Origin of the sequence: Micromonospora sp. NPDC006766 (assembly GCF_040636055.1) — a bacterium.
In the GTDB taxonomy this organism is placed as follows: domain Bacteria; phylum Actinomycetota; class Actinomycetes; order Mycobacteriales; family Micromonosporaceae; genus Micromonospora.
The window spans coordinates 1-56,457 of record NZ_JBEYIX010000037.1; the positions used below are offsets into that span (position 1 = coordinate 1).

55 protein-coding genes (1 of these 55 only partly in view) are annotated in these 56,457 nt (G+C 72.0%); 11 read left to right on the plus strand and 44 right to left on the minus strand.

The genetic code is table 11. From position 1 onward, the window contains the following. Positions 1–119: 119 nt before the first annotated feature. Positions 120–1,355 (minus strand): ATP-binding protein, encoded by a 1,236-nt coding sequence (locus ABZ671_RS23920; RefSeq protein ID WP_357861961.1) that lies wholly within the window; start codon positions 1,353–1,355, stop codon positions 120–122. A gap of 135 nt (positions 1,356–1,490) precedes the next feature. Next, on the minus strand, positions 1,491–2,105 hold the full coding sequence (locus tag ABZ671_RS23925) for a hypothetical protein (protein ID WP_357861963.1): 615 nt from the start codon (positions 2,103–2,105) through the stop codon (positions 1,491–1,493). Positions 2,106–2,191: 86 nt separating this feature from the next. On the opposite strand from ABZ671_RS23925, the gene ABZ671_RS23930 reads away from it, so the two are divergent. Both ABZ671_RS23930 and ABZ671_RS23935 read left to right on the plus strand, forming a co-directional pair. Continuing rightward, positions 2,192–3,250 (plus strand): EamA family transporter, encoded by a 1,059-nt coding sequence (locus ABZ671_RS23930; RefSeq protein WP_357861965.1) that lies wholly within the window; start codon positions 2,192–2,194, stop codon positions 3,248–3,250. Positions 3,251–3,261: 11 nt separating this feature from the next. Next, entirely contained in the window at positions 3,262–3,918 is a 657-nt protein-coding gene (locus ABZ671_RS23935) for an A24 family peptidase (RefSeq protein WP_357861967.1), read from the plus strand. 130 nt (positions 3,919–4,048) lie between these two features. Here the strand turns inward: ABZ671_RS23935 and ABZ671_RS23940 are convergent, their stop codons facing one another. The 5 genes from ABZ671_RS23940 to ABZ671_RS23960 form a co-directional block, all read right to left on the minus strand. Next, positions 4,049–7,237 (minus strand): UvrD-helicase domain-containing protein, encoded by a 3,189-nt coding sequence (locus tag ABZ671_RS23940; protein ID WP_357861969.1) that lies wholly within the window; start codon positions 7,235–7,237, stop codon positions 4,049–4,051. A 94-nt stretch (positions 7,238–7,331) separates the two neighbouring features. Continuing rightward, entirely contained in the window at positions 7,332–8,609 is a 1,278-nt protein-coding gene (locus ABZ671_RS23945) for a metallophosphoesterase (RefSeq protein WP_357861971.1), read from the minus strand. A gap of 12 nt (positions 8,610–8,621) precedes the next feature. Continuing rightward, positions 8,622–8,867 (minus strand): MoaD/ThiS family protein, encoded by a 246-nt coding sequence (locus ABZ671_RS23950; RefSeq protein WP_357861973.1) that lies wholly within the window; start codon positions 8,865–8,867, stop codon positions 8,622–8,624. A gap of 3 nt (positions 8,868–8,870) precedes the next feature. After that, entirely contained in the window at positions 8,871–9,887 is a 1,017-nt protein-coding gene (moaA, locus tag ABZ671_RS23955; protein ID WP_357861975.1) for a GTP 3',8-cyclase MoaA, read from the minus strand. Next, positions 9,884–10,798 (minus strand): fructosamine kinase family protein, encoded by a 915-nt coding sequence (locus ABZ671_RS23960; RefSeq protein ID WP_357861977.1) that lies wholly within the window; start codon positions 10,796–10,798, stop codon positions 9,884–9,886. The genes moaA and ABZ671_RS23960 overlap by 4 nt, the downstream gene beginning before the upstream one ends. 162 nt (positions 10,799–10,960) lie before the next feature. On the opposite strand from ABZ671_RS23960, the gene ABZ671_RS23965 reads away from it, so the two are divergent. Next, a complete protein-coding gene (locus ABZ671_RS23965; RefSeq protein WP_357861979.1) occupies positions 10,961–12,028 on the plus strand; it encodes a DUF4192 domain-containing protein in 1,068 nt (355 codons plus the stop codon). Here ABZ671_RS23965 and fdhD read toward each other — a convergent pair. After that, complete coding sequence (gene fdhD / locus ABZ671_RS23970; RefSeq protein ID WP_357861981.1) at positions 12,018–12,872, minus strand: formate dehydrogenase accessory sulfurtransferase FdhD; 855 nt, start codon at positions 12,870–12,872, stop codon at positions 12,018–12,020. The two genes, ABZ671_RS23965 and fdhD, sit on opposite strands and share 11 nt — an antisense overlap. 136 nt (positions 12,873–13,008) lie before the next feature. Between fdhD and ABZ671_RS23975 the strand changes: the two genes are divergently transcribed. The 3 genes from ABZ671_RS23975 (at position 13,009) to ABZ671_RS23985 (ending at position 15,100) form a co-directional block, all read left to right on the plus strand. After that, complete coding sequence (locus tag ABZ671_RS23975) at positions 13,009–13,659, plus strand: molybdenum cofactor guanylyltransferase (RefSeq protein WP_357861983.1); 651 nt, start codon at positions 13,009–13,011, stop codon at positions 13,657–13,659. Further along, positions 13,656–13,913 (plus strand): DUF6457 domain-containing protein, encoded by a 258-nt coding sequence (locus tag ABZ671_RS23980; protein WP_357861985.1) that lies wholly within the window; start codon positions 13,656–13,658, stop codon positions 13,911–13,913. The genes ABZ671_RS23975 and ABZ671_RS23980 overlap by 4 nt, the downstream gene beginning before the upstream one ends. Positions 13,914–14,002: 89 nt before the next feature. Next, the gene (locus ABZ671_RS23985) at positions 14,003–15,100 is read left to right on the plus strand and encodes a hypothetical protein (RefSeq protein ID WP_357861987.1); all 1,098 of its coding nucleotides are present in this window, start codon (positions 14,003–14,005) and stop codon (positions 15,098–15,100) included. 36 nt (positions 15,101–15,136) lie between these two features. Here ABZ671_RS23985 and ABZ671_RS23990 read toward each other — a convergent pair whose 3' ends face one another. From ABZ671_RS23990 to ABZ671_RS24000, 3 genes are all read right to left on the minus strand, one after another. After that, positions 15,137–16,054, minus strand: a complete 918-nt coding sequence (locus ABZ671_RS23990; RefSeq protein ID WP_357861990.1) for a zinc-binding dehydrogenase — start codon at positions 16,052–16,054, stop codon at positions 15,137–15,139. Positions 16,055–16,147: 93 nt separating this feature from the next. Continuing rightward, a complete protein-coding gene (locus tag ABZ671_RS23995; protein WP_357861992.1) occupies positions 16,148–18,022 on the minus strand; it encodes a beta-propeller domain-containing protein in 1,875 nt (624 codons plus the stop codon). A 74-nt stretch (positions 18,023–18,096) separates the two neighbouring features. After that, the gene (locus ABZ671_RS24000) at positions 18,097–18,555 is read right to left on the minus strand and encodes an Lrp/AsnC family transcriptional regulator (RefSeq protein WP_357861995.1); all 459 of its coding nucleotides are present in this window, start codon (positions 18,553–18,555) and stop codon (positions 18,097–18,099) included. Between the two features lie 59 nt (positions 18,556–18,614). On the opposite strand from ABZ671_RS24000, the gene ddaH reads away from it, so the two are divergent. Next, positions 18,615–19,448, plus strand: a complete 834-nt coding sequence (gene ddaH, locus ABZ671_RS24005; protein WP_357861997.1) for a dimethylargininase — start codon at positions 18,615–18,617, stop codon at positions 19,446–19,448. A gap of 69 nt (positions 19,449–19,517) precedes the next feature. On the opposite strand, the gene ABZ671_RS24010 is transcribed toward ddaH, so the two are convergent. Further along, positions 19,518–20,729: an ABC transporter substrate-binding protein gene (locus ABZ671_RS24010; protein ID WP_357861999.1), complete on the minus strand. Its 1,212-nt coding sequence runs from the start codon at positions 20,727–20,729 to the stop codon at positions 19,518–19,520. A gap of 49 nt (positions 20,730–20,778) precedes the next feature. Then, positions 20,779–21,606, minus strand: coding sequence for an alpha/beta hydrolase (locus tag ABZ671_RS24015; RefSeq protein ID WP_357862001.1), 828 nt, complete (start codon positions 21,604–21,606; stop codon positions 20,779–20,781). Between the two features lie 87 nt (positions 21,607–21,693). On the opposite strand from ABZ671_RS24015, the gene ABZ671_RS24020 reads away from it, so the two are divergent. After that, positions 21,694–22,284, plus strand: coding sequence for a bacterial proteasome activator family protein (locus ABZ671_RS24020; protein WP_357862003.1), 591 nt, complete (start codon positions 21,694–21,696; stop codon positions 22,282–22,284). Between the two features lie 42 nt (positions 22,285–22,326). On the opposite strand, the gene ABZ671_RS24025 is transcribed toward ABZ671_RS24020, so the two are convergent. The 3 genes from ABZ671_RS24025 to ABZ671_RS24035 form a co-directional block, all read right to left on the minus strand. Next, on the minus strand, positions 22,327–23,139 hold the full coding sequence (locus ABZ671_RS24025; protein ID WP_357862005.1) for an HAD family hydrolase: 813 nt from the start codon (positions 23,137–23,139) through the stop codon (positions 22,327–22,329). After that, complete coding sequence (locus ABZ671_RS24030) at positions 23,139–23,960, minus strand: HAD family hydrolase (protein ID WP_357862007.1); 822 nt, start codon at positions 23,958–23,960, stop codon at positions 23,139–23,141. The genes ABZ671_RS24025 and ABZ671_RS24030 overlap by 1 nt, the downstream gene beginning before the upstream one ends. 167 nt (positions 23,961–24,127) lie before the next feature. After that, positions 24,128–24,862 (minus strand): hypothetical protein, encoded by a 735-nt coding sequence (locus ABZ671_RS24035; RefSeq protein WP_357862009.1) that lies wholly within the window; start codon positions 24,860–24,862, stop codon positions 24,128–24,130. Positions 24,863–24,998: 136 nt separating this feature from the next. On the opposite strand from ABZ671_RS24035, the gene ABZ671_RS24040 reads away from it, so the two are divergent. Beyond that, positions 24,999–25,427 (plus strand): OsmC family protein, encoded by a 429-nt coding sequence (locus ABZ671_RS24040; RefSeq protein WP_357862011.1) that lies wholly within the window; start codon positions 24,999–25,001, stop codon positions 25,425–25,427. A gap of 127 nt (positions 25,428–25,554) precedes the next feature. Then, a complete protein-coding gene (locus ABZ671_RS24045; protein ID WP_357862069.1) occupies positions 25,555–25,899 on the plus strand; it encodes a metallopeptidase family protein in 345 nt (114 codons plus the stop codon). Positions 25,900–25,939: 40 nt separating this feature from the next. Here ABZ671_RS24045 and pheA read toward each other — a convergent pair whose 3' ends face one another. From pheA to ABZ671_RS24065, 4 genes are all read right to left on the minus strand, one after another. Next, positions 25,940–26,896: a prephenate dehydratase gene (gene pheA / locus ABZ671_RS24050; RefSeq protein ID WP_357862013.1), complete on the minus strand. Its 957-nt coding sequence runs from the start codon at positions 26,894–26,896 to the stop codon at positions 25,940–25,942. A 10-nt stretch (positions 26,897–26,906) separates the two neighbouring features. Further along, a complete protein-coding gene (locus ABZ671_RS24055; protein ID WP_357862015.1) occupies positions 26,907–27,476 on the minus strand; it encodes a hypothetical protein in 570 nt (189 codons plus the stop codon). Between the two features lie 3 nt (positions 27,477–27,479). Beyond that, entirely contained in the window at positions 27,480–27,935 is a 456-nt protein-coding gene (locus ABZ671_RS24060; protein ID WP_357862017.1) for a hypothetical protein, read from the minus strand. Positions 27,936–28,158: 223 nt separating this feature from the next. After that, positions 28,159–28,896 (minus strand): hypothetical protein, encoded by a 738-nt coding sequence (locus tag ABZ671_RS24065; RefSeq protein ID WP_357862019.1) that lies wholly within the window; start codon positions 28,894–28,896, stop codon positions 28,159–28,161. A gap of 163 nt (positions 28,897–29,059) precedes the next feature. Here ABZ671_RS24065 and ABZ671_RS24070 point away from each other — a divergent pair, with 163 nt between their 5' ends. Further along, positions 29,060–30,271 carry an arginine deiminase gene (locus tag ABZ671_RS24070; RefSeq protein ID WP_357862021.1) on the plus strand — a complete coding sequence of 404 codons (1,212 nt, stop codon included), beginning with the start codon at positions 29,060–29,062 and terminating at the stop codon, positions 30,269–30,271. Between the two features lie 53 nt (positions 30,272–30,324). Here the strand turns inward: ABZ671_RS24070 and ABZ671_RS24075 are convergent, their stop codons facing one another. From ABZ671_RS24075 to ABZ671_RS24190, 24 genes are all read right to left on the minus strand, one after another. Continuing rightward, positions 30,325–31,212, minus strand: coding sequence for a DUF5926 family protein (locus ABZ671_RS24075; RefSeq protein WP_357862023.1), 888 nt, complete (start codon positions 31,210–31,212; stop codon positions 30,325–30,327). Positions 31,213–31,273: 61 nt separating this feature from the next. Beyond that, complete coding sequence (locus ABZ671_RS24080) at positions 31,274–31,690, minus strand: ATP-binding protein (protein WP_357862071.1); 417 nt, start codon at positions 31,688–31,690, stop codon at positions 31,274–31,276. 60 nt (positions 31,691–31,750) lie between these two features. Further along, entirely contained in the window at positions 31,751–33,202 is a 1,452-nt protein-coding gene (locus tag ABZ671_RS24085; RefSeq protein ID WP_357862025.1) for a PAS domain-containing sensor histidine kinase, read from the minus strand. Positions 33,203–33,281: 79 nt separating this feature from the next. After that, the gene (locus ABZ671_RS24090; protein WP_357862027.1) at positions 33,282–34,073 is read right to left on the minus strand and encodes a glycerophosphodiester phosphodiesterase family protein; all 792 of its coding nucleotides are present in this window, start codon (positions 34,071–34,073) and stop codon (positions 33,282–33,284) included. 15 nt (positions 34,074–34,088) lie between these two features. Further along, positions 34,089–34,424: a rhodanese-like domain-containing protein gene (locus tag ABZ671_RS24095; protein WP_357862029.1), complete on the minus strand. Its 336-nt coding sequence runs from the start codon at positions 34,422–34,424 to the stop codon at positions 34,089–34,091. 28 nt (positions 34,425–34,452) lie between these two features. Next, positions 34,453–35,391, minus strand: a complete 939-nt coding sequence (locus ABZ671_RS24100; protein WP_357862073.1) for an LCP family protein — start codon at positions 35,389–35,391, stop codon at positions 34,453–34,455. Between the two features lie 185 nt (positions 35,392–35,576). Further along, complete coding sequence (locus ABZ671_RS24105) at positions 35,577–36,791, minus strand: LCP family protein (protein WP_357862031.1); 1,215 nt, start codon at positions 36,789–36,791, stop codon at positions 35,577–35,579. 199 nt (positions 36,792–36,990) lie between these two features. Further along, positions 36,991–38,217: an LCP family protein gene (locus tag ABZ671_RS24110; protein WP_357862033.1), complete on the minus strand. Its 1,227-nt coding sequence runs from the start codon at positions 38,215–38,217 to the stop codon at positions 36,991–36,993. Between the two features lie 73 nt (positions 38,218–38,290). Next, positions 38,291–39,271: an NAD-dependent epimerase/dehydratase family protein gene (locus ABZ671_RS24115; RefSeq protein WP_357862035.1), complete on the minus strand. Its 981-nt coding sequence runs from the start codon at positions 39,269–39,271 to the stop codon at positions 38,291–38,293. 65 nt (positions 39,272–39,336) lie between these two features. Then, positions 39,337–41,010 carry a cation acetate symporter gene (locus ABZ671_RS24120; RefSeq protein ID WP_357862037.1) on the minus strand — a complete coding sequence of 558 codons (1,674 nt, stop codon included), beginning with the start codon at positions 41,008–41,010 and terminating at the stop codon, positions 39,337–39,339. Then, positions 40,988–41,356: a DUF485 domain-containing protein gene (locus ABZ671_RS24125; protein ID WP_357862039.1), complete on the minus strand. Its 369-nt coding sequence runs from the start codon at positions 41,354–41,356 to the stop codon at positions 40,988–40,990. Before ABZ671_RS24125 ends, ABZ671_RS24120 begins: the two co-directional genes overlap by 23 nt. Before the next feature lie 178 nt (positions 41,357–41,534). Continuing rightward, positions 41,535–42,149, minus strand: coding sequence for a flavin reductase family protein (locus ABZ671_RS24130; protein WP_357862075.1), 615 nt, complete (start codon positions 42,147–42,149; stop codon positions 41,535–41,537). A gap of 374 nt (positions 42,150–42,523) precedes the next feature. After that, a complete protein-coding gene (locus ABZ671_RS24135; RefSeq protein ID WP_357862041.1) occupies positions 42,524–43,177 on the minus strand; it encodes a hypothetical protein in 654 nt (217 codons plus the stop codon). 12 nt (positions 43,178–43,189) lie between these two features. Continuing rightward, positions 43,190–43,714 carry a TetR-like C-terminal domain-containing protein gene (locus ABZ671_RS24140; RefSeq protein ID WP_357862044.1) on the minus strand — a complete coding sequence of 175 codons (525 nt, stop codon included), beginning with the start codon at positions 43,712–43,714 and terminating at the stop codon, positions 43,190–43,192. 217 nt (positions 43,715–43,931) lie between these two features. Further along, a complete protein-coding gene (locus ABZ671_RS24145) occupies positions 43,932–46,838 on the minus strand; it encodes a hypothetical protein (protein WP_357862046.1) in 2,907 nt (968 codons plus the stop codon). A gap of 119 nt (positions 46,839–46,957) precedes the next feature. After that, complete coding sequence (locus ABZ671_RS24150) at positions 46,958–48,649, minus strand: ABC transporter permease (RefSeq protein ID WP_357862048.1); 1,692 nt, start codon at positions 48,647–48,649, stop codon at positions 46,958–46,960. Further along, on the minus strand, positions 48,634–49,398 hold the full coding sequence (locus tag ABZ671_RS24155; RefSeq protein ID WP_357862050.1) for an ABC transporter ATP-binding protein: 765 nt from the start codon (positions 49,396–49,398) through the stop codon (positions 48,634–48,636). The genes ABZ671_RS24150 and ABZ671_RS24155 overlap by 16 nt, the downstream gene beginning before the upstream one ends. A 31-nt stretch (positions 49,399–49,429) precedes the next feature. Then, positions 49,430–51,070: a cation acetate symporter gene (locus ABZ671_RS24160; RefSeq protein WP_357862052.1), complete on the minus strand. Its 1,641-nt coding sequence runs from the start codon at positions 51,068–51,070 to the stop codon at positions 49,430–49,432. Between the two features lies 1 nt (position 51,071). After that, entirely contained in the window at positions 51,072–51,536 is a 465-nt protein-coding gene (locus tag ABZ671_RS24165; RefSeq protein WP_357862054.1) for a hypothetical protein, read from the minus strand. A 135-nt stretch (positions 51,537–51,671) separates the two neighbouring features. Continuing rightward, positions 51,672–52,463 carry a LytTR family DNA-binding domain-containing protein gene (locus tag ABZ671_RS24170; RefSeq protein ID WP_357862056.1) on the minus strand — a complete coding sequence of 264 codons (792 nt, stop codon included), beginning with the start codon at positions 52,461–52,463 and terminating at the stop codon, positions 51,672–51,674. A 31-nt stretch (positions 52,464–52,494) separates the two neighbouring features. Next, a complete protein-coding gene (locus ABZ671_RS24175; protein WP_357862058.1) occupies positions 52,495–53,712 on the minus strand; it encodes a histidine kinase in 1,218 nt (405 codons plus the stop codon). 18 nt (positions 53,713–53,730) lie between these two features. Continuing rightward, a complete protein-coding gene (locus ABZ671_RS24180; protein ID WP_357862060.1) occupies positions 53,731–54,132 on the minus strand; it encodes a hypothetical protein in 402 nt (133 codons plus the stop codon). A 31-nt stretch (positions 54,133–54,163) separates the two neighbouring features. Next, positions 54,164–55,663: a sugar transferase gene (locus tag ABZ671_RS24185; protein ID WP_357862063.1), complete on the minus strand. Its 1,500-nt coding sequence runs from the start codon at positions 55,661–55,663 to the stop codon at positions 54,164–54,166. Between the two features lie 324 nt (positions 55,664–55,987). After that, positions 55,988–56,457: the 3' portion of a DNA-formamidopyrimidine glycosylase family protein gene (locus ABZ671_RS24190; protein WP_357862065.1), read on the minus strand. Its footprint extends 391 nt past the window's final position; 470 of the gene's 861 nt are visible here — the last part of the coding sequence; its start codon lies off the right edge, out of view; its stop codon occupies positions 55,988–55,990.

Below are 56,457 nucleotides of genomic sequence, written 5' to 3' on the forward strand. Positions count from 1 at the left end.
AAGATCCAGGAGGGACGAGTGCTCACCCACCGGCGGCTACCACCGGACGAGTCTGCCTGAGGCCGACCCGCAACACTCATTAGGAGGGGCCCCTTATTAACCGCTGGAGCCGGCGGCTATCAGGTCGGCTGGGTGCGCAGGTACCGGCCGAAGTGCGGGACGGTGAAGGCGACCGTGCCCCGCTCGCCTGAGTAGATCAGCCCCTTCTTGATCAGCGCGTCTCGAGCCGGCGAGAGGCTGGCCGGCTTCCGGCCCAGCGCGCGGGCGATCTCCGCGGTGGGCACCGCCGCGTCCATGTCGTCCCGACCGTTCTCCTCCCCCTCGACCAGGGAGAGGGACGCCATGGCCCGCATGTACTCGCGCTCGGCCGGGGTAGCCCGTTCGAACCGGGAGCCGAAGAATCCGACGGCCAGTTCGGCCTCCGCCTCGGGCGCGGCAACCCGGACGTCGGCGGCAGTGATCGGCGAGCGCGGCGCGTGGTCCCAGGTGGCCTTGCCGTACGCCTGGACGAAGTAGGGGTAGCCGCCGGACTTCTCGTAGAGCAGGTCGAGGGCCTTCTGCTCGTACTCGACATCCTCCCGCTCGGCCGGCGCGCAGAGCGCCTGGTCGGCGGCGATCCGGTCCAGCCGGTCGATGCGCTGGTAGCGGAAGAGCCGCTCGGAGTACGACTTGGCGGCGCTGAGCACGGCCGGCAGGTGCGGCAGCCCGGCGCCGACGACGATCAGCGGCGCGCCGAGCTGGGACAATTCATGGCAGGCGGCGCAGAGCGCGGAGACGTCCTCCGGCCCGAGGTCCTGCATCTCGTCGATGAAGACGGCGATGCCGGTGCCCACGTCGGTGGCGACCGCCGCGGCATCGGTGAGCAGCTCGACCAGATCGATCTCGATGTCTCCGGAATCGGCGCGGCCGCTGACGGCCGGCACGTCGATGCCGGGCTGCCAGCGGTCGCGCAGCTTCGGCGCCGCCCCGCCGCGGCCGCTCGGCGTGGTGCGCTGGGCGAACGCTTTGAGTACGCCCAGGAAGCCGTCGATGCGGTCCGGGGCGCGGTGCCGGGGCGCCAACTCGCGTACCGCCATGTGTAGCGCGGCGGCGATCGGCCGGCGCAGCGACTGGTCGGGCCGGGCCTCGATCTTGCCGGTGCCCCAGAGGTGGTTGATCGCCTGCGAGCGGAGGGTGTTGAGCAGGACGGTCTTGCCGACCCCGCGCAGCCCGGTGAGCATCAGGCTGCGTTCGGGGCGGCCCCGGGCGATCCGCTCCAGCACCACGTCGAACACGTCCAACTCGCGCCCGCGCCCGGCGAGCTCGGGGGGACGCTGGCCGGCGCCGGGGGCGTAAGGGTTGCGGACCGGATCCACGAATCGCACAATATCGGGCCGTCTAGCGGGGAGGCTAGACATCCGTAGATGCGGCTACTGGCGTGTCGGGGCCGTCGAGGCAAAACTAGGGCTGTCTAGCCTGGACGCTAGACAGCCCTAGTTTCGGTTATCGGGTCAGCGCTTCTTGAGGCAGAGCACGAAGTCGAGCGAGTCCAACTCGCTGTCGAAGAAGTACCAGTCGGTGTAGCCGTCGACCTTGGCACACTTTGCCTCGGCATCCTTCCGGCCGCTGGTCGCACCGTCGATCCGGCGCAGCACCTGGTACGTCTTGGCGCCACACTCGCTGATCACCAGCTTCGGCTGGTCGGCCGCCCCCTCGTCGCGTAGGCACTGCCCCGCCTTTACGAAACGGGAATCAGTCGAAGGCGTCGAGGCCGGCTCCGTGGCAGCCGCGTCGGCCGGCTCGCTCGCCGGCGGGCTCGCATCGGTGTTCGACGAGGCCGGCGTACCGGTCCCGCCCGGTGCGGCCGGCTCGTCCCGACCGAAGAACCAGAACGCCCCGGCGCCGCCGAGCCCGAGCAGCATCAGCACCACCAGCACCGCGACCAGTGGACCCTTGCCGCGCTTCGGCGGGTTCGTTTCGGTGTACGGCCGGGTCGGTTCGGCGTAGCGCGGATTCGGTTCGGCGTACCCGGGGCTATGGCGTGGGTCGGGGGCGTAAGGGTCTGCCGGTCGTCGCCCGCCCCAGGGCTCCGGAGCGCCGCCGCCCGGTGGTCCGAAGTTCGCCATGAACATCCTCCTGGATACGCCGTTGCTGAGAGGCCGGCCACCAACGGGGGACGCCGACGCCCTGGTCACCGTAACGTGGTCGACCGATGCGTTCACGCCCCCCGAGTGCGATGCCAGCCGTCGCCCACGCCCCCACCGACGACTCCAGCTCGGCGCGTCTGACGCCGCGCAGCGACCTGGCGCCGTCGACCGCCCGTCCCGCGCTGGTCTGGACCGCGCTGCTCCTCGTCTACGTGCTTTGGGGCTCGACCTACCTGGGCATCCGGGTCGCGGTCGAGTCGCTGCCGCCGCTCACCTCCGCGGCGTTGCGGTTCGCCGCCGCCGCCGGAGTCCTCGCCCTGGTGCTGCGGTTCCGCAGGGGGCCGGGCGCGCTCCGCGTCGACCGGCGGCAACTCGGGTCCGCCGCCCTGGTCGGCTTGCTGCTGCTCGCCGGCGGCAACGGTCTCGTGGTGCTCGCCGAGTCCGGCCCGGCCGGCGTGGCACTGCCCTCCGGCATCGCCGCGCTGCTGGTGGCCACCGTCCCGCTGCTGGTCGTGCTGCTGCGTACGCTCGGCGGCGACCGGCCGCGGCCGTGGACCTTCGCCGGGGTGACCCTCGGCTTCGTCGGCCTCGTGCTGCTCGTACTCCCCGCCGACGGGCCGGGAAGCGTGCCGGTGGCCGGTGCGCTCACCGTGGTCGCCGGGGCCACCGCCTGGTCGGTCGGCTCGTTCCTCTCCGGGCGCATCCGGATGCCCGCCGACCCGTTCGTGGCCACCGTCTACGAGATGGCCGCCGGCGCGCTGGCGCTCACCGTGGTCGGCGCCGCGCGGGGCGAACTGGCCGACTTCTCCCCCGCCGAGGTGACCGGCCGTTCGTGGGCAGCGCTGGCCTATCTGATGGTGGCCGGCTCACTGGTCGCCTTCACCGCGTACGTCTGGCTGCTGCACCACGCCCCGATCTCCCTGGTCGCCACCTACGCGTACGTGAATCCGGTGGTTGCGGTGGCGCTCGGCGCGCTGGTCGCCGCGGAGCCGATCACCCATCAGGTGCTGCTCGGCGGCGCGGTGATCGTCGCCGGGGTGGCGGTGGTGGTGAGCACCGAGCGGCCCGGCAGATCGGCACCCGGCCGGGTCGACGGGGCGGCCCGGGAGGCGGCCCGTCGGTAACATCCGGGCTCGTGTCCGCCGGACTGGTGACCGTGGCCGCGCTGCTCGGCGCGCTGGCCGGCTGGGCCGCCGTTCCGCTCGCCCGCCGATTCACGGGCCACGTCGGCGGTTCCGCCGCGGCAGGCTCGCCCGGACGGATGCGCATTCGGCGCTGGGCGCTGATGGCGATCGGCGCGGTGCTGTTCGGTGGCCTTGCCGCCACCCGGGGCACCGATCCGGCGCTGCCGGCGTACCTGCTGATGGGAGCCGTCGGGTTGGTGCTCGCGGTGGTGGACCTGGCCTGTCTTCGGCTGCCCGATCCGCTGGTCGGCGCGGCCGCGCTGGGCGGCGGCCTCGGGCTGGTCGGCGCGGCGCTGGCGGCCGGTGCCCCGGGTCGCCTGCTGATGGCGCTGGCCGGGTCGGGCGTCTACCTCGCCGGCTACGTGCTGTTGGCGTTGCTGCCCGGTTCGCGGCTCGGCTTCGGCGACGTCAAGCTCGCCGCCGCGCTCGGCCTGCCGCTCGGCTGGTTGGGCTGGCCGGCGATGTGGCTCGGGCTGCTCCTGCCCCACCTGCTCAACGGCGTCGTGGTGCTCGGTCTGCTGACCGCCCGGCGGGTACGCCGGGACACTGTCCTGCCGTTCGGCCCGGCGCTGCTGGTCGGCGCCTGGCTCGCGGTGCTGCTCGCCTGAGCACCCGGGATCAGATCGCACCACATTCCACGCCGCACCACATCCCACGCCACGACGCATCCGGCGTGGTGCCGGGGCGTTAACAAGGGGCCCCTGCTATGCACGAGGCGTTAAGAAGGGGCCCCTCCTTTCAGATCAGGCGGAGTTGGCGGTCCTTGGGGCGGCGGGGTTCGGTCTCGCCGAAGCGCTCGAACAGGCCCGGGTCGATGACGTCGAGGAACGGGGACGGGCGGCAATCGCGCTCCGCGCCGTGCCGGCTGCGCCGGGCGGCGTGGCTGACGTACAGCCGGTCCTGGGCCCGGGTGAGGCCGACGAAGAAGAGCCGCCGCTCCTCGGCGACCGCGTCGTCGTCCGGCTCCGCTCCCGGCCAGCGCAGCGGCAGCAGGCCGTCCTCCGCGCCGACCAGGAAGACCACCGGGAACTCCAGCCCCTTGGCCGCGTGCAGGGTCAGCAGGGTGACCGCCTCGGCCCGCGGGTCAATGGCATCCACCTCCGCACCGGTGGCGAGCTGGGAGAGGAAGAGCCCGAGATCGTCGCCGCAGCGCCGAGCCAGCGGGGTGAGCAGGTCCACCGCGGTACGCACGTCCTCGGGGCGTAACGAGCTGGCGCCGTCGAGCGTCGGCACGGCGAAGCGGTCCGCCAGGATCTGCCCGGCCAGCCGGACGCGGGCGGGCAACGAGCCGTCGAGCCCGGCGTGCCGCAGCTCGCGGGCGATCGCCAGCACCCCGGGCCGGTCGCGCAGCCGGTCGTGCGAGCGCTTCTGCACCGGGATGTTGCCCCGGGCCAGGGCGTCCAGGATCGGAGCGGCCTGAGAGTCGGTGCGGTAGAGCACCGCGATGTCGGAGAACGACAGCGAGGTGGCCCGGCCGTCGATCCGGCCCGAGTCGAGCGAGCGGTGGGACAGGCCGCCGACCAGTTCGTCGATGGTGCGTACCACAAAGGCGGCCTCGTCGGCGACGGAAGCCGCGGCGTAGCGGCCGACCAGCGGGGCCTCCGGGTCGAGCCGGGCCGGGTCGAGTCGCCGGCCGCGGACCAGCGACGACGCCGCGATGGCCTGCACTGCGGCGGCCAGGATCGGGGCAGAGGAGCGGTAGTTGCGGTTCAGCCGGACCAGCCGGGCGTCGGTGAAATCCTGGGAGAAGCGCAGGAAGTAGCCGACGTCGGCGCCCCGGAACGAGTAGATCGCCTGGTCGGGGTCGCCGATCGCGCAGAGGTTGCCGTCGGCGGGGCTGAGCAGCCGCAGCAGCTCGTACTGGACGGCGTCGACGTCCTGGTACTCGTCGACGAAGATCCACTTCCAGCGCTCGCGGTACTCGCGGACCAGCTTCCGGTCGCCATTCAGCAGGGCGACCGGCAGGGTGAGCAGCTCGTCCAGGTCGACCAGGTCCCGCTTGCGCAGCAGCGCGGTGTAACGGTCGGCGTCGTCACCGGCCTCGGCGCGGGCGGCCGCCCGGTCGACCTCGTCCGCGATCCGGAAGTCCGCCGGCAGCCCGGCAGCCTCGGCGTTTTCCCGCAGGATGGTCAGCCCCAGCGAGTGGAACGTGCCGACCGTGACGTCCTCGGCCACCGGGCCGAGCAGCCCGTCCAGGCGGTGGCGCAGCTCCTCGGCCGCCCGCCGGGTGAAGGTGATCGCCAGACACTGGTCGGGGAAGACGTTCAACTCCGCGCAGAGGTACGCGATCCGGTGGGTCAGCGTACGGGTCTTTCCGGTGCCCGGACCGGCCACGATGAGCAGCGGGCCGCCCGGCGCGGAGGCGGCCACCCGCTGCATCGCGTCGAGCCGGTCCAGCAGGCCGGTGCCGACCTCCTCCATCCCGGCGAGCATCGGCTCGAACGGCTCGTGCGGGGAGGGTGCCGGCGCGATCGGTGGCGGAGGCGGCGGGGCCGGTTTCCGCTTCGGTTCCGCCTTGGCCGCTGCCCGGCCGGCGGCCTTCGGCTTCCGTGCTGGCGCTGCGGGCTTCCGCTGCGCGGGCAACGGTACGTCGAAGAGCGTGTCCTGCCCGCCGGACGGTCCGCCGCCCAACTCGGCCGGGTCGAAGAGGGTGATCACGCCGTACTCGCCGTCGTAGCCGGGGACGCGGCGCACCTCGCCCCGGCGCAGCCGGCCGATGCCCTCGGCGAGCAGCTCGCCGCCGACCCGGCCGATCTCGTCCAGCGGGGTGCTGGTGAGGATTTCCAGCTCCGGGCCGAGCGCCGCGATCAGCTCGTTGAGCTTGCCCTCGACCTTCTTCGAGCGCGCGCCCACCTTGTTGATCTCACCGAGGATCTCGGCCAGCGGCACCAGGTGGGTCACCTCGCGGGCGTGCGCCGGCCGGTGCCCCTCGGGCCGGTCGGCCAACTCCTCGACCCGGCTCAGTACGCCCACCGTCAGCGGCTTGCCGCACTCCGGGCACCGTCCCCCGGCCGCCCGGGTCCGCTCCGGCGACCAGTTGACGCCGCAGAGCCGGTGCCCGTCGGCGTGGTACTTGCCCTCTTCCGGGAAGAACTCGATGGTGCCGGCCAGCCCGTCCCCGGTCCGCAGCGCCGCACGGATGGCGAAGTAGTCGCGCGTCGAGTTGAACACCGTGGCCTCGCGGGCCAGTGCCGGCAGCGAGTGCGCGTCGGAGTTGGACACCAACTGGTAGCGGTCCAGGCCGCCGACCCGCCAGTTCATCGCCGGGTCGGAGGAGAGGCCGGTCTCTACCGCGAAGACGTGTTCGGCGAGGTCGGCGTAGCAGTCGGCGATCGCGTCGAAGCCGGACTTCGAACCCAGCGCCGAGAACCAGGGGGTCCAGATGTGCGCCGGCACCAGGTAGCCGTCGGGGCTGGCCTCCAGGGTGATCTCCAACAGATCCCGCGAGTCCAGCCCCAGGATCGGCCGGCCGTCCGAACCGAGGTTGCCGATCCGTCCCAGCGCGGCGTTGAACCGGGCCACCGCGTCCAGGTCCGGCAGGTAGATCAGGTGGTGTACCTTCCGGGTCCGGTCGTCCCGTTTGTAGATCGTGGAGATCTCCACGCTGAGCATGAATCGGACCGGGTCCGCCTCTGCCGCGTCGGCCAGCCGGGGCGGCAGTTGGCGGGCGACGTCCCGCTCCGCCTCGGGGCTGAGCCGGAACAGGCCGGGCTCGGCCGGGTGCAGCGTCTCGCGCAGGTGGTCGTACCAGGCGGGATGGGTGAAGTCGCCCGTGCCGAGCACGCCGAGGCCCTTGCGTCGGGCCCACCAAGCCAGGTTCGGCAGGGTCAGATCGCGGCTGCACGCGCGCGAGTACTTCGAGTGGATGTGCAGATCCGCGACGAACGGCGAAAGGCCACCGGGGGGTGCTGCGCTGAACGGAGGCACGCCGCATCCTGTCATGCTCGGTCCCCCGGCCGCCCGCCGCCACGCGTACTCGTGACCTGAGCAATTCGGTGCTGGACTACGCGACCCGTCCGCGCTATGGGGCGCGCAGCTCGACCAGAGTCACCTGCGGTGGCGCGCCGACCCGGACCGGCGGACCCCAGAAGCCGGCGCCGTTGGTCACGTAGACCTTGGTGCCGTCCACCTCGCCGAGGCCGGAGACCACCGGCTGCTGAAGCCCGACCAGCAGGTTGAACGGTGCCATCTGGCCGCCGTGGGTGTGCCCGGAGAGCTGCAGGTCCACGCCGAACTTCGCCGCCTCGTGCGCGGCCACCGGCTGGTGGGCCAGCAGCACCACCGGGCGGCTCGGGTCCCGGTCGCCGAGGGCGGCGGCGTAGTCGGCGGGGGCGGCCAGGCCGGTGCCGGCGGCGCTCACGTCGTTTACTCCGGCCAGGTCCAGCACGCCGCCCCGGGCGTGGATCTCCTGGCGCTCGTTCTGGAGCACCCGCAGGCCGAGCCGGTCCACCTCGCGGACCCACTCCTCTACCCCCGAGTAGTACTCGTGGTTGCCGGTGACGAAGAAGCTGCCGTACCGGGACCGCAGGTCACGCAGCGGCTCCGCCGCCTCGCCCAGCTCGGCCACCGAGCCGTCGACCAGATCGCCGACCACCGCCACCAGGTCGGCGTCGAGCCGATTGATCATCGCCACGATCCGCTCGGTGTGTGCGCGACCGCGCAGCGGCCCGAGATGGATGTCAGAGACGGTGGCGATCCGTAGCCCGTCCATGCTGCGGGGCAGCTTGGCCAGCGGGATTCGCACCCGGTCCAGCTGCGGCGGGCCCATCGCGGTGCGGACGCCGTACCCCGTGACCCCGGCAGCGGTGAGCCCGGCGAAGATCGCTGCCCCCCGGGCGAGCAGCAGCCGCCGGGACAGGTCGTGGTCCGGCCGCGTGGCGGCGGGATCCTCGGCCGGCCGCGTGGCGGCGGGGTGCTCGGCCGGCGGTCCGGCGGCGTTGGCGGAGTCGCCCGCTGCGACAAGGACCGGCTCCGGCGCGGCGGTGGTGGGCTCGGCGCGCTGGGCCTGCCGGCGAAGCACCAGCTTCGCCACCGCCCTCGGCACCTCCAACACCAGCAGCAGCACCAGCAGGTAGAACATCAGGGCCACCCAGATGAAGCCGGGCCAGGCCAGGAAGTGGATGCCGGCGCGGCTCGTGCCCATCGTGGCCGGCACCAGCAGCGCCAGCAGCAGCACGGCGATGCCGCCGATCCTCCGCCGGCGCCCCGGGACCGTGGTGTCAAGAACCAGGCGTTTCCACAGGTAGAGGTGGATCAGGACGAGGGCGAGCAGGACGAAGCCGATGAATGCCACGAACACGGGGGGCCTCCCTTATCCGCCCGCGAACGGCGGCAGCACGTCGACGGTCACCCCGGCCGGCAGCGGGGCCTGACGATCGTGGCAGGCCACGCCGTCGATCAGGAAACTTGCCGCCTTCAGCACGGTGGCCAGCCGGTCGCCGTGCCGTGCGGCCAACTCGTCGACAAGCGCGTCGAGCGACCGGCCGGCGGACGCGGTCTCCTCGGTGCGGCCGGCGGCGGCACGCGCACCGGCGAAGTAGCGGACGGTGAGTTGCATCGATCAGCCTCCGATCGCCGACATCGGGCGGGCGGGTTGCAGGAAAGCCGGGTCGTCGATGCCGTGCCCGGCCCGCTTGCCCCACATCGCCCCACGCCAACGCCGGGCCAGCTCGGCGTCGTCCGCCCCGGCGCGCAGCGCGCTGCGCAGGTCGGACTCCTCGGTGGCGAAGAGGCACGCGCGGACCTGGCCGTCGGCGGTGAGCCGGGTCCGGTCGCAGTCGCCGCAGAACGGGCGGGTCACGCTGCCGATCACCCCGACCCGGGCCGGGCCGCCGTCCACCAGCCAGGTCTCGGCCGGCGCCGCACCCCGCTCGCCCGGGTCCTCGCGCAGGTCGAAATCGGCGCGTAGGGCGGCGAGGATCTGCTCGGCGGTGACCATCGCGGCGCGGTCCCAGCCGTGCTGGGCGTCCAGCGGCATCTGCTCGATGAAGCGCAGCTCGTAGCCGTGAGCCAGGGCGAACCGGAGCAGCGCGGGTGCCTCGTCGTCGTTGACCCCGCGCATCAGCACCGCGTTGACCTTGACCGGGGCGAGCCCGGCCGCCGCCGCACCGGCCAGCCCGGCGAGCACGTCAGCCAGCCTGTCCCGCCGGGTCAGCTCGGTGAACCGGGCCCGGTCCAGGGTGTCCAGCGACACGTTCACCCGGTCGAGGCCGGCGGCCCGCAGGGCGGGCGCGAGGCGGGCCAGCCCGAGGCCGTTGGTGGTCATCGAGATCCGGGGCCGGGGCGCCAGCCCGGCCACCGCCGACACGATGCCGACCAGGCCCGGGCGGATCAGCGGCTCCCCGCCGGTGAAGCGGACCTCGGTGACGCCGAGCCGGCGCACCGCGACCTGGATCAGCCGGACGATCTCGTCGTCCGTGAGCAGCTGCGGCCCGGCCAGCCAGGGCAGCCCCTCGGCCGGCATGCAGTAGGTGCAGCGCAGGTTGCACTTGTCGGTCAACGAAACCCGCAGGTCCCGGGCGACGCGGCCGTAGCGGTCGACGAGGACCCCGTCGGTCGTCGTCGGGGCGGCGGTCACCTGTCGACCGTAACGTGTCCGGCGCCCCGCAGCGCGGCGCGGGCCGCGGCGGCCACCGCCTCCGCGTACGCCCCGCCGAAGAGCGCGGTGTGCACCAGCAGCAGCTGGAGCTGGTGCAGCGGCACCCGCTCCCGCCAGCCGTCCGTCAGCGGCCACACCTCCTGATAGGCGGCGAGAATCCGGTCGAGGTGCGGTGCGCCGCCGAAGAGCGCGAGCTGGGCCAGGTCCGTCTCGCGGTGCCCGCCGTGCGCGGCCGGATCGACCAGCCACACCCGGTCGTCGACCCCCCAGAGCAGGTTGCCCGGCCAGAGGTCGCCGTGGAGCCGGGCCGGCGGCTCGTCGCCGCCGACCTCGCCGATCCGGTCGATCAGCTTGCCAACCAGGTCGGCCTCCGCACTCGCGAGCGCGCCGTTGTCGACCGACATTCGCAGGTACGGCAGCAGCCGCCGGCGGGCGAACCAATCCGGCCACGGGCCCCGGTCCGGCGTGTTGTCCTGCGGCAGCGCGCCGATGAATCCGGCCCACTCGGCGCCGAACGCGGATGCCCCGGCCCGATGTAGACCGGCCAGCTCGCGCCCGAACCGCTCGGCTGCCGCCGGCGTCGGCTCGTCGGGGTCGACCCAGTCGAGCGCCAGCAGCTCCGGCAGCGCCACGATCACCTCCGGTACGGCGACCGTGCCCGCCTCGCGCAGCCAGCGCAGCCCGGCCGCCTCGGCGGCGAAGAAGCTCTCGGGTGCCGGGTGCCCCGCGTGCTCGGGCCAGGTCTTGGCGAAGATCGAGTGCCCGTCGTCGAGGGTGAGCCGGGACGCGGCGCAGCTGTCCCCACCGGAGACCGGCGTCTCCCGGATCCGCTGATGGGTCAGGAAGGCCGGCAGGTGCTCCGGGTGCGCTCGCAGGTATGCCAGGTCCATGAGCGCAAGGTAGCCGGTCCGACCGACATCCGTGGTTCGTGCGTCGTTCCGGCACCGGACCGTACGACGCTGACCAGCATCAATACTCTCCGTATCTGTGGATGAACCGCGTGTCGTCCACAGGGTCTGTCGAGCCGAGGGCCGTCGGCGCACGCTGCCGGCATGACTTCGATCGACCAGCCCCGGCTCGCCGTCCGCTCACCCGCCGACCTCATCGCCGCCGTGCCGTACCTGCTCGGCTTCCACCCCGCCGACAGCGTGGTCGTGGTGGCGTTGCGCGGCCGCCGGGTCGTCTTCGCCGCCCGGGGCGACCTGCCCGAGCCGGGCGCCGACCCACGGCCCGCCGCCCGGCATCTCGCGCAGGTCGTCGCCCGCCAGGATGCCGAGTCCGCCACCGTGATCGGCTACGGCCCGGCCGCCCGGGTGACCGGAGCGGTCGACGCGGTCGGCGGGGCGCTGGACGCCTCCGGGCTCGTCGTGCTCGACGCGCTGCGGGTGACTGATGGGCGCTGGTGGTCCTACCTCTGCACCGAGCCGGAGTGCTGTCCGCTCGACGGCACCCCGTACGACCCGGTGTCCAGCGAGGTCAGCGCGGCGGCCGTCTTCGCCGGCCAGGTGGCCCTGCCCGACCGGGCCGCGCTGACCGCGCAGGTGTCCCCGTTCGACGGGCCGGTCCGGGTCGCCATGCACCAGGCCACCGTTCGGGCCCGGCGCCGCCTCACCGAGCTGACCGAGGAGGCGGCCGAGACCGCAATGGTCGGCGGCCGGTCCGTCCGCTCGGCCGGGGTGGCGGCGGTGCGCGGCGCGTTACGCCGCCACCGGCGCGGCGAGCGACTGGGAGACGACGAGGTGGCCTGGCTGACCGTGCTCCTCACCCACCTTCCGGTGCGCGACCACGCCTGGGAGCGGACCGACGGGCGGGACACCGACATCAGCCTCTGGACGGAGGTGCTGCGCCGGGCCGAGCCGGAGCTGATCGCCGCTCCGGGCAGTCTCCTCGCCTTCGCCGCCTGGCGGGCAGGGCAGGGTGCCCTGGCCGCGGTGGCCCTGGAACGGGTGCTCGCCGCGCACCCCGACTATTCGCTCGCGCTGCTCCTGGACGACATGCTCCGCCGCGGGCTGCCCCCGTCCGAGCTGGACGGCTGGCCCGCAGCAGATCCCCCCGAGGTGATCCGCCGCCGGCCCCGCCGGCCCCGCCGGCCCCGCCGAGCCCGTCGACCTAGTTCGTGATCCGCTGCGCGCCCGCGTAGACGTTCATCGTCCGGCCGCGCAGGAAACCGACCAGGGTCATCCCCGCCTCCTCGGCCAGCTCGGCCGCGAGGGTGCTGGGTGCCGAGACCGCCGCCAGCAGCGGCACGCCGGCCATCCACGCCTTCTGGGTCAGCTCGAAGCTGGCCCGGCCGGAGACCAGCAGCACGTGCCCGACCAGCGGCAGCCGGCGTTCCCGGACCGCCCAGCCGACCACCTTGTCCACCGCGTTGTGCCGGCCGACGTCCTCGCGCAGCACGACCAGCTCGCCGTCGGCGCTGAACAGGCCGGCGGCGTGCAGGCCGCCGGTCCGGTCGAAGGCACGCTGCGCCGCGCGCAGCCGGTCCGGCAGGGCGGCCAGCAGCTCCGCGGTCACCGCGAGCGCGTCGTCCCGCACGGCGAACCGCGACCGGGTGCGTACGGCGTCGATGCTGGCCTTGCCGCACACCCCGCACGAGCTGGTCGTGTAGAAGTTGCGGGCCGGGTCGGTGACGGGCTCCGGCACGCCCGGGGCCAGCACCACGTCGACCACGTTGTAGGTGTTCGGCGTCTCCGCCCCGGCACAGAGCTGCGCGGTGTGCACGTCGTCAGCCGAGCGGATCAGCCCCTCGGTGAGCAGGAACCCGATCGCCAGATCGAGGTCGTCACCGGGGGTACGCATGGTCACCGCAAGCGGCCCGCGCCGGCCAGGGCCCGCCGGCCCGACCCGGATCTCCAGCGGCTCCTCCACCGCCAGGGTGTCCGGCCGCCGTACCCGCGCCCGCCCGTCGGCCGCCGCGTCAAGGTCGATCCGGAGCACCCCACGCCGATCAGTCGCCCGTCCCATCCCGCCATCCTGCCCCGCGCTCAACGCCAACATCGTGCTCGATCCTGGAATTTGTGGTGTCACGGCGACTACGAGGCCACCACTTCCTGGATCGAGCACGATCTCAGGCAGGCGCCGGGAACGCTACGGTGGCCCGGTGACGTACGCGGCGATCGTGCTCTCAGGGGGCGCGGCCCGGCGGATGGGCGGGGTGGACAAGCCGGCGCGCCCGGTCGGCGGCCGGCCAATGCTGCACCGGGTGCTGGCCGCGGTCGCCGACGCCGCGCCGCGGATCGTGGTCGGCCCGGCCGGCCCGCTCCCCGACGGCGTACTCATGACCCGGGAGGCACCGCCCGGCGGCGGCCCGGTCGCCGCCACCGCCGCCGGGCTGGCCCGGCTCGCCCCCGGTACGACCGTCGTCGCCCTGCTCGCGGGGGATCTGCCGCTGCTGAGCCCGGCGGCGGTGGCCGACCTGCGGCGCGCGCTCCAAGGACCGGGCGGCGGCCCGGGAAGCGGCCCGCATCGGCCGGTCGACGGTGCTGCACCCTTCGCCGCCGATGTCGCCTGCTACGTGGACGGTGACGGCCGCCGGCAGCAGCTCTGCGCGGTGTGGCGGGTGGCCGCGTTGCGGGCTGCCGTCGACCGGTTGGCCGTCGAGCGGGGCGGCACGGTCGACGGGGCACCGGTACGCGGGCTGCTGGCCGGTGCGGACGTAAGGGAGGTGACGTGGTCCGGGTTCGGGCCGCCGCCCTGGTTCGACTGCGACACTGACGAGGACGTACGCCGGGCCGAGGAGTGGACACGATGACGGTGATGGACGACTGGGTCACGGCGGCCTGCGCCGAGCTGGGGATCGACCCGGGCGAGGTGTCGGTGCCGGTTGTGCTCGACCTGGCGAAGGACGTGGCCCACCAGGTGCTGCGTCCGGGCGCGCCGGTCACCGCGTACCTGTTGGGGGTGGCCGTGGGGCGGGGGGCCGACCCGGCTGCGACGGCCGCTCGGCTCAGCGAGCTGGCCGGCTCCTGGCCGGTCGAGCTGGACGGGACCGGGCCAGCCGCGTAGCTCGTCCGGGCGCGCTGTCCGATCCCGGTCCGGCGTGATCCGTCGGTCACGGCCCGTGGGTAGGGTGGCGGTGACGGACGGAGGCGATCATGACGGCAGAACACCCCTCGATGCCGGCCGACGAGCCGGCTGGCGCCATATCGGATCAGTACGAGTCGATCCTGCTGGATGAGCCGACCACGGCCGACCTCCGCGCAAAGGTGACCGAGGCCTGGCGGGAGTTCGCGAAGGCGCTGGCCGACCGCCTGCGCGTACTGCCCGCCGGCGCACACCTGGAGCTGACCCTCGACCCCACCGCCTCCGGCACCGGGGACGCCGTCTATTCGATCGGCGTCGACGTCGTCGAGGAGGGCCGACTGTCGGCGCGGGCGGTCGGCAACGCCATGCTGCCGCCGGGCTACCGGCTGGACCGGGCCGCGGTGGCCGACATGATCGCGCTCGGCTGGTCCCCGCCCGGGGTGGTGGAGGGTTCCGGCGACCAGTTCGGCCTGGACTGCGCGGTCGCGGAGGCGAGCCGGCTGGCGGCCGTGCTGTCCCGGACCCTCCGGGACGTCTACGGCGCCCCGCACCCCGCCTTCCTGGTCTACCTCGCGCAGGACGCCGAGGGGGAGCCGCTGCCGGTGGAACCGCTGGGCACCGCCCGCAGCGAGTTCGGCCCGGACCGGGACGTGGCGGCCGAGCTGGACGAGGCGCTGGCCGACGCCGCGCGTGGCCACGCCGACGACAACGTGCTCGCGTTGGCGGAACGGGTGCGTACGGTCGTCTCCACCATGCTCAGGGCAAAGTCGGACCAGCTGCAGGTCGACTCGGACGGCGACATCAGCATCCGCGCCGGCTCGGCGATGGTCTTCGTCCGGGTACGGGACAATCCGCCCCTGGTCGACGTCTTCTCTCCGGTGCTCACCGAGATCGAGCCGACCGAGCGCCTCTACGTCAAGCTCTCCGAGTTGACCAATCGGATGCCGATCGGCCGCCTTTACTGCGCGGACGGCACGGTCTGGGCGTCGATCCCGGTCTTCGGCCGCAACTTTCAGCCCTCGCATCTGATGCTCGCCGTGCAGGTGATGACCGGTCTGGCCGACGAACTGGACGACCGGCTGCACGGCGAGTTCGGCGGGAAGCGCTTCTTCGGCGATGACCAGTCGTCCCGGGCCCAACCGGACCACCGCACCGGCATGTACCTCTGAGGCCCACGGGCCGGGCCGCGCCCACCCGCGCCGGGATCAGTGGAGGTCGAGGAGGGTCTTGCCGATCGTGGCACGGGACTCGATGGCGGCGTGCGCGTCGGCGGCCTTCTCCAGCGGGAAGCGTTGTCCGATCAACGGCCGGAGCCGCCCGGCAGCTGCCTCGGCGAGTGCCTGTTCGGCGAACGCCCGCAGCTGCGCCGGTGCGGCGGACGGCCGGAGCAGGGTGACTCCGCGCGTCGCCGCGAGTTCGACGGGAAGGTCCGCCCAGGTGCCGCTGGCCAGCCCGAAGCTGAGCATCCGTCCACCCGCGCCGAGCAGGTCGAACGCGTCGCGGGCGACCTGCCCGCCCACCCCGTCGAAGACCACGTCCACCCCGCCGGTGGCCGTACGCACCCGGTCGGTCCAGTCCGGCTGCCGGTAGTCCACCACCGCGTCGAGGCCGCGCTCGCGCAGCAGCGCCACCTTCCGCGTACCTCCGGCGGCCGCGAGGACCCGGGCGCCGGCCGCCGCCGCGAGCTGCGTCAGCAGGGTGCCGACGCCGCCCGCCGCCGCCTCGACCAGGACCCGGTCGCCGGGACGCGGCCCGGCCGCGTGCACCAACATGGTGGCGGTACGACCGTCGGCGAGCAACGCGACCGCCTCGTCCAGCGGTAGCCCCGGCGGCACCTCGATCGGTGCGTCCCGGTCGACGACCACCCGTTCGGCGTACCCGCCCGAACCACCGGTCCCGGTCACCACCCGGCGCCCGACCAGCTCCGGCTCGACGTCGGCGCCGACGGCGGTGATCACGCCGCCCACCCCGTTGCCGGGAATCAACGGCGGCGTGGCCGGGAAGGGCCCGAAGCCGGTGGCCCGGAACATGGTCTCCACGAAGGTGAGGTTGGCGTGCGCCACGTCGATGAGCACCTGACCCGGACCGGGCACCGGATCGGGCGCGGGCCCCGGCACCAACACCTCCGGACCTCCGAACTCCCGTAACCACACCGCGCGCACATGTCCCCCTTCCGACGACCGGTCCCCAGCCAACAACCTGAAGCCGGGTGGAGGTCAACCCCTCAGGGGCAGCCAGCCGAGGCGGCGGCCGGTGGCCGGGTCGGTGACCCGCAGCCCCGCCTCCGACACGGTCCAGAGTTCCCCGTCGACCAGCAGGGACCGGAGAACTTGACCGTTACCGTGGCCGACCGTGCCCACCTCGGTGATGCTTCCGCCGCCGACGGTGAGCAGCCGGATCGCGCCGCTGTCCAGCGGCAGCGCCAGCAGCCCGGTCGCCGATTCGAAGAGGAAGGCGTGCGGGTCGAACTCGACCGTCGACATGCTCTCGGGCACGTGGTAGCGGGCCAGCCGGGCGGGTCGGGCCGGATCGTGGACGTCGAAGAGGGAGACCTGCAGGCCCAGTGCCCGGCCCCGGCCGTCGGCCTCCTGCCCGACCCCGAGCAGCCGCCCCCCGGGAACCGGGTGCAGGTAGGACGACCAGCCGGTGATTTTCAACTCGCCGGTGACCCGGGGCGCGGCCGGGTCGGTCAGGTCCAGCGCGTACAGCGGGTCGGTCTGTCGGAAGGTGACCACGTAACCGGTCTCGCCGAGGAAACGCACCGAGTAGATCTGCTCGCCCCGGCCCAGGCCGGTGACCACACCCTTCTGGGTCAGCCGATCGCCTTGACGGGCGAGCACGTGGACGGACGACTCGCTGGTCGTGCCCCCCGCGGTCTCCCGGGTGGTGGCCACCCGCAGGTGCCCCTGCCACTCGGAGAGGGCGTACTGGTTGACGGGCCTGCCGGGGACGCTGCCGGCCGCGACGTAGCGAGGGCGTCCGGGACCGCCGATGTCGAACTGGTAGATCTCGGTCCACCCGGCCTCGGGCCGCCACGGCCGATCCCACCGGTGCGGGCCGGGGCTGGCCTCGCCGGCCAGGTAGAGGCTGTCCGACGTGCCGTACACCAGTTCGGCGTCGGAGGCGATGCTGACCGGCTCGCCGTCGCCGAGCCGGCCGGTGGCGAGATCGAAGGTGAGCACGGTCAGCAGGGCGATACCGGTGGAGGTGGCCGGCCGACTCAGCTGGTCGCAGCCGACCCGGCCGACGTGCCGCACGCCGTCGGCGGTCCACTCGTACCGGGGCAGCCAGGCGTCCAGGCCGGCCTTCGCGATCACCGCACGGTTGGTCGCGGCCCGCTCGGCGTCGGTGGCCCGCTCGTCGTACGGGAAGGAGAGCCGCGGCTCCGAGCGGACGACCACCCGGGCGGTCGATCCGGTCAGCCGCGCGTCGAGCAGGCCGCCCTCGATCCGGTACGTCCCGACGATCCTCGGCGGCCCGGCCAGGTCGACCAGGAGCAGCTGGGGCCCGTTGTCGTCCCCGGGCCGGCCCGGTAAGTGGCCCACCCGCAGCACGGGTGACCGCACCAGCACCAGCGCCCGATCGCCGTGCAGGAGCAGGTCGTTGTCGGGCCACCACCGGTCCCGGTCCGCCCCGGCGAGGTCGACCCGGCCGGTCTCCCGCCGGGTCGCCGGATCCACCACCCGCAGCACCCCGCCCGCGACCGTGACGATCCGCCGTCCGTCGGTCTTCACCAGGTCCGGCTCGTCGGCGCCCGGCTCGTGATTGTTGGTGGCGGAGTAAGCCGGCGCGGCGCCAGTGGCGTTCTCCAATCCCGCGACGGCGGTGCCCTGTGCCAGCATCGCCCTTCGGAGGTCGACGGTGCGCCGCCAGCCCGGCCCGAAGCCCCATGGGCCGACGGCGGCGGTGGCGGCCCCCCGCAGCCCGGCCAGCGCCTCGGCGCACGAGTCGTACGAGATGAGCCGGAACGCGGCGGGCGGCGGCGGCCCGGGCGGGTTCGGTGCGGACGCTGCCGGCGCGATGGAGCTGCCGCTCAGCAGGGCCAGGGCGAGCAGGCCGGACACCCCGGCGACGGCGGTTACGGGTCGCATGTCCGCTTCGACGCCGGATCGCCCGGACCGGTTCCCGGCCGCGAGCGCCGTCCGGAGCACGCGGCCGGAGCGGTTCAAAGTCCGGACGGGCCGACGCCGGGGGACTCGACCAGCCGGGAGAGGACAATGGTGCTGCGGGACGAGGTGACGAAGGATTCGGCCCGGAGCCGCTCGAGCGCCTCCTCCAGGTGGGCGATGTCGGCGGCCCGCAGGTGCACCAGCGCGTCCGCCTCCCCGGAGACGGTGTACGCGCCGACTACCTCGGGGTGCCGGCGCACGGCGACCCCGATCTGCGCCGGCGTGGTCCGGCCCGCGCAGAAGAGCTCGACGAAGGCCTCGGTGGTCCAGCCGACGGCGGCCGGGTCGACGACCGCGGTGAACCCCCGGATGACCCCGGATGATCGAAGTCGGTCGACGCGTCGTTTGACCGCGGGGGCGGAGAGTGACACCCGCGTGCCGATGTCCGCGTACGAAGCGCGGGCGTCTGCCACGAGTAGTGCAATGATTCGCTGGTCAATCGCGTCGATCTGCAACGTTCCGCCTCTGGCAAGCAATAGTTGTGGCTGTTACCAAAGTTGTACCGTACCTACTCTTGGTGATCGTGAACCAGCAGCGAGTCCCGCGAAAGCGGACATATCTCATGTGCTCTCCCGACCACTTCACGGTCGAGTACGCGATCAACCCGTGGATGGACGTGACCGCGCCGGTCGACGCGGAGCTGGCGGTCAAGCAGTGGGACCGCCTGCGGGAGACCCTCGTCGGTCTCGGCCACGAGGTGCACCTGCTCGCGCCCGAGCAGGGCCTGCCGGACATGGTCTTCGCGGCCAACGGCGCCTTCGTGGTGGACGGCACGGTCTACGGCGCGCAGTTCAAGTACGAGCAGCGGACCGCCGAGGCCGCCGCGCACCGCGCCTTCTACGAGAGGAACGGCTGGCGGTTCGTCGCGCCGAGCGAGACCAACGAGGGCGAGGGCGACTTCGCGTACCTGCCGGACGCGCACGGCGGCCTGATCCTCGCCGGCCACGGCTTCCGCACCGAGCTGGCGGCGCACGCCGAGGCGCAGGAGGCGCTCGGCCGCCCGGTGATCTCGCTGCGCCTGGTCGACCCGCGCTTCTACCACCTGGACGTGGCGCTCGCCTCGATCGATGACGAGAATGTCGTTTACTACCCGGGCGCCTTCTCGGCGGCGAGTCAGAAGATCCTCGCCCAGCTCTTCCCGAACGCGGTGATCGCCGACGACGAGGACGCTCTGACCTTCGGCCTGAACCTGGTCAGCGACGGGCTCAACGTCGTGCTGAACACCGAAGCGACCCGGCTGGCCGGAAAGCTCAAGGCGGTCGGGTACAACCCGGTCCCGGTCGAGCTGGCCGAGCTGAAGAAGGGCGGCGGCAGCGTGAAGTGCTGCATCGCCGAGCTGCGGCACTGACCCCTGCCGAACACGCCGCGGGCGGCCTTCCCATGAAGGAGGCCGCCCCCGTGCGGTGCACGGACCGGGTCAGCCCAGTGTGGCCAGCTCGGAGACCACGACGTTCGACAGCAGCCGGCCGTCGAGCTGGACCCGGCGCAGGTACCACTTCTGCTGCGGGGTGCGCGGCTGGTTGAACTGCCAGGGCCCGCGCGGGCTGTCGATCTGGCCGATCTTGCCGAGCGCCAGGTTGACCGCCTGCGGAGTCGGGTTCGCCCCGACCAGCCGGATCGCCTTGTCCAGCACTTGGGCGGCGTCGTACGAGGCCATCGCGTAGGTGGTCGGGGTGACGTTGTGCGTCTTCCGGTACGCCGAGGCGAACACCCGGTTGGCGCTGTTGTTGAGGTCGGCCGAGTAGTTCAGCGCGGTGTGGATGCCGTACTTCTCGATCAGCGTCCGCACCTCGCCGCCCCCCCGGTCGTCGAGCTGGCCCAGCACAGCGCCCTCCGTGAGGAAGCCGGGCGCGTAGATCGGGCCCCGGTAGCCCTCGTCGTAGAGCTGCTTGATGAAGGTCGTCGCGGCCGCGCCGGTGTAGTGACAGAAGATCACCTGCGGCTTGCGAGTCAGCGCCTTACGGATCGTGGCGGAGTATGCGCCCTTGCCCGGGTTGGGCAGGTCGGCAGTGTAGACGAAGTCGTTGATCCGGCGGCCGCCCTGCTCGTAGCCCCGCCGGAGGCCCTCGATGATGTCCCGGCTGCCGGTCTTCGGCGCGAAGACGGTGATCCGGGTCGACTCGTCCTTGAGCGTCTGGCGCAGGTAGTGGCCGAGCGCCTCACCCGGCTCGCTGAGCACGTACGACGTGCGCCAGATGTAGACGACGCTCTGCAGGCTGATCGGGGAGCCGTTGGAGCCGACCAGCGGAACCCGGGCCTGCTCGATGGCGTTCCGAATGCCGAACATGACGGTGGGGCTGACCACGCCGGTGAGCGCGACCACGTTCTCCTTGAGGAGCTGGTCGACGGCCGCCTGGCCGGTCTTGGCGCTGTCGCCCTCCTCGGCCGTCACCAGGGTCACCGGGTGTCCGCCGAGCTGTTGGTCGTTGAGGCTGAGGAAGAGCTGGAAGCCGTTGGTGATCTCTTCCCCGATGGTCTTGTTCGGGCCGCTGGTCGGCACGATGAGCCCGATCTTGACCAGGCTGCCGGGCGTGGTGCCGTCGGAGTCGGAGCCGCAGCCCGTCGCCAGCCCGGTGGCACCCAGCGCGGCCAGCAGTTGAAGAGCCCGCCTGCGGTTCATCTGCGACACCGACTTCCTTCCCCTAAAGGGCTGACAGGGCAGACGCCCCTCCGGCGTTCTACCGGCTTGGCGACGTTGCGTCAATGGCCGGAAGATCATCGTGCAGGAACCGCAACGCATCGACCACCCGGGGCCAAGCCGCCGAGTCGGGGGCAATAAGGCCGTAGTGCTCGCATTCGGGCAGCTCAATCAGGGCGGCGGGGGCGCCGGCGGCCTGGGCGGCGGCCACCCAGGAGCGGCTCATCGCAACCGGCACCTGACGATCGAGGGCGCCATGCATTACCACTGTCCGTACTTGAATCGCCACGGAGGCGGATGGATCGGCGGCCGCGTACCGCTCGGGGAACTGGGCCGGGCCGCCGCCGAGCAGCGCGGCGACCGCGCCCCCGTCCAGGTCCAGCCGGTACGCCTCGGCGAGGTCCGCGACCGGCGCCAGTGCGAGCACGCCGCCGACCGTGGCCGGGGCGTTCGTGGCCACGTGCAGGGCCAGGTGCCCACCGGCGGAGTGCCCGACCAGGATCGGCGGCGCCGATGCCACCAGCCCGGGAAACGCGGCGGCGGCCAGCCCGGGGAGCGCGGCGACCCCGGCCAGCACGTCGGTGAGGGTGTTCGGCCATCCCCCGCCGGGCTGGCCGGTGCGCCGATACTCGACCTGGGCGACCGGATGACCGAGCGCCGCCAGCGCGGCGGCCATCGGGCCGGTGTGGGTGCGGTCGTACTCGGCGCGCCAGAAGCCGCCGTGCACCACGACCACCAGCCGCCGGGCCGGCCCGCCGCCGACCGGTCGGCGCAGATCGGCAAGCTGCTCCGGATGGTCGCCATAGGCGACCGTGATGTCCGGCGGCGGGGCCGGTCGGGTCAGCACGGCGCGCGGGTCTGTGGACATGGCCGTGACGGTAGCGCGCCCCCGGCCGGGGTGATTCGGGCCCCGGGGCCGGTCCCGGGTCGTGCAAGAGGCAGCGGCTGGGTAAAGATGGGTGCCATGACCGAAGCGAGCTCCGCCCGACAGAACGACGAACAGGACAACGACGGCATCCCTGGCACCGTGGTAGTGGTCGGGCCGGACGGTCGACCGGTCGGCACGATGCAGACCGAGGAGGGGCAGGGCGAGGACCCGACCCGCCTGGTGGAGCAGCCGGCCAAGGTGATGCGGATCGGCAGCATGATCAAGCAGCTGCTGGAGGAGGTCAAGGCGGCCCCCCTCGACGACGCCAGCCGGTACCGGATGCGAGAGATCCACGAGCGGTCGATCGTTGAGCTGAAGGAGGGCCTCGCCCCCGAGCTGCGCGAGGAGCTGGAACGGATCTCGCTGCCCTTCACGGAGGACAAGGCACCCAGCGAGAGCGAACTGCGGATCGCCCACGCCCAGTTGGTCGGCTGGCTGGAAGGGCTGTTCCACGGCATCCAGGCCGCCCTGGTCGCCCAGCAGATGGCCGCCCGGGTGCAGCTCGAGCAGATGCGTTCCGGTCGGGCCGCACTGCCCAGCGGTCCCGGCGGGATGACCCCCGGCATGCCGGGCATGCCGCCGACCAACGAGGGGCACGCCCCGGGCCAGTACCTCTGACAGCCGGGGCGCGTCCGCGCCCCGGCCTGCGGCAACTCCCGCTCAGCCCGCCCCGAAGATCTGCTCCAGGTACGCCGCCACGCCGTCCTCGGCGTTCGAGCCGGTCACCTCGTCCGCGATCTCCAGCACGGCCGGGTGAGCGTTGGCGACCGCCACCGCCCGCCCGGCCCAGGTCAGCATCGGCACGTCGTTCGGCATGTCCCCGAACGCCAGCACCTCCCGCTCGTCGATCCCGAGCCGAGTGGCGTACCAAGCCAGGCCTGCCGCCTTGGTCACGCCCGCGGCGGAGATCTCCACCAGCCCGCTGTAGGACGAGTGGGTCGCCTCGGCCAGCCCCTCCAGCGCCCCGGCCACCACCCGCACGAACGCGTCCGGGTCCTGCTCGCCGGCCCGGGCCAGCAGCTTGACTGCCGGGACGGCGAGCAGCTCCTCCGGCGACTCGATGGCCCGGATCGCGTCGGTGTCGGCGTCCCAGCGGAGTGGGTAGTGCGCCTCGTGCCGCATCTGCCGGCTGTCCACGATCTCCACCGCGAAGCTGACCCCGGGCACCTGAGCCCGCAGCCGCCGGGCCACCTCGGCGAGCAGCTCGGGAGCGAGCGGGTCGGCGCGGAGTACCTCGTCGGCGACCGGGTCGTACACCACCGCCCCGTTGGCGCAGACCGCCGGCAGGGGCTCGGCGAGCTGCTCGAACACGAGCGGGAGCCAGCGGATGGGACGGCCGGTGACCAGCACTACCGGCGTGCCCGCCGCGGCGATCCGGGCCAGCAGCCCGGCGGTGCGCGGGCTGAGCGTCCGGTCATCGCGAAGCAGTGTGCCGTCGATGTCGGTCGCGACCAGCCGAGGTATTTCTCCCATCACCGGGAGAGTAGTCGGTCCAGGTAGATCGCCACTCCGTCGTCGTCGTTGCGCAGGGTGATCTCGTCGGCCGCCGCGCGGACCTCCGGGTGGGCGTTGGCGACCGCCACCCGCGCCCAGCCCGCCCAGGCGAACATCGGCAGGTCGTTCGGCTGGTCTCCGAAGACCAGCACCTCCGCCGGGTCGACGCCGAGCCGCTCGGCCACCACGCTCAGCCCGGTGGATTTGTCCACCCCGGGCGGGCAGATCTCGATGAAGCCGAGCCCGGCCTGGGTGAGCGTGGCCAGCTCCGGCGGAACGATCTGGCGGGCCACCGCCAGCAGTTCGTCCACGTGGTGGTCGGCGGTCCGGGCGAACGCCTTGATCACATCGCCGGAGAGACACTCCGTACGGCTGCGCGCCTCGAACCGGTCCTGGTACGGCCAGCTCGCGTGGTAGTCGCCCCAGAGCGGTGCATCGTGCTTGTCGGATGCCTCCACCATCACGGTCAGTGGGCCGACGGCGGCTTCCAGGGCGGCGAGCAGCTCGGCGAGCACCTCGCCGGAAAGCCGTTCGTCGCGGAGCACCAGCGGCCCCTCCGGGTCGCTCTGGTCGACCACCCGTCCCCCGCCGGCCATCACCAGGAAGTCGGCGGCGCGGATGTCATTGCGGGTCAACTCGGTCAGGCGCGGTCCGCGACCGGTCGCGCCGACCACCGGGATCCCCGCGGCCCGGACCCGGTCGAGCACCTGGTGGGTGAAGGCCGAGACGGTCTCGTCGCTGCGGACGAGCGTGCCGTCGAGGTCGGTGGCGATCAGCTTGGGCAGCCCCGGGCGGGTCATGGTTCCTCCTTCGCCCGCCGCCGTCGCGTCAGCCGTCAGATCGTCGGTGCCTCGGCCCACGACCGGCGGGCAGCAACCGTATCTCGCGGAACAGGTCGCAACCATGGCTTTTTGGCGAATCGGGCACCAACCCGGGGCGGCTGTTCGATGTCCGGCCGCGCCCCGGCTCAGCGTGGCGGTTCGGGACGGGCGAACGGCGTGGTGGGCTCGACCGTCAGGTCGGCCGGCGCGGGCGGTAGGTCGTCCTCGTCCGAGCGGCGTCGACCCCATGCCGCCCGGTCGTGGTCCGGTGACACCGTTGCGGCCTCGCCGTCCGGGTCGCGTCGCCCGCCGCTTCCTCGCCCGGACAGGTAGAGGCCGGCCGCGAGCAGCACGGTGGCCACGAAGGCGGTGACCAGCCCGCGCCCGCGGTCGACCTGGAATCCTTCCTCCGAGGCGTAGAAGAAGAGCCGCTGGTCCGAGGGGCCCAGCGACAGGACGGTGCCGGTCAGCATGGCGAGCATCGCGGCCGCGAGGCCGAGACCCGCCATCCGGGCGTTCTGCCGCACCGGGCCGGTGCCGCGCAGGGCGAGCGCGACCGCGCAGGCCAGGCCGAGCAGCCCCACCAGGTAGGCGATCCCGAAGCCGCCCACCTCGGCCACCCCGCTCGGCATCCGGATGGTGGTGGTTCCCTCCGGGCCGCTGTTCGGGACCGTCACCACGACCCACTCGCCGACCAGCGAGGCGACGGCGGCCACCGCGCCGAGGCCGGCCAGCACCGGCGGCAGCCGGCGGTCCCGCGTCAGCCCGGCCAGCGAATGGCCGACTCGGCCGGGCGGTGCGGCTTCGACGTCACCCCACTCCACCACGGTCATACCGTCTGACCGGTCGTCCTGTCTGGGGATCGAAAGATCGGGGGACATGGGCCACCCTTCCGCGTCGGCGGGCCTGCGTCGAATCATGACACAGACGACACCCGGCGACAGGTACGGCGAGCGGTCCGGCCGGGCTCGCCGCTGCTCGGTGTTTTCCGGCCGGGTTTCGGTTAGCGTCGGAGACATGCCTATCCGTACCGCTTCCGCACGTTGGCAGGGCGACCTCACCGGGGGTGCCGGCACGGTCCGCACCGGCAAGGGCGGCCTGACCGGCAACTACTCATTCAAGTCGCGCTTCGAGGAGGGCGAGGGGACAAACCCCGAGGAGTTGATCGGCGCCGCGCATGCCGGCTGCTTCTCAATGGCCTTCTCCAAGCAGCTCGCCGACGCGGGCGCGACCGACATCTCCGTGGAGACCACCGCCAAGGTGCACTTCGACAAGACCGACGCGGGCATGACCGTGACCCGGATCGACCTGGAGACCGTCGGTCAGGCTCCGGGCATGGACGCGGCCCAGTTCACCAAGCTGGCCGAGGCGGCCAAGGAGAACTGCCCCATCTCCCGACTGCTGTCCCCGGGCGCCCAGATCACCCTGACCGCCCGCCTCGCCTGACCCGGCACCGACCGGCACGGTAGGAGTGTCCCATCGGGACTCCGGTGGCCACTCCTGCCGTGAACGTGCGCCGGTCCCGGGCGGGTGGTCGGGTGGTGGCGGGTCGGGGAGGATGGGCGATGTGGCCGTGGAGATGAGTCGAGAGCGGTTCGAGGAACTCGTCGGCGAGGCGCTCGACGAGGTGCCCGAGGAACTGCTCGGGCTGATGAGCAACGTGGTCATTCTGGTCGAGGACGATCCGCCCCCGGGCGAGGACCTGCTCGGGCTCTATGAGGGGCACGCCCTCACCGAGCGGGGCTGGAACTACTCCGGCGTCCTGCCGGATCGGATCCTCATCTACCGTCGCCCGATTCTGCGGATCTGTGACACGGAGGAAGACGTCGTCGACGAGGTCGCGGTGACCGTGGTGCACGAGATCGCCCACCACTTCGGCATCGACGACGAACGGCTGCACGCCCTCGGCTGGGGCTGACCACGGTGCGGGCGTCCGGCCGGTCGCTCCCCGCGCAGCGTCAGCTCAGCTCGCCGGCCCGCAGCCGGGCCAGCCAGGCCGCCGCGTCGGCATAGTCGGCGTCGGAGAGACCGGCCGGGGCGGGGACGGGCCGGTCACTCGCCGCCGGGCTCCAGCGGTGCCGGGGGTACGACCCGAGAAAGCGCACGCCCGCGCAGATCCGCCGCAGCCCCTGTAGCGCCTCGCCGAGTCGGGCGTCGGCCACATGCCCGGTGCAGTCGAGAAAGAACACGTACCGGCCGAGCGCCTCGCCCGTCGGGCGGGACTCGATCCGGCTCATGTTCACCCCGCGTACGGCCAGTTCCATCAGCACCGACAGCAGCGCGCCGACCCGGTCGTGGGCGATGTAGACCGCCAGCGACGTGACGTCGTCACCGGTGGGCGGCGGGGGTGGGCCGGGGCGGGACACCAGCGCGAACCGGGTCACCGCGTCCGGATGATCGGCGATCTTGTCGGCGAGCACGGTCAGCCGGTGTCGGGTCGTGCCGATCGGGGCGCAGATGGCGGCGTCGTACTCGCCCCGCGCCGCGCCCGCCGCGGCGGCGCCGTTGGACAGGACATCGACCACGACCGCGTCGGGCAGGTGGTCGCGCAACCAGCCCCGGCACTGGGTGGACGCCTGCGGGTGCGCGGCCACGCTCCGCACCTCGGCCAGGGAGCTGCCCGGGCGGGCCGCCAACACGAACTCCACCGGCAGGATCACCTCCCGGGTGATCACCAGCGGTTCGCCCTCGGCCAGCTCGTCGAGGGTCACCCCGACCGCGCCGCCGATCGAGTTCTCCAGCGGCACCAGGGCCGCGTCGGCCTCTCCGGCCCGTACGACGTCCAGCGCCTCGCCGACGCTGCGGGCCGGCGACCGGCTGCCGCGCTCGGCGGCGGGAACGGTGCGCAACGCCTGCTCGGCGAAGGTGCCCTCGGGGCCAAGGTAGACGAACCGGGTCGGCGGTGTTCCGGGCATGACGACCAGCCTACGCACCGGGTACGCCGCCGCAGGCCAGAGTCCGGATGCCGGGTGGGCCGGCGGCGCGTACCTCGGCGGAACACACGTCGGTCCCAGCGGTCACCAGTTCCAGGGCCCCCGGTTCCGTCCGGGTGACCACCTGGAGATCTTCGTGCCCGTTCAACGTCAGCACCGTGTACTGCCAGTTCTCCGCGCAAAGCGGCCCGTTGCGCACCGCGACCCGGACGTCCGTGGGCAGCACCCGCCCGGCGCGCAGCACCGCGATCACCCGATCGCCGGACGGGCCGGCTCCGCACGGCGCGGCGTTCGGGGCGTTGGTGGGGCTACGGGTCGGGACGGCCGACGTGGCCGGGACGGTCGGCATCGCGCTCGGCGTAACCGTGGCCGTAGGGGTGGCGGTGGCCGGAGGGGAGGTGGTGGCTGTCGGTGGGGTCGGCCGCTGCGACTCCGGTGGCGTGCCGCAGCCGGTGACCGCCAGCAGTGCGACCAGCGCCGCCGGAACGGACCGCGGGGCGCGTGGTGCCACCGGACGGCTCGGCCCCCGCCGGTCGGTGGGCCTGGTTGCGATGGGTGGCACGGGTCAGAGCTTGGAGAAAAAGGTGAGGGAGCCGGCCACCCTGCCGTCGGCGAGCACCGGGGTGGTGATGGCGTCGACGGTGGTGCCGCCATCGGCGTCGGCACCCTGCACTCGGAGCAGGCCGCGGGCCAGCCGCCCGGAGTGCAGGGCGAGCAGCGGCGGGATCTTGTCGGTGTCCTGCTCGGTCAGCTCGCTCGGCGTGGCGGTGAAGTCGACCAGGCGCAGGCCACCATCCAGTAGCGGTCGCCCGATCACGGCCTCCGGCGTGCCGAGGCAGAGCAACTCGCAGCCGGACGCAGAAATCGCCACGACGGTCGTGTCGGCGTCGATCAGCAGGCACGGCTCGGCGGCTCGGCGGACCATGTCGGACCACTGCCCGACATTGTCGAACGCCTGCTCGGTCGGTGTCCCGGCAGCGGGCACGAAGACTTCCGAGAGCGACAGTTCGACGTGGGCCACCGCGCCTCCTAGGTACACCGACGGTCCGTCCACGCTAGCCGGTCGCCCGACGGCCGCGCGACCGCGCTGGACCACCGGGCCACCGGTGCTGAGCGAGGCGCTTCAGCGCTGGCGGGGGACAGGCGTCGGTGCGACGGGTGCCCGTGTCGGGGCAGCCGGCGACGGCGCGGACCGGCGGAACCACCGAAGGCGGCCCACGGACCACGTGGCGTCGGCGCAGAGGTTACCGGCGGCCGGCCCGCTTGTCAGCGGCCATTCGGCCCTCGTCATACCACCGGTAGTCAGCTGCTGGATGGTACGTGCCGTTGAACCAGGTGGACGGTGCCTGGGCGACTCGGGAAAGCTTCTCGGCGGTGGCCGGGCTGATCCGGTTGCCGCCCGCCACGAGCAGCCGGTCCAGCTCTCGATGGGTGGCCATGAGGCAGTCCTTCGGCAGGCCGTAGACGCTGATGACCCCCGAGCCGACGAAGGTCAGCACCGGAGTCACCGGGATCGGCAGGCCAACCGCCTCGGAGAGGGCCTTGCCGGCCCGCTTGGCGTCTCGACGTGCCTCGGTCACATAGGGCGGGCGCTTGCCGTTGATCTGCACCACGTCGCCGGCGACGAGCACCCGGGCGCGACCGTGGTCGACGACGGTGACCGCGAAGAGCCCGCTCGGACCGATGGCGAGGAAGCCGGCCCGCTCGTTCTGGCCGCGGTCGAGCAGGACGTCCGAGGCGTCCGCTCGGGGCCACTCGACGACGTGCCAGGCGGGACCGAGGTGGTCGAGTTGGCCGAGCGCCCGGGCACCGGCCGCCTCCAACCGGCGGGCGCCCCGCTCCGCCCGGCGGCGGCGGACCCACTCCAGTGGTGTCGGTCGGGCCGGTTCGAGCGCCGAGGTGGGCTCGACCCGGGGCTGAGGCATCGCGACCGGTGGCAGGGCCCGGGTCGGCGCGCCTCGGCGAGCGGGAAAGACAGTCATCGCGACCTCCGGCAAAAGGTCTCTCGAAGTTATGTCTCCACTACCCTACGTTGCGCACCCGGGTGGTCGGCAAGTTGGAGCGCCGGAGTGAGTGCGGATGAATGCCATATTCATTCACACTTCTTTTCCCGGATGGTGCGGACGCCTGTCCTACGCTGCGAAGGTGACCCACTATGTGGACAGCGAGGTCGCCCGACTCGGCACGGTGCTGCTGCACCGCCCCGGGCCGGAACTGGCCCGCCTCACCCCACGCAACAACGACGCCTTGCTCTTTGACGCTATACCATGGGTGGGCCGGGCGCAGGAGGAGCACGACGCCTTCGCCGACGCCCTGCGTGGCCGAGGAGTGGAGGTGCTCTACCTGGCCACCCTGCTGGCCGAGACGCTCGCCCTGCCGGACGCCCGGGCCGAGCTGACCGAGCTCGTGCTGCGTTCGCCCCGGCTGGGCGACACGCTGCGCCGGCGGGTCGCCGACCACCTCACGTACCTCGACCCGGCCGCCCTGGCCGACGTGTTCATCGCCGGGCTCGCGCACGAGGAGTTGCGGGTCGGCCGAGACCGGCCGGGCGGTCTGGTCTGGGCCCTGATGGACCGCCACGACTTCGTCGTCGAGCCCCTGCCCAACCTGCTGTTCACCCGGGACTCCTCGGTCTGGGTCTCCGACCGGGTCGCGGTGACCAGCCTGGCCATGCCGGCCCGGCGGCGGGAGAGCATGCTGACCGACGCGATCTACCGTCACCACCCGCGCTTCGCCGGCACGGAGTTCGTCTACCACCCAGGGCTGGAGCACCTGGAGGGTGGCGATGTGCTGCTGCTCGCGCCCGGGGTGCTCGCCGTCGGGGTGGGCGAGCGGACCACGCCGGCCGGGGCGGAACGGCTCGCCCGGCAGGTCTTCGCCGCCGGCCTGGCGCACACCATCCTGGTGGTGCCGATCGCCCAGGAGCGCGCCACCATGCACCTGGACACGGTCTGCACCATGGTCGACGTGGACGCCGTGCTGATGTATCCCAACATCGCCAGCGAGTTGTCGGCGTACACGGTCATCGCCGGGGTGGACGGCGATGAGCCGCGCGTCGACGGCCCGGCGCCGTTCCTGCGCGCCGCCGCCGACGCGATGGATCTCGACCAGGTTCGGGTGATCGACACCGGCCTCGATCCGGTCACCGCCGAACGGGAGCAGTGGGACGACGGCAACAACACCCTCGCCCTCGCGCCTCGGCTGTGCGTGGGCTACGAGCGGAACGTGGAGACCAACGCGCAGCTGGAACGGGCCGGCATCGAGGTGATCGCCATCGCCAGCTCGGAGCTGGGCTCCGGCCGGGGCGGCCCCCGCTGCATGTCCTGCCCGCTGCTCCGGGACCCGCTACGCGGGTAAGGAGGGGCCCCTTGTTAACACACGTCTGTTAACAAGGGACCCCTCCTTGCATCTCAGCGCAGGGTGAGTTGGCGGCCGAGGAGACCCTGTCGGGCCCTGCGCCCGGCCGCGTCCAGCGGCTCCCGCTCCGCCAGCGCCTCGGCGTACCGCTTGGCGAACTGGGCCACCGGCGCCTCCCAGTCGGCGGCCGGAACGTCCTCGGGCAGGTCCCAGACCGGCACCAGGCGGCCGTGCGCCCGGAACATACCGGCGAAACGGGTGTTGTCGCCGAGGGGCAGCGTGCCGGCCACGCTCAGCCGCGACAGCGCGTCGAGCGCGGCGTCCTCGTCGTCCGGCAGCACCCAGCGCACGTGGGCCTTCTCCGGCACCTGGCACCAGTACGCGGCCCGCGCCGCCGCCAGCTTCACGGTCGGGTAGACCGCCGCATTGGCCCGTTCCAGCGACGCCTGCACGGACGGGTCGTCGGTCGCGCCCGGGTCGAGCCAGAACTCGAACCCGTCGTGCATGGTGATCTCCAGCGGACCGTCGACCAGGATGTCCTGGAGGCGGGGGCCCGGGCCGGGCAGCGGCGGCACCGACACCTGGCCGCCCGGCTCGGTACGCAGAGCGCAGAGCAGCGCGTCGGCGAGATCCCGGGAGACATCGCCGGACTGCTGGTGCCGCTGCAGGCCGATGAAGACCCGCCCGTCCGGCTTGGTCATCGCCGGGGCGGCCATCGGCAGCACGGTGGCCAGGGTGACCGGCCGCTCGCCGTACTCCTCGACCAGCTCGGGGGTCAGCTCCAGGGGCGCGGTGGCGGCCGGAACCAGCTCGCGTAGCGCGATCCACTCCGGCTCGTCGACCAGCCCCTCGAACGGTCGGGGCACGAAGACGTCGCGCACCTTCTCCCGCTTCGGAGCGACTTCGACGGCGGCCCGCTGCCTTTTTTGACGCTTGCTCACGGCGAGACAGCCTAGATGCCGGACCCGGGCCCTGTGGGCAGGACCCACCTCTCGGCTCCGGTCAGCCGGCCATCAGCACGTCCGGCCGGGGCGAAACGAGCGGGTCGAACTCGGCCCAGACGCTCTGGCCGAGGCCGTCGCGCTCGACGCCCCAGCGGCTGGACAGGCCGGCAACGATGTGCAGGCCGCGTCCGTCGACCGACCCCGGGGCCGGTCGACGCATTTGCGGGCCCGCGGCGGAACCGCCGTCGGTGACCCGGAGTTGGACGCTCTGCCCGCCGGCCGCCGGGCGTAGTCGCCAGGCCACCCGGACCACCCCACCAGGCAGCGGGTCGGCGTGGCGTACGGCGTTGCCCACCAACTCGGCGAGGACCGCGACGAGGTCGGCCAGCAGGGCGGGAGGGACGATGTCGGCCAGTTCGTCGGCGAGCCGGTGTCGGGCTCGGCGCGCGCCGGCCGCGTGGTGCGGCACCACCACGCACCACGATCGCTCGACCGAACCCGTCGACACGTCGTTCCCCTTCGCCTGGCGCCCTGGTCATCCCCGGGGCAGCCGCACCTCCGCGACCGTACCCCCACCGACCCTCGGTCGGAGGGATACCCATCCATTCTGCTGTTCAACGATCTGGCGGACGAGATAGAGACCCAATCCGGCCCCCGGATAGCGCCGGCGGTCACCGGATTCACCCTGCCAGAACCGGTCGAACGCCCGTTCCACATGCTCCGGTCGGATGCCGATGCCCCGGTCGGCGATCCGGAAGGAGACCGTGCGCTCGTTCGCCTCGGCGGTGACCTCGATGGGGGTGTCGGGCAGCGAGTACTTGCCGGCGTTGGTGCTCAACTCGGTGAGCACTGTGGCTAGGCCGTGCCGGTCGCCGAGCGCCTTGGGCAGGTTGGCCGGCAGGTCGAGGACGATCCGGTGCCGGACGTCGGCCGGCAGGTCGAGGGCCGCCGCCCGCAGCGCGTCGGCGAGGTCGAAGGGTGCGGCCGGTTCCCCGCGCGGGGTCTCCGTGGCAGCGGTGAGCAGCCGATCGACCAGCCGGGCCAGCTCGTTGGCCCGCTGCCCGATGATCCGGGCGGCGTGCCGCCGGTCGTCGTCGCTGAGCGACTCCCAGTGGTCGGTGAGGGTGTCCGCGTACCCCTTGATCACGGTGACCGGGGTACGTAGCTCGTGGCTGGTCACCGCGACGAAGAGGTCCCGGTCGTGGTCGCGGCGCTGCTGGTCGGTGATGTCCCGGAAGGTGACCACCCGCAGCGCGTTCGGGCCGGGCAGCTCCGCGGAGGTGATCCGCAGCCAGCGGCCGTCCGGCAGCCGGTGGTCGAGCCCCTGCCCGGACGGGGGAAGCGGAAGCGGGAACGGACGGTTCAGCGCCTCGGCGGCCGGACGGCCGGCCACCTGCGCGGCGGCTGGGTTCCACAGCCGCACGTGGTGCCTGCGGTCCACCACCGCGAGGCCGTCGGTGAGCGCCGCCACCACCGGGCCGTCGCCGTGTACCGGCAGACCGGTCTGGTCGCCGTACATGTGGGCGATGCAGGCGGCGACGTACGCGATGACGGCCTGCTGGGAGTCGTCCGGCGGCTCGCCGTCGGGGTAGAGCGCGTGCAGGCTGCCCACGGTGAGGCCGCCGATCTCGGCCCGCGCCATGATCATCCGGCGCAGCCCTCGGCCGGCCAGCTCCTCCGTGAGCGCGCCCGGAACGGCGTCCACGCGGATCTCGCGGACGGCGGGACCGGAAAGAAGACAGTCGGTGGTCGGGTCGTTCGGCGGCAGCGGACGGCCGAGGACGAACTCGGCGCTGCCGGTCGCCACGATCACCCGGCCCCCGGCGGGGGCGAACTCGACGAACACCAGGCCGGCTGCGCCCACGGCGGGCTCGAGTACCCGGAGCAGGCGGGTGAGTACGGGCAGCCCCGAGCCCCCGGAGTTGATCATCGCGATCACGCCGGTGTGGCCGGCGATGAGGGCACGATAGTCGGTTCGCTCCGGCATGTCCCGAGTCTGCCCCGCCGACCGGTCGAGGGACACCCCCGGTCGGGGCGGGAGCGGCCGTCGGACGGATCGAGGCGGTTCAACGGCCCAGCCGGGCCAGTGCCCGGGCGGGCCGGTCGGTGATCACGCCGTCCACCTCGGCGGCCAGCACCAGCTCCAGATCCTCCGGCTCGTTCACCGTCCAGACATAGACCTGGTTGCCGGCGGCCCGCAGCGTGGGGACGAGCTGCGGCCGGGCCCGGAGTAGGGCGATCCCCGGCCCGGCGATCCGGGTGCCGAACGGCAGCCGGCCCAGCCGCAGCCAGCGCGGCAGCACCTCCAGCAGCAGCACCGTGGGCAGGCCGGGTGCGAGGTCGCGGATCCGGCGTACGGCGAGCGGGGAGAAGGACATCACGGTGACCCGGACCGGATCGTCCGGGCCGGGTTCGGCGAGGCCGTACCGGCGCAGCATCGTGACCAGGCGACGTTCCACGTCCCCGCCGTACCGGTTCGGGTGCTTGGTCTCGATCAGCAGCCGGACCGGCCGGCCGGCGGCCAGCACGGCGTCGAGTAGCCGTTCCAGGGTGAGCAGCCGGGTGTGCGACTCGTCGAGCGGTTCGTCCCCCACGGCCGCCACCCCGCCCGGGTGCCACGAGCCGAAGTCCAGCGTCTGCAGCTCGGCGAGGGTACGGGCGCTGACCAGCCCGTGACCGTTGCTGGTCCGGTCCAGCCGGCGATCGTGTACGCACACCAGGTGCCCGTCCCGGGTCAGCCGGACGTCGCACTCCAGCCCGTCGGCGCCCTCGTCGAGCGCCCGCAGGTAGGCGGCCAGAGTGTGCTCTGGCAGGTCGTACGAGGAGCCGCGGTGCGCGAAGACCAGGGGGGTGCTCATGTCGCTCGACGCGCCTCAGGCGACCCGGCCCGGCTGCCCGTCGTCGGTGACCACCGGGCGACCGGCGGCGGCCCAGTCGCCCATCCCGCCCTCGACGTTGCGCACCTGGTCCCAGCCGTTGCGCAGCAGGTACGCGACGACCTGCGCGGACCGACCGCCCGAGCGGCAGATCACGGCCACCTCGCGGTCGTCGGGCACCTCGGACAGGCGACCGGGCAGCTCGGTCATCGGCAGGTGGTGGGCGGCCGGCGCGTGGCCGGCGGCCCACTCGTCGTCCTCCCGGACGTCGAGCAGGTAGGTGTCGTCGGGCAACGCCGACGCGGGAACACTGGGTACGTGGGGTCCGAACACGGATACCAAGCCTAGACCGGCGGGTTGGTCACAGCCGGTTGACCCAGCGAGGATTGGCTCCGACCCACTCGGGCATCCGGGTGGCCCGCAGGGCGTCGAAGAGCCCCCCGCCGCCATTGTCCAGCACGACGTACGAGACCTCGCCGATGACCTGCGGATACGAGGGGACCTGCACGCCGCGCAGCGCGTCGGGCGGCAACCCGCGGAACGCGAGAAGCAGGTCGTCCAGCGATTTGCCGTTGGTGTCCACGGTCAGCGCGCTGCCGGCCGCCCGGAGCACCCGGTCGAGCTTGACCGGGTCGTCGCGCAGGTGTGTCTGGCCGGCCTTGTTGAGCACCGCACGGAGCATCTGCTGCTGGTGGCGCTGCCGGTCGTAGTCGCCGCCGGGCAGGCCGTAGCGCTGGCGGACGTAGTCCAGGGCCCGGGCGCCGTCCATCTGTTGGCAGCCGGTGGTGAACAGGGTCTTGGTGTGAACCGACCGGATCTCGGTGTCGACGCACATCTGGATGCCGCCGAGCAGGTCGATGACCTCCTTGAAGCCGGAGAAGTCGAGGAGGGCGGCACCGTCGAAGCGGATCCCGGTGAGCCGGCTCAAGGTCGCCGAGAGCAACCGAGCCCCGGCCTCACCCCCGCCACCGTACTCGTACGCCGCGTTGATCTTGTCCTGGCCGCCGTCGTAGCCGGGTGCCGCCGGGATGGTGACCAGCAGGTCGCGCGGAATTGAGATCAGGTACGCCTGCCGCATCCCGGCCGGTACGTGCACGATCAGGATGCTGTCGGAGCGCTGATCGTCGGGGTTTGCGCCCGGCCGGTGGTCCGAACCGATCAGCAGGTAGTTGAGCGCCTGGGACAGGTCGGTCCTCGGCTTCCGGGCGGCCGGGTCGAGCAGATTCTGCTTCGTCACCGTACGGTCGTACCGGTGGCTGAGCCAGTGCAGCCCGGTCAGCCCGAGCGTGGCGAGCAGGATCAGGGCGAGCCCGCCACCGAGCAGAAACCGGATCCGTCGGGCGGGCTGGCCCCGCCCGACTTTGTTCGCTGCTCGCCTGAACGTGGCGTTCCTCCCCGTAGCCTGACGTGAGACCTCCTCACGTCAGGCTACGGTCCGCTCACCCGGCGGCGGTAGGTTTCGTCGCGGCTGCCGCCGAATCCCGCTCACTTCCTGGTGGAGAGGACCTCCGGGTTCGCGACCACGAAGTCGGCGAGGGCGTCGTTCTTGACCGCCTTGAACATCTGCATGCTCAGCTCGTTGAGCGACTCTCGTGAACCGTCGGCGTTGGGGCTGTAGGTGCCGCCGTTGGTGCGCAGCGTGACCAGCTCGTTGCCGGTGACGCCCTTGAGCGTGAAGAGGTAATCCTCGATCGGTACGCCGCCGGTGTCCAGGATGAAGGCCTTGCCGGCCGCCTGGATCAGCTGGTTCAGCTTGATCGGGTTGGTCAGCGTGCCGCCCTCGGTGGCCTTCTTCGCCATCGCCTTGATCAGCTGCTGCTGGTTCTGCTGGCGGTCGTAGTCGCTGTTCGGCAGGCCGTAGCGCTGGCGGGCGAAGTCGAGCGCCTCCCAGCCCGCCATCTCCTTGCAGCCCTTCTTGTGCACCACCGGCTTCATCGGCTTGCCGGTCTTCTTGGCGTCCGCGTTCCACATCGGCTTACCGTCGACCAGCTTCATGTGGTACGAGGTGACCTCGTGGCTCACGCAGATCCGGACGGTGCCGAGGGCGTCGATGACGCTCTTGAACCCGCCAAAGTTGATGATCGCGGCACCGTCGAAGCTGATCCCGGTCATGTTCTTGATGGTCTTGGCCAGCAGCTGGGCACCACCCTCCCAACCGCCACCGTTCTGTGCGCCGAAGAAGAAAGCCGCGTTGATCTTGTCAGTGCCACCCCGGTAACCGCTCTTCGGGAAGGCCGGGATCTGCGCCTCGGTGTCGCGAGGAATCGAGATCAGGTATGCCTGGTCGTGGCTGGCTGGGATGTGCAGGATGATGATCGTGTCCGAGCGGACGTCGTCGCTGGCCCAGCGCTCCCGAGCATCGACGCCGAGCAACAGCATGTCGATCGGGCCTTTGAGGTTGTTGCCGCCCTCGGCCTCGGTCTTGCCCGCCATGCCGAGCAGATTGCCCTGGTCGATGGAGCTGGTGGCCTGACCGATCAGCGCCTTGGCGCCGACAATCGCGGTGCCGCTGGTCATCATGAGCACCGCGCCGAAAATCAGCGTGAGCCGGGCCCACAGCGGGTCCTTGCGCTTGGGGCGCTTCTTCGCGCCGCCGGGGCCGCGCCCGCCGGGGCCGGGCTGGGACGGAATGATCGGGGGTACCCGCCCGGGTGCTCCGGGCTCCGTTGACGGAGGGCGACGGCTGGCTTGAACCGGCATGCGTGCTCCAGCTCGGTGATCGGGGGCGGGACCACTTTACGGATTCCGCGCCGTTCTGGCGACCTTGTCTGCTGAATATTCCCGCAGATCTCCGTACTCGTGCCGATAGTGTGCCCGAACGGCCAAATGCAAGGGGCCGGTCGGCGGTTGGCTCGCCGCGAGGCAAACCTTGACCGCCGACCGGCCGAGTCGCGCGGTGTCAGTTGCCGTCGTTGCCGCTCTGCTGGTTGGCCGCCACCCACTCGGCCATCTTGTCCGCGATGATGGCCTGGTACATCGCCAGCGCCTTCTCCCGGTCGGAGAGCACCACCGACTGCCCGTCGACGTCCTGACCGCCAAGGTTGGGGCTGGTGATGAAGGTCAGATTGTCGCCGCGCAGGGTTCGGAACTGCAGGACCATGTCCGTCAGGGAGAATTCCTGGTCGACCTTGACCGCCTTGGTGACCGCCTTGAGGAAATCGTTCAGCTTCTTGGGGTTGGTCAATGTGCCGCCGCTGGCGGCCTTGTCCATCAGCGCCTTGAGAAACTCCTGCTGGTGACGCATGCGGGCGAAGTCGCCCGTCGGGAACTGCTTGCGCTGTCGTACCCAGTCCAGGGCCTCGGCGCCGTCCATGTGCTGCACGCCCTTGGTGAACTTCCGGTGCGGCTTGTGGATCGAGGTGATGGTCCGGTCCACCTTGAGGTCGACGCCGCCGAGCGCATCGGTGACCTCCTTGAACCCGCCGAAGTCGATCGCCACGACGTGGTCGATCCGGACGTCGGTGAAGCACTCCACGGTCCTGACCGCGAGCGGCAGGCCACCCCACGCGAAGTACGCGTTGATCTTGTTGCGTGAGCCGGAGTCGCAGGATGCCCCGGCGCTCTCCGGGATCGGCACGTACAGGTCACGCGGAATGGAGACCAGGTAGGCCTTCTTGTGGTCGGCCTGGATGTGCAGGAGCATCACCGTGTCCGCCCGCCACTCGCCGGCCCGGTCCATCTGGGCGTCCGGGTCCCGGGAGTCGCTGCCGACCAGCAGGATGTTGAGTGCGCCGTCGACCTTCTTGACCGGCCGGCCGCCGGTGATCTGCGAGAAGGGGTCGGTCCGGGCCAGATCGTCGTTGAGGTTACGGGCGTAGAACCAGGCACCCGCGCCGCCGAGTAACGCGAGCACCAGCACCGCCGCGCCGGCCACCAGGGCGATCCGCCCCCAACGCGGGCGCGGGCCACGGCGTCCGGGGTCGCCGCCGGGCCCGTGCGGACCACCGGGGCCGCCGGGGCCAATCGGTCCGCCCGGGCGCGGCCCCTCGTCGTACGACGGGGACCGCCGGGCGTCGGCGACGCGGGCGCGCCCGGCGGGGCCCCGACCGGGACCGGGGACCTGGGCACGGCCCGCGCTCCGACTCAGGTGCGGGAGCGGAAGGCCGGCAGGGATGGTCGCTGACATGCAACCGAGGGTAGGTCGGTTGGACCAGTCCCGTCCTCAGCCGGGCCGGGTGCCAGCATCCTGCCCGCCGAAATCAATACCCCAGCCGCCCGCGAAAGTGTTCAATCGTGCGTCGCAGGCCGTCTTCGGGCGTCACGGTGGGCTCGTATCCCAACAGTTCGCGGGCGAGCGTGAGGTCGGGGCGACGCATCTCCGGGTCATCCGCGGCCCGGGTGATATAGCTCACCTCGGACGTGCTGCCGGCCAGGGAGACGATCGTCTCGGCCAGTTGCCGCATCGACATCTCGTGCTCGGTGCCGCAGTTGATCGGGCCGGTCTCGGTCGAGTCGAGCAGCAGCAGGATGCCCCGCACCAGGTCGTCGACATAGCAGATCGAGCGGGTCTGCTCGCCGGTGCCGTGCACCGTGATCGGCTCGCCGCGCAGCGCCTGGGAGATGAAGGTCGGGATGGCCCGGCCGTCGTCCGGCCGCATCCGCGGGCCGTACGTGTTGAAGATCCGGACGATCGCGGTGTCGGTGCCCCGGCTGCGGTGGTAGGCCATGGTGGCCGCCTCCGAGAAGCGCTTCGCCTCGTCGTAGACGCTCCGGATGCCGATCGGGTTGACGTTGCCCCAGTACGTCTCGCGCTGCGGGTGTTCCTTCGGGTCGCCGTACGCCTCGGAGGTGGAGGCCATCAAGAACCGGGCGCCATCGGCGGTGGCCCGCTCCAGCAGGTGCAGGGTGGCGACCGAGCCCACCCGCAGGATCTCCACCGGCAGTTTCTCGAAGTCGGTGGGGCTGGCCGGGGAGGCCATGTGCAGGATCGCGTCGAACCGCTCGGCCATGGCCGGGTGGTCGGCCGGCAACCCCTCGGAGATGTCCGCCTCGACCAGCGTGAAGGCCGGCTCCGCCAGCAGGTGGGCGATGTTGTCCTTGGCGCCGGTCACGAAGTTGTCCAGCACGACGACCGCGCAGCCACGCTCGACGAGCCGGTCGACCAGGTGTGACGGCACGAATCCGGCACCGCCGGTGACGAGGACGCGGTGGCCAGATCCAAATCGGGGAGCAACCTTCATGCGGGACAGCCTAAAGGAGGGGCCCCCTGTTAACGCCTCGTGTAGAGCAGGGGGCCCCTCTTAACTCAGTGCGCGCCAGCGCCGGTGAGCGCGCGCACCTCCAGCTCGGCGTACTTCTCCTCGTCGTGCTCCTTGGACAGCAGGGTGCCGATCCAGCCGCAGAGGAAGCCGACCGGGATCGAGATGATGCCCGGGTTCGACAGCGGGAACCAGTGCCAGTCGTGCTCCGGGAACATGGCCGTCGGTGCCCCGGACACCACCGGCGAGAAGAAGACCAGCACCACGGCGGCGACTAGGCCGCCATAGATCGCCCAGACCGCGCCGGAGGTGTTGAACCGCTTCCAGAACAGGCTGAACAGGATCGCCGGCAGGTTGCCCGAGGCGGCCACCGCGAAGGCCAGCGCCACCAGGAAGGCCACGTTCAGGCTCTGCGCGAAGATCGACAGCACGATGGCGACCGCGCCGATCACCAGGGCGGAGATCCGGGCGACGTTCACCTCCTGCCGCTCCGACGCCTGGCCGCCCTTGACCACGTTGGCGTAGAAGTCGTGCGCCAGGCTCGACGACGAGGCCAGGGTCAACCCGGCGACCACCGCCAGGATGGTGGCGAAGGCGACCGCCGCGATGATCGCCAGCAGTGTCGCGCCGCCCAGGCTGCCACCGAAGAAGTCCTTGCCCAGTGCCTCGGCGAGCTGTGGCGCGGCGGTGTTGCCGGCCTTGTCCTGCGCGGTGATGGCCTTCCCGCCGACCAGCGCCGCCGCGCCGAAGCCCAGGGCGAGAGTGAGCAGGTAGAACAGCCCGATGATGCCGATCGCCCAGAGCACGCTCTTGCGGGCCGCCTTCGCCGTCGGCACGGTGTAGAAGCGGATCAGGATGTGCGGCAGGCCGGCCGTGCCGAGCACCAGGGCGATGCCGAGCGACAGCAGGTCCATCTTGCTGTAGAAGGTCTTCAGGGCATCGCCAGATGTCTCCACCCCGTATTTGAGGCCGGGTTCGAGGAAGGCGGCTCCCTTGCCGGAGGCGTGCGCCGCGTCGCCGAGCAGGGACGACAGGTTGAACTTGTATTTGGCGAGCACCAGCAGGGTCATCAGGATCGCGCCGCTCATCAGCAGGAACGCCTTGACGATCTGGACGTACGTGGTGCCCTTCATGCCGCCCACGGTGACGTAGATGATCATCAGGGTGCCGACCAGGAGGATGGTGGCCACCTTCGCGGTGTCCGCGTCCATGCCCAGGAACGTGGTGCCCGGCTTGATGCCGAGCAGCAGCGCGACCAGCGCGCCGGCGCCGACCATCTGGGCCAGCAGGTAGAAGATCGACACGGTGATCGTGGAGACCGCAGCCGCCGTCCGGACCGGGCGCTGGCGCATCCGGAACGCCAGCACGTCGGCCATCGTGTATCGGCCGGAGTTGCGGAGCAGTTCCGCGACGAGCAGCAGCGCCACCAGCCACGCGACCAGGAAGCCGATCGAGTAGAGGAAGCCGTCGTAGCCGTACAGGGCGATGATGCCGGCGATGCCGAGGAAGGACGCGGCCGACATGTAGTCACCGCCGATCGCCATGCCGTTCTGGAAGCCGGAGAAGGACCGGCCGCCGGCGTAGAAATCGGTGGCGGTCTTGGTCTGCCGGCTGGCCCAGACGGTGATGGCCAGCGTGATCGCCACGAAGATCAGGAAGAGGGTGATGGTGAGGTTGCGGGCGGTGTGGCTGCCCGCCTCAGCCGCGAGGATCGTGCTCATCGGTCACCTCCTCGAGCTCGGTGCGGATCCGGTCGGCGACCGGATCGATCCGCCGGTCGGCGAACCGTGAATAGAGCCAGGCGATGGCGAACGTCGAGACGAACTGGAGCAGGCCGAAGACCAGGGCGACGTTGATGTTCCCGAAGAGCTTCGCGCCCATGAAGCCCCGCGCGTACGCGGAGAGGATGACGTAGAGCGCGTACCACAGGAAGAACGCGACGGTCATCGGGAAGACGAAACCGCGCAGCGCGCGCCGTAACCCGGCGAACTCGTCCGACCGTTGTACGGCGAGGTACCGCTCCGCCGCCGATTCGGCCGGCGCGGACGCGGGTGTGTCCGTGGACATCTGTGGATCACCACCTTCGCAAGGCGTGGGGGAGTTTCGCGCACGGTAGAGAGCGCGTCTCCCGCCTGGGAAGGTGCAGATCGAGCCTGGTCACCCCCTGCGCCGAACGGTCACCCTCCTGCGCCGAGTGACCTAGGTCACCCGTTCACCGGTTGCCGCTTGACGGCTGGGTGTGCGGTCAGCCCAGCTCGCGATAGCGGCCCCGGTAGTGCAGCAGCGGGGCGGTCTCGTCGGCCAGGTCGACCGCCTCGATCGTGGCCTCGACCAGCAGGCCCCAGCCGTACTCCCGGGCGGCGTCGAGCCGACAGCCGGCCCACCCGCCCGCGTCCGGCGGCACCGGCCCGTACGGGGTGTCGGTCCACGAGCCGATGGCGAAGAGGCCGCCGGGCGACGGGAAGAGGCCAGCGAAGCGGTCGGCGAGTTGTCGGTGCGAGGGGCCCAGCGGCGCGACCGCGAACCGCCCCGCCTCCTCGACGGCCGCCCACAGATCCGACTCCGGATCGATCAGCCCGAGCAGCCGGTCCGGTTCCCCCTCGGCGACCAGGGTGGACGACACGGTCAGCCCGGCCGGTCCGGGAGCCGTCCACAGGGTCACCGGGGCGGCCAGCCGCCCGCGCAGCCGCCGTACCGGCGACCGTTGCCCGGCCGGCACGGCGAATGGGTCGGTGTGATGGATCTCCGCGCCCGGCTCATGATTCACGTGAAACATTGTGCCGCCCCGGGCCCGCGCCCAACCGAGGAAGCGCTCGTGCAGGCCGGTGGCGTGCCCGAGCTGCTCGGCGGCCTCGGTCATCAGTGCGCCCGGGTGGAACAGCAGCGCCGTCCGATCCTGCCGATACTCGACCAGCAGGGCGAGCCGCGCCGACTGGCACGCCAGTGCGCCCCCACACGCCCGGCACCGCCACGCCGGCCGCATCGCCAGATGCGCCCGCCTCACCGCCCCTTACCTCCCGCCCCGGAGCTCTCCTTCACCCCCGACGCCTGGCGCTCCCTGATCACCGCTTTCCGGACCAACCAACCGGGCTGACGGATCGTGCAGCGGCGCAAGCCCTTGAGGGACTCCCTGCCCGAGGCAGCAACTTCTGGGAAGTTGCTGCCTCCCCGCGATGGCAGGCAGCAACTTCCCCGAAGTTGTGCAGATCTTGGGACGTGGCCGGGAGGGCGATCTCACGAACGGGGGGACGATTGGGCCGCAGCCCGCCAGAGGGTGATCGCCACCCAGGCGCAGCCGATCCCTACGAGCACGCCGTGGGTGATCCGGACGGCCGGTGGCGTGAAGAACTGCGGGAGGAAGAGGGCGAAGCCGACCGCCAGCGGAAGGCCGCTGTAGCGCGGCAGGACCCCCGAGCGCCAGATCGCGACGGCGGCCAGCACGGTCCCGGCGGCCAGCGCGAGCAGGCCGAGCGCGAACGTGGTGACCGCGGCCGGCCCGAAGCGGACGGTCTCGGCCAGGTCGAGCAGGTCGATGGTCTGACCGTCGGCGACGCGGGTGGCGATGGCGTGCAGGCCGAAGTCTTCGGCGCCGTAGTAGGGCAGGGTGAGGCCCGCGCCGATCCAGGTGGTCACGGCGGCGGCGAGGGCGAGCTGGCTACCTCGACCGTGCCGCAGCGCTTCGGGGAGGGTGAGCAGGCCCAGCGGCAGAAGGATGAAGCCGATCATCGCGAACAGGTGGGAGGCGACCCACGCGGTTGAACTCATCGCCGCTGTCGCGCCGGCCATGGTGGTTTCGTCGGACCAGGGGCGGGTGGCCGGGTAGAGGATGAACAGCAGACCGGCGGCGGCGACGGCGAGCGCGCCGGCCCGGGTACGGGTCAAAGACATGGGGGTTCCTTCTCAGGGGTGGGGAAGGCTGGCGATGAACATCTGGACCAGCTGCTCGTAGGTGTCGTCCAGGCCTTCGGGCAGGCCGAAGCCGCCCGCAGCCTCAAGGGAGGTGAACCCGTGCATGATGGCGCGCAGACATCGAATAGCGTGTATTGCGGCGGAGTCGTCCAGGCGGTAGGCGCGCAGCACGGCGAGGAAGACCTGAAGCAGTTTGTATCCCGCCGCCTGCGTCGCCGGGTCGTGCAGCGGGTCGGCCGGCGTTGCCGCGTAGCGGTTGGGGTGCCGCAGCACGTAGGCACGGCTGGCCCGCATCAGGCTCGCCACGGCGTCGTCGCCACTGCGGCCGACGACGGCGAGGGTGAGCTGCTCGGCCATGTCCTCCATGACTCGTACGCCGACCAGGCTCCGCAGTTGCGCCAGGCTGGCGACGTGCTTGTACAGCGACGGTGTGGCGACCCCGGCGCGAGCCGCGACCGCCGCCAGCGTCAGTTGCTCGAGCCCCTGCTCGTCGATCACCGCAAGGGCCACTTCCACGACCCCGGCGGTGGACAGGCGCGCCCTAGGCACGGCGACCACTCACTGGCAGCAAGAACATTAGCATAGCCAAAAGGCTAACGCCATTAGCCTCGCTGAAGCAACCCGGATGTCCGGCCGGCTCAAGGCTGGCAGGCGGCTGACACCCGCAACCCCCGACCGGACACGGACGGGCGGGCCGCCCCCGCCCGGGGACGGCCCGCCGTGTCGACGCGGGTCAGGAAAAGTCGACCAGGAAGTAGTAACTCGTCGTGTCGGTCCATGCCCCGTCGGCCGTGCGTCCGCGCACCACCATCGTGTGCGAACCCGTCGAAGTCGGCGTGTAGCTAGAGGTCGCAACCCCGGCGGCGTTCGCCGCTGCCATCACCGGCTGGCCGTAATCGACCGTGTACTCGAACTCCACCACGCCGGGACTGCCCTGCGTGAAGGTGAACTCACCCGGCACACCCACGCCACCGGCCCACCGGTTGGACGGGTAGGTACTCGACGACACCAGCGGCGCCGTGCCGACCAGGAAGGGGTAGTCCGTCTGTGGCGTGTACTCGCCCGCCGCCGTTCGGCCCCGCACCGAGAAGACGCTCTCGCCGTTGCGATCCATGGTCACCGAGATGTCGGTCACCAGCGCGTCGGGGGTCTTCGGCACGCTCTGCCAGGCACCGCCGTTGAGCTGGTACTCGAAGGTGGTCACCTCGCTGACCTCGGTGTAGACCCCGAACCTGCCGATCGCGCCGATCCCGCCACGCGGGGTGTACCCGTCGTACGCACTACTCACGTTCACGCGCGGGTCGCGTACCCGGAAGTAGTACCGTCGCTCTTCGCTGATCCTGCCATCGGCCGATCGACTGATGACCGTCAACAGGGTGTACCCCGAGTGTGCCGGCGTGATCTCGATTGTTGCCTTACCGTCCGGTCCGGCGGCTGCAATCTGCTCTTCGCCGCTGTACTCCAGTACGTAGCGGTACTCCACTACATCGGAGCGGCCCGGATTGAAGGTGAACTTGCCGGGCTGGCCGGGCTGGCCGGCGGCATCGTTTTCGGGGTAGTCACTGGACACCACCACGGGTGCATCGCTGACCTCGAACGTGTAGATCCGCGAGGGCGAGAAGGACCCGTCCAGGAAACGCGTACGGACCGCCAGCGTGTTGCTGCCGGAGCGGTCCGGCGCCAGCGTCACCCGAGCCCAGCTGTATTCCGGGTCGGCGATCTGCTCGGGCCCGTCGTTGAGCCGGTAGAGGTAGACGTCGACGTCCGGCATCGCGGTGTCGAAGTCGAACTCGCCGGGGATGCCCACGCCGCCCCACGCGCCGTACTCGTAGTAGGTGCTGGAATAGACGATCGGCTTGTTGTCGACGACGTTGAACTGGTATTGCTCGATCTCGGAGACGGTGCCGTCGGCGCTGATGCTGCGCACGTTCAGCGTGTACCAGTTCGGCTCCGTCGGCGTCCAGCGCAGCACCGCGGTGCCGTCTGCTCCCGCCTCAATACGTTGCATTTCCTCATAGAGGAACGAATACTCGTACGCCACCACACCAGGCCGGCCGGGCCGGAAGGTGAAGCTGCCCGGGCGGTCGACCACGCCGTTGTGGTCCGGAAAGGCGAAGTCGGGCGACTCCACAGACGGGGTGTCCCGGACCCACACATTCTCGGTGTGCGCGCCGACGAGCGTGGTTCCGACGTAGCTGCGCACCTGCAGCTTGATCGAACCGGGCTGCGGGAACACCACCGAAACGTCCGCGGTCCCAGCGGCGGTCGCCGGGACCCTGACCTCGTCGCCGTCACCGACCTTGTAGCCGAACTCAGTGACTCCCTCGACGTTCGTGGAGATTGCCAACTGGCTGGGCAGGCCGACGCCACCCACCGTCACCCGCACCTGCGGCGCGGTGGACCGGACGTAGAACCGGTACTCGGTCACCGGGGAGGAATTCGAGGCGGCGTCCACGCTCCGCACGCTCAGGTACTCGACGAACGAGGTCGGCGTGTATTCGAGCGTGACGTCCGCGCCCGGCTTCGGCGCGGGGATGTAGTTGTACGTCTCGCCGAAGCGTCCCCAGTAGTAGCCGACCACGTCCGACGACCCGTTCGCCTTGAACGTGAACGTGCCCGGAACTCCCGAGCCGCCGTGCGCCTCGCCGTCATTCGGGTACGCCGTCGAGGTGACCACCGGTGCGGCCGGCGGTTCCGCGTCCACCTTCATGTAACACGGCTCGGCCCACGTGGAGTAGTCGTGGCCGTCGTACGCACGGGCGGTCCAGGCCACTACGGTGCCGTGCGGATACTGCGACATCTCCCAGCCGACCTTCGAGAGCGTGGATCCGTAGCTCGATCCGAACCGCTCGGAACGCTGGTCCTCATGGCCGACCGGCCAGGCGGCGAACTGTCCGTTGAAATTGAAATCGTTGCTGTCCGCGTCCGCGCCCCGGACCATCAGGGTGTAGTTGCGCGCCCCCACAGGCTGCGGGTTCTCCTTGGAACCGCAGGCCCACGACGGAAACTCAAGCCCGATCTGCGTCACCGTCGGCGCGTGGTTGGCCTCGCTGTGGATGACCGGGAACGGGCGGAGCTTTCGGCCGTGGGCGAGCTTCCCTTCGTAGCCGTGCGGCAACCGGATCTCGACGGTGAGGGTCTGCTCGTTCTGGCTCGCCAGCCTCTGCAACGCGGGCATGATGTCCCACACCAGATAACCGGGGCAGGCGGCGGCGCCGCCGGCTTGGACGGTGCCGAGCAGTTCACGTTGGCGCGGGGTCGACTCCCAGCTCGTGGTCGCCTTGATCGGATCAGTGCGCCAGAGCTCGACCGGCTGGGCCGCCGCGCAGTCGGCCGCGGATTGCTCCGCGATGACCAGGTCCGCCTTGTGGATGATCGCCCCACGGAAGCGGGAGACGTCGAAGGTGAAGTAGGACCGGGACTTGTGCTTCTGGCCGTCCGCACCCGTCCAGGAACCGATCGGCGCGTCGCCCGGGGGGTTGATGAACGACTTGTTTTTCTGCTGCGAGTCCGTGTAGGCCCAACCGGACTTGCTCACGTCCCGGTATTCGTAAGCCTGCGCTGGCTCGGCGCTGACGCTGACCAGACCTGCGGCAAGCATGATCCCGAGTGACGCCGCCAGCAATCTTCGTGCGCCCATGACCCAATGCACCTCCCCCGTAGGCGACGGCCTCTTTGCCATCGAGGTGCTTGATCATATCGATGCGAGGGGGGTCCCGCGCCTCCAATTTCGCGTCGGCTCTGGCCGCCGCACCGACGTCAGCGGCGCGGCGTGACCGCCGCGAGCAGTTCCGGCTGCCGGCGGTCCAACGCGTCCCCGGACAGGTACGCGCCGAGCAGCGCGGCGCCCAGCCCGTACGCCAGGCCGACCGGCAGGGCCAGCCAGAGCCAGGCCTCCCCGAGCAGCGCCGCGGCGACCACCATGGGCACCGCCGCGACCGCCGAGGCGATCATGGACAGCAGGGTGAACAGGCTCTTCGCCACCCCGGCGCCGGTGTTCATGGCGAAGGGGTTGCTCGTCTCGGGCAGCGCGTACGCGCCGAGCACCGAGACGAATCCGTTGATCGCCAGCCCGGCGCCGTACGCGGCGAACAGCGCGCCGGCCATCGCCCCCAGCCACCCGGGATGCCCCAGCACGGTGGCCACGATGATCGCGACCACGCCGAGCATCGGCACCACGTAGATCGAGAATGCGGCCATCCGGGCGCGCAGCTCCAGCCGCCCCGGCACGCCGGCCACCACGTTGGCCGCGTACGCGCTGCCGTCGAAGCCGAACTGGTTGGCCAGGGTGACCGAGGCGAGCACCCCGACAAAGACCATCGAGAGGCTGACCAGCACCGACGACTGCTCACCGGTGACGGAGAAGCCCTCCTCGGCGCTGATGGCGAAGCCGGCGCCACCGAGGTTGACCATCACCGGCACGAAGATGCCGACCACCGCGATGGTGATCAGGTTGGCTCGCCGGCGGGCGTCCCGCCACCAGTAGCGGCACTCCCGGGCCACCAGCGCGCCGAACCGGTCCCGCCGCGCCCAGCCGACCACCCGCGGGAACAGTTGAGCGACCGCCCCGCCGACCGTGCCGCGCTGCTTGCGAGCCGGGCCCGCGCTGGCCGCACCCACCATCGCCGACTCCAGCGAGCGCGACCACCAGTACAACAACGAGCCAACGGTCAGCACGGTGATCAGCAGCTTGACGGCGGCGGCCCAGGCCCGCCCCTCGGCCACGTCGATCCCGGCGGTCCATGGCGCCCCGAACGGGGTCCAGCCGACCACGCGGGCCGCGCCGGTCAGCCGGTCCCAGTCGGCCCGGTTGACGGCGGCGATCACCATGATCTGCAACGGCCCGAGCAGTGCGGCGAGCACCGCGAGCAGGACGGCGGCCAGGTCGCGTACCCGGCGGGAGCGGAGCATGGTGGCGAAGGCGCTGGTCACCGCGCGGGCGGCGGCGACGCAGAGCAACACCCCGGCGACCGCCCCGACGGCGGCGACCAGCGCGGCCGCCCAGCCGCCCAGCGCGCCGGCGGTGACCACCAGCCCGGCGACCGCGATCAGTGTCGCCAACACCGGGACGCTGACCAGGGCGGCGGCGTACAGGCCGGTGACCAGGGTGCGGCGGGAGAGCGGCAGCAGCGCGAACCGGGCCGGGTCGAGGGTCTCGTCCACGCCGAAGAAGACCAGCGGCAGCAGCAGCCAGCCCAGCACCAGCAGGCCCCCGCCGAAGGCCGCGACCATGAGTGCGTACCGGGGCTCGTCGGTCAGGCCGGGCGCGGCCAGGGCGAAGAATCCGCCGGTGGCGGCCCAGAGCCCGACCACGACGCCGACAATGAAGAGCGCGATCCGCCACGCCTGGCCGCGAAAGTTGTTGCCGAGCACCCGCAGCTTGAGCCGGACGAAGTGCCGGGCGGAAACCCGCCGGGCCGGCCGCTCGGGCGCGGTCACCGGGACAGCCACGACAGCTCCTGACCGGTCGCGGTCCGCCCGCCGACCACCTCGACGAAGACCTCCTCCAGGGAGCGGGCGCCGCGTACCTCGTCGAGCGTGCCGACCCGCTTGATCCGCCCGTCGGCGAGGATCGCCACGTGCGAGCAGAGCCGCTCGACCACCTCCATGACATGGCTGGAGAAGACGACCGTGCCGCCGCCGACGACGTAGCGGTGCAGGATGTCGCGGATCAGCGCCGCCGAGACCGGGTCGACCGCCTCGAACGGCTCGTCGAGCACCAGCAGCCGGGGGCCGTGCAACAGCGCACAGGCCAGGCCGATCTTCTTCTTCATGCCCGCCGAGTAGTCGACCACGAGAGTGCGGCCCGCGTCGGTCAGCGCCAGCACGTCCAGCAGCTCCGCCGCGCGCTGGTCGACCACGGCCGGGTCCATGCCGCGCAGCAGACCGTGGTACGCCAGCAGCTCCGCGCCGTTGAGCCGGTCGAAAAGCCGCACCCCGTCCGGCATCACGCCGAGCAGGCTCTTGGCGTGCACCGGGTCGGCCCAGACGTCGTACCCGAGCACCCGGGCCTGGCCGGCGTCGGGCCGCAGCAGGCCGACGGCCATGGAGAGGGTGGTGGTCTTGCCGGCCCCGTTCGGGCCGAGCAACCCGTAGAACGACCCGGTCGGCACGTCCAGGTCGACCCCGGCGACAGCGATCTTGGTGTCGAACCGCTTGGCCAGGCCACGGAGAGACAGCGCGGGATGCTCATGGGTCATGGCCCGACCGTATCTCGCCGACGCGACGGCCTTACAAGCGGAGCGTTTCGGGGGCGTGCAGGCGGAGCATCGTGGTGCCGACGTCGCGGGGCAGGCGACGTCGGGTGGCTATCGAGACCGCCACCATCACGCCGAACGCCAGCGGCACCGTCCACGCGGCCGGCTGGGCGGTCAACGTGGCCGGCCAGCCGGACAGCGGCGGGCCCAGCACCGTGACCAGCACTGCGGTGACTGCGGCGCCGCCGCCGACCAGCACCCCGGCGGCGGCGCCCAGGTCGGTCAGCCCGCGCCACCAGATGCCCAGCACCAGCAGCGGGCAGAAACTCGACGCGGCCACCGCGAAGGCGAGCCCGACCACCTCGGAGACGTCCAGCCCGGAAACGTTCAGCGCGAGCACCGCCGGCACCCCGCCGGCGATCACCGTGGCCAGTTGGAAACCGCGTACCGAGCCACGGCCCAACACGTCCGTGGAGATCACGCCGGCCACGCTGGTGAGCAGCCCGGAGGAGGTGGAGAGGAACGCGGCGAACGCCCCGGCGGCGACCAGCGCGGCGAGCAGCCGCGCGGCCGTGCCGCCGCCGAGCGCCGCCTCGGGCAGCAGCACCACCACGGCGTCGGTGTGGCCGGTGACCAGCAGTTGCGGGGTGTAGATCCGGCCCAGCACGCCGTAGATGGTGGGCAGCAGATAGAAGAGACCGACCAGGGCGAGCACCACCAGCGTGGTGCGCCGGGCGGCGGCGCCGTCGGGGTTGGTGTAGAAGCGCACCAGCACGTGCGGCAGGCCCATGGTGCCGAGGAAGGTGGCCAGGATCAGGGAGTACGTGCCGAACAACCCTCGGTCGTCCTTCCCGGCGGTGGCCGGCAGCAGCCAGTCCGTCGCGTCGATGGCCGTGCCGGAGACCTCCGGCACCGGGTCGCCTGCGGCGAAGTCGAGACGGTCGCCGGGGCGTACCTGCCGGACGTCGCCGTCGGGGAAGGTGAGGGTCGCGCGGTGCTCGACCACGACGGTGGTCGCGGTCCGGAACGCCGGCCCGTCGGGCGGGGTCACCGCCGGGCGGGCGTCGGCCTGCCACTGCAACGCCAGAAAGATCGCGGGTACGGCCAGCGCGGTCAACTTCAACCAGTATTGGAACGCCTGGACGAAGGTGATGGCCCGCATCCCGCCCAGCGCCACGTTCGCGGTCACCACCACGGCGACCAGCAGCGCACCCACCGGGTACGCCGAGCCGGCCACCGTCGACAGGGTCAGCCCCGCCCCCTGCAGCTGCGGCACCAGATAGAGCCAGCCGATGAAGATCACGAAGAGGGTGGCCAGTTTCCGCAGCCGGCGCGAGCCGAGCCGCACCTCGCAGAAGTCCGGCAGGGTGAACGCCCCGGAGCGGCGCAGCGGGGCGGCCACGAAGAGCAGCAGCGCCAGATAGCCGGCGGCGAAACCGACCGGATACCAGAGCACGTCCACGCCGTACTTGAGGATCAGCCCGGCCACGCCCAGGAAGCTCGCCGCCGACAGATATTCCCCGCCGATCGCTGCGGCGTTCCAGGTCGGGCTGACCGCCCGGGAGGCGACCAGGAAATCGGAGGTGGTCCGGGCCAGTCGCAGCCCGTAGAAGCCGATCCCGACGGTGACCAGGGTGACCGCCACGATCGCCGGGACGACGAACCCGTTGCCCACCTCAGCGCTCCGGTCGCTGGACCAGGTCGGTGAAGTCCTGCTCGTTCCGTTCCGCCAGCCGCACGTACGCCCAGCCGACCGCGATCAGGAACGGGAAGGCGGCCACCCCGAGCAGCAGCCAGGGCAGGTTGACGCCGAGCACCGTGGTGCGCCCGAGCGCGGGTGCGATGGCGAAGAGCCAGGGCAGGCCGCCCAACCCGACCAGCACCAGCAGGCTCAGCCGCAGCGCCAGTGCAAGCTGGGCGCGTACCAGCCCGCGGACCAGGGCCTCGCCGACCCGGGTCTGCTGGGTCAACTCGGACCGGGTGCGGTCCGCCCGGCTGCCCGAGCGGGACACCTCGGCCAGCACAATCCGGGCCCGCCGGCGCGGCTGTGCGGCACGCGGGGCCGGCTCGGCCACGCGCGGGGCCGGCGCCGGAGCGGCAGCTGGCCGCCCCGGAGCGCCCCGCTCGTCCGTTCCGGTCATCTCCGGCAGTCTCGCCTGATCAACGCAAATGTCAAGTGGTGTCGGTTGCCGACCGCCGGGGCCCCGGCCTGTGGGCAACCTGTGGAAAACGCCTCACTCCTGTGGATAACCCGGTGGATGCGCGCACGGTTGTCGTTACGGCATTTGCCCCCGGACCGGCGTTACTGGGCGGTTCCAGTCCTGTTTCGCGGCCCGGACCAGTTTGTCCTTCAGCTCCCGGGTGTGCCGGCGGCTCACCGGTAGCTCCGTGCCGTCGACCACCACCACGTAGCCGGAGTTGACCAGGCGCAGCTCGGCGATCAGCCGCAACTGCACCAGGTACGACCGGTGGATCCGCACGAAACCCGCGTCCGCCCACCGCTCGGCGAGGGTGGCCAGCGGAACCCGGACCAGGTGTGACGCGTCCGCGGTGTGCAGCCGGGCGTAATCGCCCTGGGCCTCCACCCAGCGCACCGCCGAGCGGGGCAGCAGCCGGGTAGTGCCGGCCAGCTCGATCGGGATCGTCGGGTCCTCGTCGGCGCGGGCCAGGGCCGCCGGGTGCGAGGGCACCACCCGGGCGCCGATCACCCGGCGCAGCGACTCGGCCAGCCGCTCGGCGCGTACCGGCTTGCGCACGTAGTCGGTCGCGCCCAGGTCGAAGGCGTCGGCCGCGCCGTCGTCGTAGGCGGTGACGAAGACGATCGCCGGCGGCCGGGCGAACCGTCGCAGCACCCGGGCCAGCTCCATGCCGTCCAGCCCGGGCATCCGGATGTCGAGGAAGACCACGTCCACGTCGCCGTCGCGGAGCACCCGCAGCGCCTCGGTCGCGTCGCCCGCCGTGTGCAGCCGGGCCACCCGGGGGTCGGCCCGCAGGTGGTACGCCAGCTCGTCCAGCGCCGGCGGCTCGTCGTCCACCGCCAGCACCCGAAGGAAAGCGGATGCGGTCACTGTGCTGGCCCCGTTCGCTCGCTGCGCTCGCTCACGAGCCCGCCCGTACGCCCGGGTGGAACTTCGGCACCCGCATGCTCACCTTCGTACCCGAACCCAGGCCGGTCTCGACGACCAGGCCGAACCGGTCCCCGAAGGCCGACCGGAGCCGCTCGTCGACGTTCGAGAGGCCGACGTGCTGGCCCGGGTCGACGGTCGGGTCGCTGCCGGCCAGCTCGGCGATGCCGGTGGCCAGCGTCGTCGGATCCATTCCCACTCCGTCGTCCTCCACCGTGATGTGGCACTCCGCGCCCGCGTCCCGGGCCTCGATGCTCACCATGCCGGTGCCCGGCTTGCGGGACAACCCGTGCCGGACCGCGTTCTCCACCAGCGGCTGGAGGCAGAGGAACGGCAGGGTCACCGGCAGCACCTCGGGGGCGATCTGCAGCCGTACCTGGAGCCGCTCGCCGAACCGGGCCCGTTCGATGGTCAGGTACCGGTCGATCGAGCGCAGCTCCTCGGCGAGGGTGGTGAACTCGCCGTGCGCCCGGAACGAGTAGCGGGTGAACTCGGCGAACTCCAGGATCAGCTCCCGGGCCCGCTCCGGGTCGGTCCGGACGAACGAACCGATCGCGGTTAGCGCGTTGTAGATGAAGTGCGGGCTGATCTGGGCGCGCAGGGCGCGTACCTCGGCCCGGGCCAGGCGCTCCCGGGACGAGTCCAGCTCGGCCAGGGCGAGCTGGTCGCCGGCCCAGTGCGCGGTCTCCAGGGTCGCCTGCACCAGCCCGGGGGCCGGCTGCTCGTCGGCGATCGCCACCAGCGCCCCGACCACCCGGCCGTCCGCGCTCAGCGGTGCCAGCACGGCACCTCGGACCGGGCAGTCCACCAGGTCGCAGCGCAGTTCCGAATCGCGCAGCACCGTCGACCGGCCGGAGCCGACCACCCGCCGGGCCGCCGCGAGCAACTGGTCACCGTGGTGTGCGCCGCGCCCGTCGAGGGCGAGCAGGGCCTCCCGGTCGGTCAGGGCCAGGCCGGCTGCGCCGACCAGGGCCCGCAGATGGCGTACGGCCTTCGCCGCACCCGCGGGGTCCAGCCCGGCCCGCAGCGGCTCGGCCGCCAACCCGGCGGTGTGCAGCACCTCGTACGTGGCCCGCTGGGTGGCCGTGGCGATGCCCCGTCGTCCGCGCAGCCGCAGGACCGCCCAGAGCGCCGCGGCGAGCGCGGTGACGAGCGACACGACGCCGAAGACGGCGGAGAGGTTGCCACTCACGGAGCGATCCTGACCCCACTATGAGTGGACCGGCCGAAGCGGATCAGCCCACAGGTCGATAAACCAGCGATCAGCGTGCCGCGCTGCTGGGAGATCGCCACACTCGATTCCCGCCTCCGTGCGGATGACGATGTACCAGTGGTCACCCCGTTGCTCGGCAACGGCGGCGGGTTCGGCCGAGCACCTAGCCGCTGCCAGTGTTCTACCGACCGGGTCCTTACCCGGATCGCCCTTGATCAACAATCTGGCGTGCTCGACGTCATTGTCGGCGACCGCCCTGTGGAAGTCCTTCGCGAGCTGTTGCGGTGATTCCGCCCCCGGCTCCGGTGTCAGGGCAACCTTCACCGTGATGAACGCGATCCAGGCGAGGACGGAAGCTGCGGCGCCAGTCGCCAGCCACTTGCCGTTTGCTTTCAACATGAGCCCCTGCCACCCCGGTGGTGCGGTGTCGTTAGTACGCGCCCTTGCGGGCGAGCACCACCCCGACGGTCCGCCACAGGATGCTCAGGTCGTAGGCCAGCGACCAGTTGTCGACGTAGTAGAGGTCGAGCCGGACCGCCTCGTCCCAGGACAGGTCGGAGCGGCCGGAGACCTGCCAGAGCCCGGTGATGCCCGGCCGGACCAGCAGCCGGCGGCGGACGTCGCCGAGGAAGTCGCCGTCGTCGGCGGGCAGCGGACGCGGCCCGACCAGCGACATCTCGCCCCAGAGCACGTTGATCAGCTGGGGCAGCTCGTCGAGGGAGGTGGCGCGCAGGAACCGGCCCACCGGGAACACCCGCGGGTCTTCCTTGATCTTGAACAGCATGCCGTCGGTCTCGTTCTGGTCGACCAGGCCGGCCAGTCGCTCCTCGGCGTCGACGTACATGGTGCGGAACTTCCAGACCTGGAAGGTCTGCCCCTCGTGCCCGATCCGACGCTGCCGGAAGAAGACCGGCCCGGGGTCGGAGATCCGGATGGCGATCGCGATCGCCAGGAAGAGCGGGATCAGCAGCATCAGGCCCAGCCCGGCGGCCACCCGGTCCATCAGGTTCTTGACCAGCAGCGCCGGGCCCGACAGGGTCGGCTCCTCGACGTGCAGCAGGGGCAGGCCCTCGATCGGGCGGATGTGCACCCGGGGGCCGGCGATGTCGGTGAGCTGGGGTGCGACCACCAGGTCGACACCGGAGCCCTCCAGCTGCCAGGCCAGCCGGCGCAGCTCGCCCGGCTCAGCGCTGGCCGAGCCGCACACCGCGATGGTGTCCCCGCCGACCTCCCGCACCAGGGCGAGCACGTCCCGGCCGGCGTAGACCGGCACCGGGGTCTCCATGCCGCGCGCGGCGGCGTACCCGTCGGTGAGATGGATGGCGACCGGCACCAGGCCGGCACCGGGGTTGCGAGTGACCGCGGTGTAGACCTCCAGGCACTCCGGCAGGGTGCCGACCAGCACCATCCGGTGCCCCGCCTGCCCGGCCCGGCGTCTGACCGTGTGCAGCGCGAGCCGGGCCACCAACCGCCCCAGCAGGATCAGGACCAGCGCCCCAAGCAGGGCAAAACCCACCGACCAGCGGGAGAGGCCGGTCTTGGTGGCGAAGGCGATGAACGAGACGGTCGCGGCGACGGCGATTCCGCCGCGGGTCACCCGCTTGAACTCGTCCGGGCCGAGCCCGAGGTACCGCCGGTCGTAGGCGCGGTTGCCCCAGAGGATGATCAGCCAGCCGAGCGGCAGCAGCAGGAAGGCCACCGTGTAGAACCAGGTGGCGTTGCCGAAGCCGGCCCGGGCCTGGCCGAAGGCGTCTTGGGCGATCCAGTCGGCCAGCACCACGGCGGCGAAATCGAGCAGGAGCAAGAAGGCGATGTAGGGGCGGTGCCAGCGGGACACCCGGCGGCGGGCACGAGCCCATGCCGACCGCGGCACGCCGTTGTGCGACGGCGGAGTCGGCGGCTGGATCTCGAAGCTGTCGACGTGCCGCACGCTTTCGCTCCGGCCTGTGTTGGTTACCGGGCGCTGGAGGCTTGTCGTCACCTCAACCCATGTCCTCCCGCATGACCCGCGCCCTCACTCGCCGTGAGGACCCGCGTCGCCCACCGTCCCAGTCTCCCACGCGGGCCCGGTCAGAACGGGCCACCGGGAAGGAAGCCGCTCACTGGATCACGCGGGGATCTGGCCGGCTCCATATCGGTTGTGAAGCCGGGGACCGGGCCACTATACCGATGGATTGCGGCCCGGGTAGAGACGCGAGTGGGACCTTTGACGATCCCTGGTCCATTCCGCTCAGTAATCGCCGGGTGCGATTACTCACCGTACGAGGCGAGACAACCGTCGGTCAGCCAGCGGCTTGCCGCCGGTCTGACAGGTGGGGCAGTACTGGAGGCTGGAGTCGGCGAACGACACCTCCCGCACCGTGTCCCCGCAGACCGGACACGGCAGCCCGGTCCGGGCGTGCACCTTGAGGCCGGAGCGCTTCTCGCCCTTCAGCTCGGCGGCCCGCTGCCCCAGCGAGCGGCGCACCGCGTCGCCGAGCACCGCCCGGGTCGCGCCGTGCAGCGCGGCGAGCTGGTCGTCGGTGAGCCGGTCGGTGATCGCGAACGGGGACAGCCGCGCCGCGTGCAAGATCTCGTCCGAGTACGCGTTGCCGACCCCGGCCAGCACCGCCTGGTCGGTCAGCACCCCCTTGACCTGCCCCCGCCGGCTGCGCATCCGTTCGGCGAAGGTGGCCAGGTCGGCGTCGAGCGCGTCCGGGCCGAGCTTCTGCACCCCGGGCACCT

What these genes read in the sequence shown, in the direction of transcription:
- ABZ671_RS23925 (WP_357861963.1), bottom strand. Translation starts at nt 2,105, where the DNA reads ATGGCGAACTTCGGACCACCGGGCGGCGGCGCTCCGGAGCCCTGGGGC.
- ABZ671_RS23930 (WP_357861965.1), top strand. Translation starts at nt 2,192, where the DNA reads ATGCGTTCACGCCCCCCGAGTGCGATGCCAGCCGTCGCCCACGCCCCC.
- ABZ671_RS23950 (WP_357861973.1), bottom strand. Translation starts at nt 8,867, where the DNA reads ATGCAACTCACCGTCCGCTACTTCGCCGGTGCGCGTGCCGCCGCCGGC.
- ABZ671_RS23960 (WP_357861977.1), bottom strand. Translation starts at nt 10,798, where the DNA reads ATGGACCTGGCATACCTGCGAGCGCACCCGGAGCACCTGCCGGCCTTC.
- ABZ671_RS23965 (WP_357861979.1), top strand. Translation starts at nt 10,961, where the DNA reads ATGACTTCGATCGACCAGCCCCGGCTCGCCGTCCGCTCACCCGCCGAC.
- fdhD (WP_357861981.1), bottom strand. Translation starts at nt 12,872, where the DNA reads ATGGGACGGGCGACTGATCGGCGTGGGGTGCTCCGGATCGACCTTGAC.
- ABZ671_RS23980 (WP_357861985.1), top strand. Translation starts at nt 13,656, where the DNA reads ATGACGGTGATGGACGACTGGGTCACGGCGGCCTGCGCCGAGCTGGGG.
- ABZ671_RS23985 (WP_357861987.1), top strand. Translation starts at nt 14,003, where the DNA reads ATGACGGCAGAACACCCCTCGATGCCGGCCGACGAGCCGGCTGGCGCC.
- ABZ671_RS23995 (WP_357861992.1), bottom strand. Translation starts at nt 18,022, where the DNA reads ATGCGACCCGTAACCGCCGTCGCCGGGGTGTCCGGCCTGCTCGCCCTG.
- ABZ671_RS24015 (WP_357862001.1), bottom strand. Translation starts at nt 21,606, where the DNA reads ATGTCCACAGACCCGCGCGCCGTGCTGACCCGACCGGCCCCGCCGCCG.
- ABZ671_RS24020 (WP_357862003.1), top strand. Translation starts at nt 21,694, where the DNA reads ATGGGTGCCATGACCGAAGCGAGCTCCGCCCGACAGAACGACGAACAG.
- ABZ671_RS24025 (WP_357862005.1), bottom strand. Translation starts at nt 23,139, where the DNA reads ATGGGAGAAATACCTCGGCTGGTCGCGACCGACATCGACGGCACACTG.
- ABZ671_RS24030 (WP_357862007.1), bottom strand. Translation starts at nt 23,960, where the DNA reads ATGACCCGCCCGGGGCTGCCCAAGCTGATCGCCACCGACCTCGACGGC.
- ABZ671_RS24035 (WP_357862009.1), bottom strand. Translation starts at nt 24,862, where the DNA reads ATGTCCCCCGATCTTTCGATCCCCAGACAGGACGACCGGTCAGACGGT.
- ABZ671_RS24040 (WP_357862011.1), top strand. Translation starts at nt 24,999, where the DNA reads ATGCCTATCCGTACCGCTTCCGCACGTTGGCAGGGCGACCTCACCGGG.
- pheA (WP_357862013.1), bottom strand. Translation starts at nt 26,896, where the DNA reads ATGCCCGGAACACCGCCGACCCGGTTCGTCTACCTTGGCCCCGAGGGC.
- ABZ671_RS24065 (WP_357862019.1), bottom strand. Translation starts at nt 28,896, where the DNA reads ATGACTGTCTTTCCCGCTCGCCGAGGCGCGCCGACCCGGGCCCTGCCA.
- ABZ671_RS24085 (WP_357862025.1), bottom strand. Translation starts at nt 33,202, where the DNA reads ATGCCGGAGCGAACCGACTATCGTGCCCTCATCGCCGGCCACACCGGC.
- ABZ671_RS24090 (WP_357862027.1), bottom strand. Translation starts at nt 34,073, where the DNA reads ATGAGCACCCCCCTGGTCTTCGCGCACCGCGGCTCCTCGTACGACCTG.
- ABZ671_RS24105 (WP_357862031.1), bottom strand. Translation starts at nt 36,791, where the DNA reads ATGCCGGTTCAAGCCAGCCGTCGCCCTCCGTCAACGGAGCCCGGAGCA.
- ABZ671_RS24110 (WP_357862033.1), bottom strand. Translation starts at nt 38,217, where the DNA reads ATGTCAGCGACCATCCCTGCCGGCCTTCCGCTCCCGCACCTGAGTCGG.
- ABZ671_RS24115 (WP_357862035.1), bottom strand. Translation starts at nt 39,271, where the DNA reads ATGAAGGTTGCTCCCCGATTTGGATCTGGCCACCGCGTCCTCGTCACC.
- ABZ671_RS24120 (WP_357862037.1), bottom strand. Translation starts at nt 41,010, where the DNA reads ATGAGCACGATCCTCGCGGCTGAGGCGGGCAGCCACACCGCCCGCAAC.
- ABZ671_RS24125 (WP_357862039.1), bottom strand. Translation starts at nt 41,356, where the DNA reads ATGTCCACGGACACACCCGCGTCCGCGCCGGCCGAATCGGCGGCGGAG.
- ABZ671_RS24130 (WP_357862075.1), bottom strand. Translation starts at nt 42,149, where the DNA reads ATGACCGAGGCCGCCGAGCAGCTCGGGCACGCCACCGGCCTGCACGAG.
- ABZ671_RS24135 (WP_357862041.1), bottom strand. Translation starts at nt 43,177, where the DNA reads ATGTCTTTGACCCGTACCCGGGCCGGCGCGCTCGCCGTCGCCGCCGCC.
- ABZ671_RS24145 (WP_357862046.1), bottom strand. Translation starts at nt 46,838, where the DNA reads ATGGGCGCACGAAGATTGCTGGCGGCGTCACTCGGGATCATGCTTGCC.
- ABZ671_RS24155 (WP_357862050.1), bottom strand. Translation starts at nt 49,398, where the DNA reads ATGACCCATGAGCATCCCGCGCTGTCTCTCCGTGGCCTGGCCAAGCGG.
- ABZ671_RS24165 (WP_357862054.1), bottom strand. Translation starts at nt 51,536, where the DNA reads ATGACCGGAACGGACGAGCGGGGCGCTCCGGGGCGGCCAGCTGCCGCT.
- ABZ671_RS24180 (WP_357862060.1), bottom strand. Translation starts at nt 54,132, where the DNA reads ATGTTGAAAGCAAACGGCAAGTGGCTGGCGACTGGCGCCGCAGCTTCC.